The organism is Mycobacterium sp. IDUB_17 (assembly GCF_055419465.1).
In genome coordinates this window covers 1-53,578 of the sequence record NZ_JBVAXS010000010.1, presented here as the reverse complement: position 1 = coordinate 53,578, position 53,578 = coordinate 1, and the positions used below count along the sequence as shown (strand labels likewise).

Here is a 53,578-nt window from a genome sequence, read left to right as displayed (position 1 = left end):
TGCCCGCGACCTCGCGTAACCCACTGACCGCGATGTCGGTTGCCCCATCCCAATCCACGAAGAAGTCGCGCGCAGCCGGCTCGAGCAGCCGCCATCTCAAGAAATTCTCTCCGGGCCGGAACGCCGGCGCGAGGGCTCTGGCAACCGGATTTGCCGCCAGTACATCCTGATACCTGTTCGCGACGATCGCCGGCATCGGGAACTGATCGATCAGCTCGTCCAGCCCGTCGACGGCTTTCTCCAGATCACCTTGCTCCCAATGAGTTCCGGTCTGCCCGGCGAGCTGGTGGAGATACTCGGTGCCCTTGATGTCCAATTGCAGCGCCCGCGCGAGCGCTTCGAGCACCTGCGCGGACGGATTCTTGTCACGGCCCTGCTCGAGCCGCAGGTAGTAGTCGGAACTGATACCGGCCACCAAGGCCAACTCCTCACGGCGCAGCCCGGCAACCCGCCGGCGCGCACCGCCGAGCAGGCCGACGTCCTCTGGACGGATCTGCTCGCGCCGCGACCGAAGGTAATCGCCGAGGGCATTGTTCTTCGCCGCCACCTGTCGAGCGTAAGCCTGTCCCCGCCGATACCAGGATCAACGTGGCGTTCCCACCCGGTCTCCGTCGGTCGCAGGGTGGACCCATGGTTGAACGACACGACATCGAGTTCGCCGGCGAAGGCGCTGTAACGCTGCGCGGATGGCTGTTCCAGCCGGATGGACCGGGCCCGCATCCGGGCATCACCATGGCGCACGGATTCGCCGGGGTGAAGGAGCACGGCCTGGAGCGGTTCGCCCGCTTCTTCGCCGAGGCGGGGTTCGTGGTGCTGGTGCATGACCACCGAGGTTTCGGCGCCAGCGACGGTGCGCCCCGCTTCGACGTCGACCCTTGGGCGCAGATCGCGGACTGGCGGCGAGCCATTTCCTTCCTGGAGAGCCGGCCGGACGTCGACCCGGAACGGATCGGACTGTGGGGCACGAGCTACGCGGGCGGGCACGCCATCGTGCTCGGTGCAACCGATCGCAGATTGCGGGCAGTCGTCGCGCAGGTGCCCACCATCAGCGGCTACCAGCAGAGCCTGCGCCGCGTGCCGCCCGATCAGGTCGCAAATCTGCAAGCCGGGTTCATCGAGGACGACCGGGCCCAATTCCGCGGCGAGCCGCCGGCGCTGCAGGCGGTGGTGGGTAGCGATCCCGCGATCCCGGCCGCCTACCGATCCGCCGATGCCATTGCGTTCTACACCCAGCCGACGACGCCGGAGAACGCATGGCACAACAGCATGACGGTCCGCTCGTCACGCGCAGCGCGGATGTATGAGCCGGGCACCTGGATCGACCGGGTATCCCCCACGCCACTGCTGATGATCGTCGGCCTGCAGGACACCATCACCGTCACCGACCTGGCGCTGGCCGCCTACGAGCGGGCACTGGAGCCGAAGAAACTCGTGACCATTCCCGGCGGGCACTTCGACCCCTACCTCGGCAAGTTCGACCAGGCCGCGGGTGCGGCCCGGGACTGGTTCACCAAATACCTCACCAAATCCGAATTGTGAAGGGAAACATCATGACCGCACTGCGCTATGAGGTAATGGTCCACGACGGCCTGCCTCGCCATCGCGAACAGCGACTGCCCGACGGCAGCCCCATCGTGTCCTCGCCGGTGGCCTCCACCCTCGTCATGGGTGAGCACGATGCCGTGCTCGTAGACCCGCCATTTACTCACGATCAGATACGTCGTACCGCCGAGTGGGTCGAGAAATCCGGCAGGACACTGAAATACGTCTACGCCACCCACGGTCATGGCGATCACTGGTTCGGCACCGACGTGCTCCTGCGGCAGTTCCCGGACGCGGTCGCCTACGCCACCGAGGGCACCATCGCGAAGATGCACGAGCAGGCCGTCGAAGGCCGTGCCCAGATGTGGGACGTCGACTTCCCTGGCCAGATCCCGCCAAGCCCGGTTGTCTACCAACCTGTTCCGAACGACGGGCTGTTGTTGGAGGGCGAGCACCTGGTGCCCATCGAGGTCGGACACACCGACACCGACGACACCACGGTGCTGTACGTGCCCTCGATCGGGCTGGTGGTGGCCGGCGACGTCGCCTACAACGGCGTGCACCAGTACCTGCTGGAAAGTGACCACGGCGGGATCAAGTCCTGGCTGCAGGCGCTCAACACGATCTCGGCATTACAGCCTCGCGCCGTGGTGGCCGGGCACAAGAACAAGGATCTCCCCGATGATCCGGCAATCCTCGCCGAGACCCGCGACTATCTGCTCGACGCTCAGCGGCTGATCGCCGGAAAGCCCGGTCCTCACGAATTTTTCGACTACATGACCCGGCTCTACCCGGACCGGCTCAATGTCGGCCCGGTCTGGTACAGCGCCGTAGCCCTGCTGTCCTGAAAGGAATCCTGAAATGATCATCGATGCGGACGACCTCGATCCCACATCCAGCTACAAGCTTCTCATCGGCAGCATCCTGCCCCGTGCGATCGCCTGGGTCAGCACCAGTTCGGCCGAGGGCGTGGGCAACATCGCGCCGGTCTCGTTCTTCACCGTCGTCGGCCGGATGCCCCCGATCCTGTCCATCTCGCTGCAGCCGCGCTCTGATGGCGTCACGCTCAAGGACACCTTCGTCAACATCCGTGACACCGGCGAGTTCGTGGTCAATGTCGCCACAATCGCTCAGGCCGACGCCGTACACCGATCCGCTTTCGAATTCGACTCCGGGGTAGACGAATTCGATGCGCTGGGGCTGACCAAGGCGCCATCGGAGACCATCTCGGCGCCTCGCATCGCGGACTCACCGATCTCGTTCGAGTGCGTCGTGGACCGCATCATCCCGATGCCGCCGCTGCCCGACCACGTGGTGTGGGGCCGGGTGACGCGCATCCACGTGCGCGACGACCTGTACCTGTCGCGCGGGCGCATCGACGTCGGCGCGCTCAACGCATTCGGCCGCCTGGCGGGCGAGTACACGATGGTCGACAACATCTTCACCACCCCGTTGCCAGAGGGCCTTGCCGAAACGTTGGCGGTCCAGCGCGCCGAGCGGTTGGACGGCAAGGCAACTGACTTCTCACCCATCGACACCGCCGCATGGTCACCGTCCGGCGCGACGAAGGCGGCCGCGAAATGAGCACCGTGCTTCTCGTCCACGGCTTTCTCGATGACGTCAAGGTCTGGGACGACCTCGTGTCCGCACTACCCGACGACGTGCACGTCATCCGTTATCAGCTGCCGGGCTTCGGCGCTCGTGCCGCCGACCCGGAGCTGACCTTGCGAGCGCTGGCTGCCGAGGCCGGCCAGCTCCTCGACGGCGTCGACTCAGATGTCATCGTTGTCGGGCAGAGCCTGGGCACCCAGGTTGCCGAACTGGTCGCCGCCGGTCACGCCGGGAAGGTCACCGGGCTGGTCTTGCTCACGCCGGTCCCGTTGGGCGGCACCCGGCTTCCCGCCGACGCCCTTGCGCCGTTCCGGGCGTTGGGCGGCGATCCCGCCGCACAGCGCGCGGCCCGGTCCAACCTGTCCCCGGCCCTTACGGACGACCAGCTCGACCGATTGACCCGCGCCGGAGAGTCGGCACGACCGGATGTGGTGAGCCGTTATGTGGACGTCTGGAATGACGGCGTGCCGGACGCATCGTCGATCAGTGATTACACCGGACCCGTACTGGTGATCCGGGGCAGCGAGGACACCTTCGTCACCGCCGACCTCGTCGCGACGATCACCCCGCGCTTCCCGCAGGCCCGTGAACGGGTGATCGACGGCGGCGGGCACTGGGTTCATGTCGAGTTCGCCGACCAGGTCGCAGCCGCCATCGTGGCGTTCGCCGACGAGATCGCCGGTGGTGCGACTGCCGCGGGCTGGCGTCAGGCGTTCGCCGAGCAGTCGCGGGCGAGCTTCGCCGACACCTTCGCCGATGACGTGGTGCTCGACGCCACGACCCTCGTCGAACCTGTCGCCGGTCGGGAAGCCGTCGCGACCGTGCTCGGCGTCGCGAGCTCGATCTACGAGACGCTGGAGTTCACGGCCGAGACCACAAATGGCCCCACCAGCTACGTCCAATGGCGGGCAACGGCTTTCGGTGGGATGGCGATCCGGGGTATCACGATCCTGGAACGTGATGCCGAGGGACGCATCGTCGCCGCCGCGATCCACCACCGGCCGCTGGGCGCCGTACTGCGGTTCTCCGCCGAGATCCGTGACCGCCTCGCCGGGGCGATCCCGTCAACACATTTCCTCAAGGAGGCATGATGAGCGCGCTGACGCACCGGGTTTTTGTCACCGGCCAGATTCCGCAGTCGGGCCGCGGCCCACTGCCCGACGGCAGCCGGCGGATGTGGTCGCCGATCTCGTCGACGCTGATCACAGGTTCCCGGGACGCTGTGCTCGTCGATCCGCCCCTGACCACCGCGCAGGCGGCCGAGGTCGGCGACTGGGTCGAGGCGTCCGGCCGACGACTGACCGGGATCTACATCACGCACGGGCACGGCGACCACTGGTTCGGCGCAATCCCGCTGCTGAGGCGGTGTCCGGGCCTAGCGGTCTATGCCACGGCGGGCACAGCAGCGCACATGGCCGCGCAGAACTCGCCGGAGTTCCGGACCGGCTTCTGGGACAAGGTGTTTCCCGGTGAGCTGCCGACCGGAGATGTCGAGGTCGGCATCGTCGACGAAGCCGGGTTCGAACTCGAAGGCGAGCAACTACGTCCCGTCGAGGTCGGGCACACCGACACCGACGCCACCACCATGCTGCACGTGCCGAGCGCCGGGCTCCTTGTCGCCGGCGACGTGGTCTACAACGGTGTGCATCTGTATCTCACGGAGTCGGGCGGCGTGAAGGGCGTTGACCAATGGCTCGCGGCACTGGACATTGCCGAGGCTCTGCGGCCGACGACGGTGATAGCCGGCCACAAGAATCCCGACGCGCCAGACGACCCGTCTCAGATCGACGCCACCCGTCGCTACCTCACCGATGCGCGCAATTTGGTCGAATCATCTACCGGCGCACACGATTTCTACGCCGGGATGCTGGCCCGGCACCCCGACCGGATCAATCCGGGTGCGCTGTGGGGTGCGGCGATCACCCTGTTCCCACCGAAGTGACGAGGTTTGAGATGACCGATCTGCTTGCCGAAGTTCTCGACGCCCATGGTGGCCTGACCCGCTGGAACGAGTTTTCCCGGGTGGAGGCGACGATCGTGACCGGAGGCAAACTCTGGACGCTCAAAGGCCAGCCCCAGGACGACACTCCGCGCCGAATGACCGTCGCCCTGGATCGCCAGTGGGCCTCGGTCCAGCCGTTCGGTGCACCCGACCAGAAGACCGACTTCACCGCCGATCGCGTCGCCATCGAGAAGCTGGACGGCCGCATAGTGGCCGAGTTGCCCAGTCCGCGAGACTCATTCGCCGGCCACGAACTCGAAACTCCGTGGAATCCACTGCAGCGCGCCTACTTCAACGGCTACGCACTGCGGACTTATCTGACCACACCGTTCCTGCTGAGCTTGCCCGGCATCACGGTCGACGAGATCGCACCCGTCGAGCACGACGGCGAGACGTGGCGTGGTCTGCGCGTCTCCTTTCCACCTCACATCGCCACCCACAGTCCGGTGCAGGAGTTCTACTTCGACGACCACCGGCTCATCAGGCGGCACGACTACCGGGTCGACGTGGCCGGCGGATTCTCGGCCGTCCAGTACGTCGACGACCTCGCCGACGTGGACGGCATCAAGGTTCCGACGAAACGTCGTGCGTACCGGTGCGATTCGGCCGGACAGCTCATGCCCGATGAGCTCATGGTCGCTATCGATCTGAGCGATATCCACTTCACTTGACACTCACGAGAACAGCTCGGGGCGCTGGGCGACAAACTGGCCAACGGTGGTCGCGGGTTGCCCGGTGATCCGTTCGACCTCGTCGGTGGCCCGGTCGTAGCGCCCGGCTCGGTGCAGTTGCGCCATTGTGGCCAAGTGCTGTTCGAGGTGTGCGGGCAAGCCCAACGGCTTGATGACGGTTTCCATCCATGTTTCGTACGCTATGTCGGAACCGTGTATCGGCCTTCCCAGCCCGAGCGTGTATTCGGCGGCCAGCCCGTCGATATTAAGGCTTACCGGGCCGGTCAACTCGTACACGTCGCCGATGCGGTGATCAGGATCGAGAAGCACGGCGGCAACCACTCGTGCCACATCGTTGCTGGCGATCGGTGAGGTTCGACCGGTTCCGAGCGGGAGGGCCAACAGGTTTCGGTCACGAAGCGAAGGCGCCGCGAACGAGGTGAAGAGCGGGTTGTCCAGAAAGGCTGTCGGTCTGATGTGCACCACCGGTACGCCCGACCAGTTCAAGACGTGCTCGGCGAGGTAGTGCAATCGATGTTGACGAGACTCCCCGACACTGGTCGCCGTCATCTGGGAAACGGTCATCTGCGACATGTTCACGACCACCTCCAGGCGGCCGTATTCCAGTGCGGCATCGCAGACGATGACCGTGGCCTGCAGGTAGTCCGGGGACACACCCATCGAGAAGAACATCCGGTCGGCACCGGCCATCGCTTCGGCGACGTTCTGCGGGTCGGTCAGGTCACCGACCACGACTTCAGCCCCCATATCGCGTAGCGGGTCGGCACGGGCGTCATCGTGATGGACCACCGCGCGGACCCGGTGCCCGCGTTGGCGTAGAAGCTCGATCACCTGCCGGCTCACGCCGCCGGTGCCGCCACCTGCGCCCGTGACCAGATACAAGCGTTCAGCCATGTTCTACGGGGTGCCTTCCCAATGTTTGGCCAGCGGAGTTCCTGCGAAATGTTCGAGCATCAGTCGGGAGAAGCCCAGCAGCGCGCTACGCGGCCGGTGATTCACCACGATGTGTTGTGTCTGCCCGGCCGCATTGAATGTGACCTGCACGATCACGTAGGTGGGCACGCCCCGGACACTGCTGGAGTAGTCCTCGATGAATCTGTCTTCCCCGCACGGACCGGCGTGGGCGAATTGCTGGTCGTCGTAGTGCCTTCGCGCGGCATCCACGATGGCCCGCACCGACTCGGCACCGTGAGCGGTGCCGTCCATCGCGGCGGCCTCCAGCGTGACGTCCTCGGCCAGGTTGTCCAGCCACTCCGGGTAGTAGGGCTTTCCCATGTAGGTCATATCCGCCTCCAGCGAGCCTCGGCAGGGAGACGACCTGAGTATCCGCCAACGTCGGCCCAACTCGCTGCCTTCCAACGAAAATCCGTTCGACACAGCATTTTCGAAGGTCTCTCACAGATAGAGCGGCCGCATCGGACGGTCAGATGTCAGCCGGCGGCGGGGTTCTCGAGGACAACGGCGACGCCCTGCCCCGACCCGACGCACACGCCGACGACGCCGTAGCGGGCGTTGCGCTCGCGCAGTTCGGTGGCGAGCGTGAGCACATACCGCGTGCCGGTGGCACCGAATGGATGCCCGATCGCGACGGCGCCCCCGTTCGGAGTGAGCTTCTCGTCCGGGACGGTGAACCCGCCGAGCTGGTTGGGCAGTTCACGCAACACGCCGAGTGCCTGCGCGCTGAACGCCTCGTGGACCTCCCACACGTCGATCTGCTCGGGCGTCAACCCGGCCCGCTTGATGGCCAGCGGTATCGCCCAGGCCGGGGCGAGGCCCATTACCAGCGGGTCAATGCCGTACACGGCTGACGACACCACCCGGGCCAGCGGCCGGACCCCCAGTTCGGCCGCGCGTTCGCCCGACGCCAACAGCACGGCGCTGGCGCCGTCGGTCAGCGGCGTCGAGTTGGCTGCCGTCATCTGCTTGGTCCCGGGCTGCGGCGGCAGCTTGGCCAGCTGCTCGGCGGTGGTGTCGTCGCGGATGAACTCGTCGTGCTCGAATGTCCGCCCCGGCGTCTTCTTCGTCGCGGCGATCTCGACCGGCATGATCTCCTTGGCCAGCCGGCCTGAGTCCCTCGCCGCCTTGGCGTGCTGCTGGCTGCGCAGCGCGAAGGCGTCGATCTCCTCACGGGTGAGTCCGTAACGGTCGGCCACGTTCTGCGCGGTCTCGATCATGCCGATGTAGGCGTTGCGGGCCAGCAGCGCCGGGTTGGGCGGACCGCCGGCACCCGCCCACATGGTGTCGAGCAGGATCACCGGCCCGCGGGGCGAGAACGGTGCGTCGCCCTTCATGTAGGCCCAGCCCGAACGTGACATGGACTCGACGCCGCATGCGATCCCGACACCCAGGTCACCGGCTCGGATCGCGTGCGCCACATTGATCGTGGCGCTCAGCGACGAGGCGCAGAACCGGTTGATGGTCGCCCCGGCGACGCTGTCCGGGAAGCCCGCGGCCAAGGCGGCCCACCGGCCGACGTCGCCCATGCCCTCGTGCGCGGGGTTGACGCAGCCGGCAACGATGTCCTCGACCTGGTCCATCGGTACGCCGACGCGTTCGCACGCGCCCTTCATGGTCATTCCGAGAAGATCGTCGGCGCGGATGTGCGACAGCGAGCTGCCGTACCGGGCGAACGGTGTGCGAACACCGCCGAGCACAAATGCATCAGTCATGAGTGACTCCCAGGGTCACCCGGAGCGTAACGCGCACGGAGGACATCGGGTCAGAAACGACTGGGAGGAAGCACCTCACAGCTACGAGCCATTCGGTCGTGGCAGGTCTGACCTGCGCCGCACACCATGGACCGATGCGCAATCACCCCTGGATGCACGTCGCGCGCACCGCCGCGATCCTGGCTGCCGCGATGGGGATCGGGCGTTTCGCATACACCCCGATCCTGCCGCTGATGACGGCGCATGCCGGGCTCAGCACCTCAGCGGCGGGCCATCTTGCCACCGCCAACTATGTCGGGTACCTCCTCGGCGCCGTCGCCGGCGCGGGCTCGCCGCGGCTCTCCCGTTCGATCACCGCATGCCGAGTGTCGCTCGTTGTGCTGGTGGTCAGCCTGGCGGCAATGTCGTTGACCGGCAATGCCTTCGGTTGGATGGCTCTCCGCGTGGTGGCCGGGGTGGCCAGCGCCCTGGTGTTCGTCATCGCCATCAATACGGTGCTGGATCATCTGCACGGTCATCCGCCGCACCTTCCCGGCTGGGCATTCGGTGGTGTCGGCGTCGGCATCGCCTTGTCGGCCGCGCTGGTGTTCGGTCTGCCGGCGCAGAACGGGTGGAAGGCGGCGTGGTGGCTGGCCGCCGGACTCACCGCGGTGTTGGGTGCCGCCGCGTGGGGCCTGCGCCCGGCCCCGCCGGCCGAGGCATCGAAAGATACTGTCGGCAAGCGGAATACCACGCGCCGCCCGTTCGCCCTACTGTTCGGCAGTTACACCCTCGAGGGCATCGGGTACATCATCGCGGGCACCTTTCTGGTGGCCGCCATCGCGCAGAACTCGCCGGGCCGGCTGGGCACCGGGGCGTGGCTCGTCGTCGGACTGGCGGCAATCCCCTCCGCCGCGGTGTGGGCACGGCTGAGCTCCCGCTACTCCCACCCCGTTCTACTCACCGGGGCACTGCTGTTGCAGGCAGGCGGAATCGGCCTGGCGTGCATCGGAAACGGCCTTGCGGCGCTCATCGGCGCGGTCCTGTTCGGCGGTACGTTCATCGGGATCAGCACGCTGGCACTGGCCGCCGGCCGGCTGCTGCAGTTCCCGGGAGCTGTCGCGCTGCTGACCGCCGGCTACTCCGTCGGCCAGATCATCGGACCGGTCGCGGTGTCACCGTTCGTGCACAACGGGTTTCGGACCGCCTTGGCGGCCGGGGCGGTCGTGGTGTTACTCGCCGCCTTCGCCGCGATCTCGATACGGGTCGTCAGCGGGCAACCACGCTCCGGTGTCACCGATACCGAGGTCCCCGACACCGCGGGTGAACGCGTCGATCACGGCGCGCACAGCCGGACTGTCCTCGTCGCGGCGCCAGACCAATGACCAGGTCCACAGCGGGACCGGCCCCAGCACCGGACGCCGGACCAGGTCCTTCGGCAACGGCGCGTCCTGCCCCTTGGGGTTGTTGAGCACCGGCCGCCGCAATTCCCGGACGTGCTCGAAGAAGGTCGGCCCGGTCACGCCGCCGTCGTCGGTGCGCATGACGCGCGCCCCGGTGTCGCCCGCGAACTGCTCGCCGTACCGGTTCCACGAGGACCAGCTGGCGGCGTCGGCATCCACCAGCACCAGGACGTCGGCGGCTTTCACCGGCGTATCGTCCGGCCCCGCGGACAAGGCGTACAACCGGTCGACGCCCATCAGGCGGGCGTCGAGTCCCAACGCATCGAGGTCGGGGGTCTGCACCCAGCAGATCGCGAGGTCCAGGCTGCCGTCGGCGACGCGGGCCGCCTGGGTGTGCGACGGCATCACCCAGGTGTCCACCCGCAGCTGCGCCAGTCCGGCCGCGCGCTCCGCCAGATCACCCGGACACCAGTTCACGTACCCGACCCGCACCGGTTCCTTCGTCGCCATCCCCGCTGCGCTCCTGCGCAATTCGTCGGCCTGCTGAATCAAGGCCCGAGCGCCGGGCAGCAGTGCGCTCCCGGCCGCAGTGAGTGCCACCGAGCGCCGGTCACGGTCGAACAGCTGCACCTTGAGGTCGCGTTCCAGCGCTTTGATCTGCTGGGACAGCGACGGGCCCGCGATCCGCAGGCGCTCTGCCGCGCGCCCGAAATTCAGCTCCTCGGCGACGGTCACGAAGTACCGCAACTGGCGCAGTTCCACTGAACGAGCCTATTAGGCGGAACCTCGCAGCAACGAGCTATCCCGTCACATCGGCCGGACATCACCGGCCCGGCGAATGCGTTGAGGTGTGCGTCCGACCAGTTCCAAGACAAGGAGACCACCGTCATGAGCACCACACCACACGTCGCAGTCATCACCGGCGCCTCCCAGGGCATCGGCGAAGCCCTGGTGGCGGGCTACCGCAAGCTGGGCTACGCCGTCGTCGCCAACTCCCGCAACATCGGTGAGAGCGACGACCCGATGGTGCTGACCGTGCCGGGCGACATCGGCCGACCGGGCGTAGGCAAGCAGGTGATCGACGCGGCCGTCGAGCGCTTCGGCCGGGTCGACACCGTCGTGAACAACGCCGGCATCTTCATCGCCAAGCCCTTCACCGACTACACCGACGAGGACTACGACGCCGTCACCGGAGTCAATCAGCGCGGCTTCTTCGAACTGACCCGCGCCGGAATCGCCGCGATCGAATCCCACGGCGAAGGCGGACACGTGGTCACCATCTCCACGAGCCTCGTCGACCACGCCAACTCCCAGGTGCCCTCGGTGCTGGCGTCCCTGACCAAGGGCGGGCTGAACGCCGCAACCAAGGCGCTGGCAGTCGAGTACGCGTCGCGGGGCATCCGGTCCAACGCCGTCGCACTGGGCATCATCCGCACCCCGATGCACTCGCCCGAGACCCACGAATTCCTCTCGGCGCTGCATCCGGTCGGCCACATGGGCGACATCGACGATGTGGTCGACGCGGTGCTGTACTTGGAGCGGGCCGGGTTCGTCACCGGTGAGATCCTGCACGTCGACGGAGGTCAAAGTGCCGGGCATTGAGAACACCGGGCGGATTCTCCGAGACGTCCTCGACGTGTGGCAGGCCGGCATCGCCGACCAGGAGCCCCAGCGGGTGGCCGAGGTGTTCACCGACGACGCGATCTTCCAGGGCCTGCACCCCTACACCGTCGGTCCGCAAGGGGTGTTCGATTACTACGACTCCCAGCCGGTGGGGCTGACCGTCGACTACCGGATCAATGAAACCCGTCGGCCCGCCGACAACGTGATACTCGGTTATCTACGTGCGGATTTCACCCGCCCTGACGGGACGGTCGTCCCCCTTAACCTCAGCATCCTGGTCACCCAGGGCGACGTGGGCTGGCGAATCGTGCACTACCAGGTGTCGGCGGTGCCCGACTGAGGCGACGGCGCCGGTCAGCGCCGTGTGCTGATACCGCTCGTCGCGCGAGTTATCAGAGGTGGCACAGGCAACTGTTGACGCCGGGCTGATCGCTGACTCATCATCCATATCGATGATCGAAGTCAGCGAGCAGGCGGCATTAACCGAGATGGAGCGCCGACTGACCTCGGAATTTCCCGAGGTGACGGCGGCGACGATTCACGCGGCCATCATGCTGGCTTATGGGCGGTTCGCCACGAGCCGGATACGTGACTTCGTCCCGCTGTTCGTGGAGCGGCAGGCACGAAAGCCGGTCTCCAGGCTGTACCTGGCCGGCCAGCTCGTCGCGCCCGGTGTGGAGCGCGACGTCGTCGTGATCGGCGCCGACGTCAATCCCCCGATCAGCCCGGGAGATTAAATCACCCGGAGTGAATCCCCGTCGTAGCCGAACCGGCTCCGCAGTTGGACCAGCAGACGCTCCGCCTCGGCGATGCGCGCGTGCATCCGGACCAGCGCTTCCGGCACGGGCGCGTCGGCCACCCGACTGCGTTCCCGAAGGCGTCGCCACCGGAGTTCGGCGGCCGCGAGATGGTCTCGCAGCTCGGCGATTTCGCCGACCAGAATGTCCTCGAACAGCCGCGATTGTGCAACGTCAGCGCTGTGCGCGGGCCTGGAACAGGCAACCGGGGCGGCCGCGCGGGAAACCACGCGCGGCAAGGGATTGCACACCGCGGCCGTATCGGCCCCGACTGTCGAGGCAGAGATGCTCCCGCTCCCGAACTCCCGTGATATCAACGTCACGAGGGGATCATGGAGCAGCTCGCGATTCAAAGCCACCGCACATGTTTCACCTGGAATACCGCCTCTGGTCACCTACCGGTTACCCGATGTACGTTTGACGGCCTTTGCGCGCGGGCGGCGTCCGTGGTCCGTACGCCTAGCTGAGCGCGGGGATGACCTTCTGCTCGAACAGTTCGATACCGGACCGGTCGTAGGCCGCCTCCGGGAAGTACAGAATCGCGTACTCACACCCGAGGTCGCGCATGCGCTGCAGCTTCTCGATGACCTGTTCGGGTGTACCGCTTGCCGATTCGGGGGCGGTGACGTTGGCGAGCATGGCATCGACGGTCGCCTCACCGGCCACCGGCACCTGCCGCGCCCGCAACCGCGCGACCCGCTCGGCGACGTCGGCTTCGGAGTCGCCGATGACGGCGTTGAAGTTGGCCGATCGCACGATCGCGCCGTAGTCGGTTCCCACGTCGCGGCAATGGTCAGCCAACACCTGTGACTTGTGGGCAAAGCCCGCCGGCTCAGAGGTGAAGTTGGTGTACTGCGCATACTTGGCGGCGATACGCAGCGTCACCTTTTCGCCGCCGCCGGCGATCCACAACGGGATGCCACTGTCCTGCAAAGGCTTCGGAGCGACGATCGCACCGTCGACCTGGTAGTGCCTGCCCTCGAAGCTGACCCGCCCGTCACGCCATGCATCACGCATGATCTGGACGCCCTCGTCGAGCCGGCCCAGCCGCACCCCGGCCGACGGGAAACCGTAGCCGTAGGCCCGCCATTCGTGTTCGTACCAACCGCCGCCGATACCCATCTGCACCCGGCCGCCCGAGATGATGTCGGTGGTGGCGGCGATCTTGGCCAGGTAGACCGGATTGCGGTAGCTCATCGCGGTACACATCTGGCCGAGCTTGATCCGCGACGTCGTCGCGGCATACGCCGCCATCAGCGACCACGCCTCGTGGGTGGCCTCGTCGGTCGGCACCGGAACGGTGTGGAAGTGGTCATAGACCCACAGCGAGTCCCAGGTGCCTGCGTCGGCGTAGGTCGCCAGGTCACGCATCACCTGCCACTGGCTTTCGATGGGAATGTCGACGAGGTCAAGGCGCCAGCCCTGCGGGATGAAGAGTCCGAAGCGCATGAATGCCGACTCTACGACGCCGACGCGTGTCGTGGCACGGCGCTAGCCTGAGTTTTATGGCCCTTTCCAAAGAAGAACGCGAACAGTTTCTGGCCGAGCCGCACATCGCCGCCCTCTCGGTGTACGCGGGCGACAAGCGTGGTCCGCTGACCGTCCCGATCTGGTACCAGTACAGCCCTGGTGGGGAGCCGTGGGTCCTGACCGGGGTGGGATCACGCAAGCACCGGCTGATCGAGGCGGCTGGGCACGCGACGCTGATGGTCGAGCGGCTGGAACCGACGGTGCGTTACGTCGCCGTCGACGGTGCGGTCTCCCGCATCGAACCGGGCACCGACGAGCAGCTCGTCGAGATGACCAAGCGCTACCTGGCTCCCGAGAAGGTGGAGCCGTATCTGGAGTTCGCCCGCAGTGAGCACGGTGAGAGCGTCGCGGTGTTCTTCAAGCCCGAGCACTGGCTGTCCTCTGACCTGGGGGCGCTGTGACGCCATGAGCTCGCGCCAACGGGTGTTCCGGTGGCTCTACCGGCTCGGGGTCACGCCCTGGGACGGCCACCCGTTGGCGCACAGCCTGACCGATCTGGTCGAGAGAACATCGTTGCCCCCCGGGACCGCGCTCGATCTGGGCTGCGGGACCGGGGACAACGCGGTGTACCTGGCCCGACACGGTTGGCGGGTCACCGGTGTGGACTATGTGGCCAAACCGCTGAAGAAGGCTCGGGCCAAGGCTGAGGGCCTGCCCGCGTGTTTCGTCAAAGCCGATGTGACACAACTGAGTTCATCAGGCTTCGGGACGGGGTTCCAGCTGATCATCGACAGCGGATGCCTGCACGGCATGAACGCCGCCGACCGCGATGCCTACGTCCGGGAAGTCAGCGCGGTAGCCGCCCCCGGTACACAACTGCTGATTGTGGCGTTCATCCCGGGAGCGTCGATAGGCGTACCCGGCATCGGGTTCGATGAGGTGCAACGACGTTTCAGCGACGGCTGGACGTTGCTGTCCAGCGGGGATGAGCCCGTGATGGACCAGAACGGCGCTCACCGGGCGCGGCATTATCTGTTCGCACGTGCGGCATAGATGTGGTTCGAGCACTGAGATAACCCGACCCTCATCGAATCACGTTACGGTGCAGTGCAGTTGGCGCGTCGTCAACGGGAGCATGTTTGCCCGCCGGATCTGCGCTACGGCTCGAACACCAGCAACGGCTTGCCTCCGTGCTCGGGAGCTTCGGCCAGATGGACAGCATCGCTGAACTTTTCGACCGGAATCGGCTGGCCCTCCGGAACCCGCAGGGCCCCGCCGGCGGCGAGTTGGACCGTCCGGTCGATCGTCGCGGCCATCCGGTCTTTCGGGGTCTCGGCGAACCAGCGGAACAGCCAGAACCCCCGAACGGACTTGGTTTCGTAAATCAGTGAACGCGCGAAAATCGGGATGGTGAGTTTGGCGGGGTCGGTCTGGCGGTGCGTGGACAGTGCACCGTAGACGACCAGCTCGCCGTGCGGTGCCAGAGCCCGCGACACGTCCGCACCCACCTGACCGCTGACACAGTCGATCGCTTTGGACACCCCACCCTCGCCCGCTATGTCGGCCACGCGCTCACGCAGGTCCTCGTCCTCGGTGCAGATCACCGCGGTGCCACCCAACGCGAGAATGTCCTCGACGGCGGATCGACGCCGCACCACATTGAGGGTCTTGAAGCCGACGTGTGTCCCGAGTTGGATGACCAACTGACCAACGGTTGATCCGGCCGCCGTCTGCAGCAGCCATTCACCCGGCCGGACGTCGAGCACGTCACTGGTCAAGATCACGGCGGTGAGCGGATTGCTGAGAAGCTGCGCGGCCGTGGACGTGCTCAGGCTCGCGGGAATTGGCAACACCCGCTCGGCATCGGCAACGATGTACTCCTGCCACGTGCCGGTGACCCCGATCGTCACGACACGTTGCCCGACGGTCAGACCTTCTGTGTCGCTGCCGATTTCGTCGATCTCACCGACAGATTCGATGCCGGGTACCGCCGGGAACTCCGGGGTGAATCCGTATCGGCCGCGGATCGTGTGCAGATCGCTGGCCTCGACAGGCACCGCGGCCACCCGGATCCGAACTTGGCCGGGACCGGGCTTCGGAATTGGGCGGGCCTGTAGACGCAGCACCTCGGACGGTTCGCCGACCGTCTCGGCGACGACAGACCGCATCGTTGCCATCATCCTGCTGCCCCTTCAGTCGGATCCCGATCTCGGGGTGGTTCGGTGTCCAGAGCGTCATCCCCAACTCATGATGCTGCCACCATGACGGGCGTTGTCGGTGCAAGGAAAGCGACGACGCCCTGGCCTCGCGCAATGACTACCGCGACGGCGATACGGATCGCCGCTCAGCTCTGGACGGCCGCGCGAGCCTCGATCGCCTTGACGCTGCTACTGAACGCCTTGGCCAGCGAGCGCTTTCCCACCGTGCCGAGAACTCCCGCGACAATTCGTCCTCTGAGATTCTTGCCCTCGCGCACGAGCACAGCGTCGATCTGAGTCGTGCCGTCAGGTTGTGGTGTCAGCGTGTAGGTATGACCCGAAGCGCCACCGAACAGATTGGAGTCGATGGTGGTGAGCTTCACGTACTGCGGATGCGACCAGTCGTAATGCAGACGTTCCCAGATACCGCCCGAGCCCTCCGTTACGTCAGCCTCATGGAGCCCCAGGCTGTGCACCTTCAGGTAGCCATCGGCGCTGTTCTTGAAGAGCTTCGATCGACCGGGCCCGAAATCGGTGAGCCCGGCGATGAACTGTTCGGGTGTTGCGGTGGTCGTCTCGTGAAAACGGATGATCGCCATTGGACAGTCCTCTCAACAGGGGTTTGTTGTCGATAGACCCAACAACCGCCCGCCATCCGTCGCCGATTCCGCCGATTGGGCCGCCAGCCAGTCCCTGTCATTACCGGGATTGGCAGGGACAGTTTCCCGACAAGCTCGTCGTAGCGTCGAGGGACGGCCGCACACTCCCTACCAGGCGGCACTCACTCGGCGCGACCGCCGAGATGTTTGGCCAGGAATCGGTCGGCCCGGTGGTAGAAATCAAGGCGGTTCTCGGGTTTGACGAAACCGTGGCCCTCGTTCTCGTACATCGCATACTCGTAGTCGAGGCCGCGTTCCTCCATTGCCGCCACGATCTGCTCGGACTCCGCCCGCTTCACCCGCGGATCGTTCTCGCCCTGACCGATCAGGATCGGAATCCGGATCGCATCCACCCGCGACAGCGGCGACCGGGACCACAGGAAGTCCGGGTCCTCGCCAACTCGCTTGTGCCACAGCATGATCATCGGCTTCCAGTACTCGGGAAACGACTCGATGAGAGTGTTCAGATTGGACGGGCCGACCATCGAGATCGCGCACCTGAACACCTCGGGTGTGAAGGTCGCACCGACCAACGCCGCATACCCGCCATACGAGCCGCCGTAGATCGCCACCCGATCCCGGTCGACGATCCCCTGCCCGACCAGGTGATCGATGGCGTCCAACAGGTCCTCGTGCATTTTGGCGGCCCACTCATGGTTGCCGGCGTTGAGGAAATCCTTGCCATAGCCGCTGGAGCCGCGGAAGTTCACCTGCACACAGAGGTAACCACGGTTGGCCAGCCACTGTGCCTCGGGATCGAGGCCCCAGCCGACACGGCCCCACGGCCCGCCGTGCACGTCGAGGACGGCGGGTAGATCCTTGCGGTCCACCCCCGGCGGGAACGACAGGTAGCCGTGGATCGTCAGGCCGTCGCGGGCGGTGTAGCTGAACGGTTCCATCGGCACCAGCGGGTAGTCGTTGAGCTCTGGCCGGTGATCGAACAGGAAGGTCGCCGTTTGCGAACCACGGTCCCAGCGATAGAACTTCACCGGCCCGCAGTCTTGGTCGAACGCGACGAGCCAGGTGCTGTCGTCATCGTCGCGGTCGCTGATCACCAGCTCGCCCGGATGCAGCCGCTCGAGAGCCTCGACGTCGCCACGAATCGACTCGTCGAAGATCCGGTATTCCAGCCGCTCGCCGTACACCGTCACGCCCTGGACTTCCCGGGTGTCGGGATGGATGATCACGCCGCTGATGTCGTAGGTGGGATCTTCGGCGATCACCTCGGTCGCGCCCGATTCGATACCCATCCTGACCAGGCGGCTGGTGTTCGAGCCGACCGAGGACTGCAGATACATCGACCGGCCGTCCTTCGTGAAGCCAACGGGGCCGGTGGTTTCCGCATCCTCCGGTCCGACCTCCAACAGTGTCCGCCACGGCGACGTCTCGTCGTCACGAACCACGATGATCAGGCCGCCGTCGGGGGTCGGGGCGGCCGCGCCGCGCACCTTCAGGTCATCGTCGACCACCCAGCCGAGATAGCCGGGGTTCTCGACGATCTTTCGCAACTCGCCCGTGCTCAGATCGAGGTGATACACATCGTGCAGCTGCGGGTTGTCCTTGTTGATGCCCACCAGCACATCGTTGGGAAATCGCTTGCGGTGAGCGATGAGTCGACATTGCACATCATCGATCGGCGTCAGGTCGCGCTCGACTCCGGTCTGCAGGTCGACATCGAACAGCCGGAAGTTCTCGCTGCCGTCCTTGTCCCGGATGTACATGAGGTGGCGATTGTCATGCGCCCAGAAGTAGCCCTGTATCCCGCGGTCGGTGTCGCGGGTGACCGGTTTGTCATTACCCGAACCGGCGTCACCGACGAACACGTTCAACACGCCCTCGAGCGGGGCGATGTAGGACAACCGCGTGCCGTCCGGCGATATCTGTGCCGCGGCCCGTTCCGGCTGGCCCAGCAGGACCTCGAGTGGGATGAGTTTCGCGTCTTCCATGTCACCGGACATTCCAGCCCCCTCGTTCGATGTGCCGTCAATCATGCCTACCCGAGGTTCCGGCCGGAACATATTGGCGGGTCTGAACAGGAACCCGGCGATCGGACCGGGACACAGCGCACCTGCCGGACACCCGAAGGCAACACCCCGCACCGCTCCGCAGGAAACCCACAGATACTTCACAGCGGCTCTGCCGCAACGGAATTCGTGTCATGACGGGCTCCCAAGCGCCGTTAGGCTTCCGATATGACCTCGCCGCTGCGCGTGAATCCCGCCGCCCTCCGGTCGGCCGCCGGCGATTTCGACCACCTGGGCACCAACAGCGCCAGCACCGGCACAGAGCTGCAGTTCTCCGCACTTCCCGCTCAGCTTCCCGGCCTGAACAGCGGTGACGCCTGCCAGCAGGCCGGGACAGCCGTGGACTCCGCATGCCGGCGGGTCGCCGACCAGTACGCCAAACTCTCGACCAATCTGAACTCGGCGGCCGACACATACGAGAAAACCGACGCCCAGCTCGGCAAGGATGTGAAGAAGGCCGGTGACGGCACCGATGAGCCCGGCGACGGAGGCGACGGCACCACTCCCCCGCCGGCCGGCAAACAGGGGCCAGAGGCCATCCCGGTGGATCAGGTGACCTACGACAAAGGGTCCTGGCCATCGGGTCAGGACGCCACCCGTAACTACATCAACCAGGCGCTGGATCAGCGCGGCGTCACCGATCCGGCGGCCCGGCAACGATGGATGGACGCCTACCTGACCCTGACGGAACACGAATCCTCGTACAACCCCATGTCGATCAATGACTGGGACGTCAACTCGAAACCACCGAACTCGACCTACAACGTGTCCGATGGCTACGGCAACGGCTGCTCCCGCGGGCTCGCCCAGTGTGTTCCAGGAACCTTCGCCCAGTACCACCAGCCTGGAACGTCGAACAACATCTACGATCCGGCCGCCAACATCGCCGCGTCGATGAACTATCTGGTCGGGGAGTACGGCGTGAATCCCGACGGATCCGACATCCGGGCGAAGATTCCGCAGACAAACCCCGGCACCCATCAGGGGTACTGACCGATGACAGGAGAATTGGTGAAGCTCACGCGCGCAGTCTCGATCGTCCTCACCGCGGGCGCCGTGGTGGCGGGCCTGACGGCATGTCAGAACACCCCGGTTGCCGGGACACCCAGCCCCGATGCCTCCTCGGCCACCGGCATGGTGCACCCCGCGACGAGTCCCGCGGCCAGCCCGGTGTCGACGACGGCTCCACACGCCACGTCCGTACCCACGGCTGCGTGGATCCACTCCAACCGCCTCCCACTCAACGACTCTCAGCACTGGCCCGATCTGTCTGATTCGGCACAACCGCTGGGCAACAACACTTTCCAGATCGACAGCCTCTGTGCAGGTACACCGACGCAACTCGGTGGCGGCGAGAACGCTCGCTCTTTGATCGATCGTGGCGACAACAACTGGTCGGCTCAGCAGGTGATCGTGCACTATCCCGGCGATCCCTGGACCATGGGCCAGACCGCGCACGCTTCGTTCACCGCCCTGCAGGGCACGCTGACCGGATGTCAGGCGACATCGCCGACGGCGCAACTGACCGTGACTACCCCGAAGCAGTTCTGCCCGAGCATGCAACGCGGCGGCTGCAATCAAGTGGCAGCCGAAATTCGGCTGCCGGACAAGAACGTAACGGCGCACATGTACCTGGCAGTCGTCGGAAGCACGGTGACCGAACTGAGCGTGTGGTCCACGGGAACACCCGCAGCGCAGTGGCAGGCGCCTGCCGACGAAGATGTGTTCGCCGCGATGAACCCTCAGCTGTGCTCGGTATGGGAATGCTGAGGACCGCCAGACATGACGATGACGATCTCCGGGGTGAGCAACTCTCACCCCGAGCAGTTGACCGACGCCGGACGCCGCGCGGCAGACTCCGCCGGCAAGGTTTCCCAACAGATCGCCGACGGGCACGGCACCCTGAAACGGCTGGACGACGGTTGGAAGGGCTCGGCCGCTGATGCCGCAAATGCCGGCGCGAACCGCACTTTCACCGATCACCAGAAGGTGGCCGACACGTTGCAGCGGCTGCAAACGGTCCTGACAGACGGCGGCGGGAAATTGTCATCCAGCCGAAGCAGCCTGATCAACGACGTGGACAGCCTCAAACAACTCGGCTTCCAGGTGGCCGACGACGGGACTGTGTCTGTCCGTCCGGGTGGCCCACTGGATGCGGTGGCCAAACTGAGCCCGGTGACGGCCCTTGAGCTCCGGCAACTCGCCGCCGCCAACTCGGTCAAGCTCAAGACCCTGCTGGCCCAATTCGACAGCCAGGACCGGGAACTCGCCGACGCGATACGCAAGGCCACCGACGGCCTCAACCCGTCCGAGGACAAGCCCAAAGACCCGAATACTCCGCAGCAGCCGCCTCCAGACCAGCCGAAGCCCAACACCGACGACACCAACGCGCCGGTTCCGGGCCCGGATGCCAAACCGGGCGACCCCGGGTACAAAGTGCCCCACGCACCCGGCGACCCGGCGGAGGTGCCCCCGAAGCCAGGGTGGAAGGTCGACGCCAAGGGAGAGACGAATCCGCCCGGATACCCCCCGCAGCCGCCGGGCGAAGCACGCGATCAGAATTGGCGTGACTATCTCAACGGCAAGAACGGCGACGGCACCCAACGACCAGCGGGGCAGCCTCCCGAGGCCTACCCGCTGCCGGAGGCGGTCACCGACAAAAAGCTCAAGATCGTCGGTGCGGCCGAGAATCAACAGGGCACACGGTATGTCTGGGGTGGCGGAAGCAAGGACGGCGCAACCTCTGGGGCACCGGCGCGGGGAACAGACAAGTACGCGGACAAGATGCACGACTACGAACACACCGGATTCGATTGCAGCGGCCTCTCCGAATACGCCATCTATCAGGCCACCGGGTACGACCCGGGCAAGGGAACATCCGTGCAGTACGGGCACATGACCGAGGGGGCCGGGGCGTTCGGGTCGGTGGTGCAGACCGGGCCGAAGCTGGACACCTCGCAACTGCAACCCGGTGACGTCATCTACTACGACGGCGGCCAGGGGGTCGCGGGGGCACACGTCGCGATCTACATGGGCAACGGAGTCACGGTCGAGACCAGTGAGTCCGGCACACCCGCACACTCACAGGCAGCCACCACCTCCGACGGCACCGTCCGCGTGGTGCGGCCCAACTGATTCCTCGACGATCCGAGCCAGGAGACCAACATGAGAACGACCGCCCTCAACGCCCTTTGCGCAGCCACCTTGCTCACCGTGAGTGCCTGCCATTCGCAAGGCCCGTCGACCGTCGGAGCCACCCCGTCCGCCAGTCCCGTCCACGCGGCCTCCGTCACCGCGACCCCGGTGGACACCACAACCGCACCTACCGATCCGGCAACGCTGACGTTGTCTGTTGATGCTCTGAACAGCGTTGTGCAGCAGGCAAACCCCGGCGCCGCAGAATTCGACGCACTGGACCCGGCCGAAACCACACCGCGCGTACCGGACCCGGGTCCCATGGCTGTGTGTGACGCGGTGAACACGCTGTACTTCGCCGCGGGTACCCCAGCCACTACCAAGTACGTCTCGCAGTGGGCGGGCGCGCCCGGCCAGCACTATGTCAGCCAGACCATCGCTCTATATGACACCGCTGCCGCTGCATCGCAGAAATTCGGACAGCTCACCGCGGGGATTCCAGCATGCGCCAAGGCGTCAGCGGGTGAAGGCATCCCGTTCACCGTCACCCCGGGTGAGGCCGGATCTGACGTCGCACGCTTCACCGAGAAGCGCAAGCCCAATCCCAGCTTGTCAGGCGGGAGCTCCGGCGACGCCTCGGAGTATCGACTGGCGGGCTCGGCGATCGTAGGGGTCTCATCCAGCGAATCTCCCGCCGTCGTCGCCGCGGTCGCCGACAAGCTCGTGAGCAAGCTCGGCTGAGTCACAACCCGAGTGCGGCCATGGCACCGTCCACGGTCGCCGTACGCAGCTGCTCGTAGGGAGTGTCGGGGAACTGCAGGCAACAGTCCTGCAGGCCGCCGAAGGCGATGACCGAGCGGGTGGACTGTTCGAGCGTCGGGCGCCGGCCGAACACCAGCACCCCCAGCCTGGCCCGCCAGGCCAGCAGTTGGTCGATCAGCCCCAGATCGGCCAGGGTGGTCAGCTCGGAGACGATCAGCACGAGGTCGGCCAGGTGCCGGTAGTGGAAGTCGAAGTAGCCCTCGAGGAGCTCCCGCGCCGAGGCCCGGTTCGCTCCACGCCTGCTTTCCTGCTCGGCGATGAAGGCTTCACCCTCGTCGATGAGGGGTTGCACGATGCTGCGGACCAGGTCCTCACGCGACCGGAAGTGGTAGTACAACGCGGGTTTGGTGATGCCCAGACGGTCGGCGATGTCCTGCAGACTCGTGCGCACAACGCCTTTCTCGGTGAACAGCTCGCGCGCCACATCCAGGATGCGTTGCCGGGTATCCAATGCAGGCTTGGCCACGTAGCCAGCCTAACTTACTTAACGATAGGTAAGCTCACGACAGAATCACTTACCGACCGTTAAGTAAGGGGAATCGTGAAGGTACTCATCTCCGGCGCCAGCATCGCCGGGCCCGTACTCGCCTACTGGCTGTCTCGACACGGAGTCGCCGTCACCGTGGTCGAGCGCTCACCCGCACTACGCAAGACAGGTGGTCACGCCGTCGACCTGTTCCGGCCGGCGATGGAGATCTCCGAACGCATGGGCGTGCTGCCCGAGATCGAGGCACACGCCACCGGCACCACCCAGATGATCATCCATCGACCCGGCACGTCGCACCCCACCCGCCTGGACTACGTCAAGATCATGGGGGCGATGTCCGACCGGCACGTCGAGATCATGCGGGATGACCTCAGCGAGATCTATTTCCAGGCAGGCCGTGACGATGTCGAGTATCTCTTCGGCGACACCATCACCTCGATCTCGCCCGATGGGGACGTGACCTTCGAGCACAACCCACCCCGGCGCTTCGACGTGGTGGTGGGAGCCGACGGGCTGCACTCTGGTGTGCGTCGTCTGACGTTCGGCGACAACGTTTCCGAGAGCTTCCTCGGTGGATACCTCGCTGTGGTGTCGGTGCCGAAGGACATGGCCCGTGACGGCGAGATGACCGGCTACTTCAAACCCGGCCACATGGCCGGGATCTACACTGCCGACCACCTCGACGATGCGCGTGCGGTCTACATCTTCCGCCCGAGCCAACCGCTGGATTACGACTACCGCGATGCGGAGCGCCAAAAGGCGCAACTGCGCGCCGCGTTCGAGCACATGGCCCCCGAGGTGGACCGCTGGCTCGACGAGGTGCCGCGGACCCCGACGTTCTACTTCGACGCCATCACCCAGCTGCAGATGTCCACGTGGTCACGGGGCCGGGTGACTCTCGTCGGGGATGCGGGCTACTGTCCCGGCCCGGCCGTCGGCGGCAGCACCAGCCTCGCGGTGTACGGCGCCTACGTCCTGGCCGCCGAGATGGTCCGGGCCGGTGACGATTACGCCGCGGCGTTCGCCGCCTGCGAACGCACGATGCGCGCGCCAGTTGAAGGTAGCCGAAAGCTGGCGCGCGTCAATGCGAAAACCGTGGTGCCCATGAGTGGTTGGGGCATACGCGCACTCGTGGGCACGGGCCAGTTGATCTCGTTGCTGCCGCTGGGTGTGACCCAGGCGCTGGCCCGGCTCAACACCAAGGGGGTACGGCTCTACGACACCATGCCGCTGCCTACCTGGCCCGCCGCGCTTCCGTGATCAGCACTCGCAAGCGGGCGTAGCGTGGCCGCATGGGCGAACTCTCCGACGACGTGATCGCTTTTTTGTCCGAAGGCACCCGCACCGCGGTGCTGGGTTGGGTTGCGGCCGACGGCCGACCGTTGGCCGCGCCCGTGTGGTTCGTGGTGGATGACGGCGCGCTGGTCTTCAACACCGGCAAGGACACCGCCAAGGGGCGGGCTTTGGCCCGAGACCCGCGAGTGGTGCTGTGCGTCGACGACACCAACCCGCCGTATGCGTTCGTCCAAGTCCAGGGCGTCGCCTCGATCAGCGAGGATCCCGGCGAGCTGCTCGACATCGCCACCCGCACCGGCGGTCGCTACATGGGCGCAGACCGCGCCGAAGAATTCGGCCGGCGCAACGGCGTGCCGGGCGAACTCGTGGTGCGGGTCAAGCCCACAAAAATCCATGCTGCATTCGACGTGGCGGATTGAAAGGAGCCATCGTGGCTGAAGTTTCCGCTTTCGCCGAGATGTTGTCCCGCGATCACGGGCTCTGCACGCTGAGCACCCTGCGCCGCGACGGCAGCATCCAGTCCTCGGTGGTGAACGCCGGCGTGATGGCGCACCCACGGACCGGTGAACCGGTCGTCGCGCTCGTAGCCATCGGTGGAGCGCGCAAGCTTCAGCACCTCCGGGCCGATCCGCGGGCCACGGTCGTGGCCCGGGCCGGCTGGCAATGGGTGACGGTCGAGGGCACCGTCGAGATCATCGGGCCCGACGACCTCGATCCCGACACCGACGCCGAGGCGCTACGAGTGCTCCTGCGCACCGTCTTCGAGGCCGCCGGCGGCACCCACGACGACTGGGACACCTATGACCGCGTCATGCGCGAGGAGCGCCGCGCCGCGGTCCTGATCACGCCGACGCGGGTGTACTCGAACCCCGGCTGAGATATCTCGATGCCGCGCACGCAAAAGCCCCCGGCTTGCGCCGGGGGCTTTTGACGTTTCGCGCTTAGCTCTCCAGCGAGGCCGGGGGCAGGAAGCGGTCGCCGTACTTGGCGGCCAGTTCCTTGGCGCGGGCGACGAACGCCGCCTTGCCGACGCCACCGGGGCCCTCGTAGCCGACGATGAACTGGGCCGAACCACCGGTGTACGGCGGGAAGCCGATACCCATGATCGAGCCGATGTTGGCATCAGCGGTCGAGGTGAGCACGCCCTCGTCGATGCACTTCTGGGTCTCCAGCGCCTCGGCGAACAGCATGCGGTCGATCATGTCCTGCAGCGGCGGCTGCGAGGACCCGGAGTTGAATGCCTCGCGCAGGCCGGGCCACAGCTGGGTCCGCTTGCCGTCGACGTACTCGTAGAAGCCGGCACCCTTCAGACGCGACGGGCGGCCGAGCTCGATCATCTTCTCCACGACGGCCTCTGCCGGGTGCGGCACGTGGGTGCCACCGGCAGCCTCGACACCTTCACGGGTGGCGACGGCGATCTTGTGCATGAGCTCCAGGTTGAGCTCATCCGAGAGCTGCAGCGGCGCAGCCGGGTAACCGGCCTGCGAACCCGCCTGCTCGATCGACGCGGGCTCGACACCCTCGCCCAGCATGGCCAGCGCCTCGTTGACGAAGGTGCCGATCACGCGCGAGGTGAAGAAGCCGCGGCTGTCGTTGACCACGACCGGGGTCTTGCGGATCGCCAGGGTGTAGTCGAACACCCGGGCCAGGGCCTCGTCAGAGGTCTTCTCGCCCTTGATGATCTCCACCAGCGGCATCTTGTCGACCGGCGAGAAGAAGTGGATTCCGATGAAGTCCTCCTGGCGCTTCACGCCGGTCGCCAGACCGGTGATCGGCAGCGTGGAGGTGTTCGAGCCGAGCAGCGCGTTGGGCTCGACGATGTCCTCGATCTCCTGGAACACCTTGTGCTTGAGTTCCTGGTTCTCGAAGACGGCCTCGATCACGAAGTCGACGCCCTTGAGATCCTGCGGATCGGCGGTCGGGGTGATCTTGGCGAGCAGAGCCGCAGACTTCTCTTCGGTGGTCTTGCCACGCTTGAGCGCCTTGGCCTCGATGCCTTCCGAGTACGCCTTGCCCTTGTCAGCGGCTTCCTGCGTGACGTCCTTGAGGACGACGTCGTAACCGGCCTTGGCCGACACGTAGGCGATACCGGCGCCCATCATGCCCGCGCCCAGCACACCGATCTTCTTGATCTCCTGCTTGGCGATGCCCTCGGGCCGCGATGCGCCGCCGTTGATGGCCTGCAGGTCCAGGAAGAACGCCTGAATCATGTTCTTGGCGGTCTGGCCGGTGACCAGCGAGGTGAAGTAACGGCTCTCGATGCGGCTGGCGGTGTCGAAGTCGACCTGCGCACCCTCGACAGCGGCGTCCAAGATGGCCCGCGGTGCGGGCATCGGGGCGCCCTTGAGCTGCTTCTTCAGCAGGGCCGGGAAGGACGGCAGGATCGCGGCGAGCGCCGGGCTGGACGGGGTGCCACCAGGGATCTTGTAGCCCTTGACATCCCACGGCTGCGTGCCGGCCTCGGGGTTGGCCTTGATCCATGCCTTGGCGGCGGGGATCAATTCGTCGACCGAGCCGACGAGCTCGTTGACCAGGCCCACCTCCTTGGCCTTGGCGGGGTTGAACCGGGTGCCCTGGCTCAGGACCTCCATGAAGGCCTTCTGGATGCCGAACATGCGCACGGTGCGGGTCACGCCGCCACCGCCGGGCAGCAGGCCCAGGGTGACCTCGGGCAGACCGAGCTGGCTGCCCTTGACGTCCGCGGCGATGCGGTGATTACACGCCAGCGCGATCTCCAGGCCGCCACCGAGGGCGGCGCCGTTGATGGCCGCGACGACGGGCTTGGGGAAGGTCTCCAGCTTGCGCAGGTCGGCCTTCACGCCTTCGACCGTGTCGAAGGCTTCCTGGGCATTGTCGGGCCCGATGTTGATCATCGCCTTGAGGTCGCCACCGGCGAAGAAGGTCTTCTTCGCGCTGGTGATGACCACACCGGTGATCGAATCCTGCTCGGCCACAAGGCGGTCCACGGCGTTGCGCATGGATTCCTTGTAGTGCTCGTTCATCACGTTGGCCGAACCGGTCGGGTCGTCCAACGTCAGGGTGACGATGCCGTCGGCATCCTTGTCCCACTGAATGGTGTTCTCAGCCATTGATTCTCAACCCTCTCAGACGCGCTCGATGATGGTGGCCACGCCCATGCCGCCGCCGATGCACAGCGTGATCAGGGCACGCCGAGCGCCACGACGCTCGAGCTCGTCGACCATGGTTCCGGTGATCATGGCGCCGGTGGCGCCGAGCGGGTGGCCCATCGCGATGGCGCCACCGTTGACGTTGAGCTTCTCGTCGGGGATGTTGAGGTCCTTCTGGAACTTCAGCACCACGGAGGCGAAGGCCTCGTTGAGCTCGAACAGGTCGATGTCATCGACGGTCAGGCCGGCACGGTCGAGCACCTTCTGGGTGGCCGGGGTGGGGCCGGTGAGCATGATGACCGGGTCGGCGCCGCTGGTGGCGGTGGCCACGACGCGGGCGCGCGGGGTGAGATTCTGAGCCTTCCCTGCGCTTTCTGACCCGATCAGCACCAGGCCGGCACCGTCGACGATGCCCGAGCTGTTGCCGCCGGTATGGACGTGGTTGATCTTCTCGACGTAGTGGTACTTCTGCAGCGCCACGTCGTCGAAGCCGCCCATGGCGCCAAGGCCCTCGAACGCGGACTTCAGCTTGCCCAGGTCAGCCGCGGTGGTGCCGGGGCGCATGTGCTCGTCGTGGTCCAGGACGACGAGGCCGTTCTGATCCTTGACCGGGACGACCGACTTGGCGAAGTAGCCGCCGGACCAGGCCGCCGCCGCGCGCTCCTGCGACCGCGCCGCGTAGGCGTCGACGTCGTCGCGGGAGAAGCCCTCGATGGTGGCGATCAGGTCGGCGCCGATGCCCTGCGGGACGAAACCGATGCGGTAGTTGGTCTCCGGGTCTGACGCCCAGGCGCCGCCGTCGGAGCCCATCGGAACGCGGCTCATCGACTCGACGCCGCCTGCCAGCACCAGGTCGTCCCAGCCGGAACGGACCTTCTGGGCGGCCAGGTTGACTGCCTCCAGGCCCGACGCGCAGAAGCGGTTGAGCTGGAAACCACCGGTGGTCTCGGGCAGCTTGGCCACCAGACCGGCGGTGCGGGCGATGTCGCCGCCCTGGTCCCCGACCGGGGACACCACGCCCAGGATGACGTCGCTGATCAGCGTCTCGTCCAGGTCGGGGTAACGGCTGCGGATCTCCTCGATCAGGCCGACAACCAGGTTGACCGGCTTGATCTCGTTGAGTGCGCCGCCGCGCTGCTTGCCACGGGGCGTACGGATCGCCTCGTAGATGAAGGCTTCTTCGGACATGTCTGCTCCCCTGCCGTATCGGCGTCCAGGTTCAGGTTGGGTTGTGGAACCGCCCAGCGAATGTGGGCAGCACGCTGACCGCAGCCTAACAGGCTCGCCCAACCCGTTGGTTGGGCCTGTGCTCAGCATCTCCTGTCGGGCTGCATTAGGACACCGAGACGGACGAGGAGAACGGCGACGTGTGCCCCGAATCGATCGTCATCGCGCGACCACGGCGTCCGCGGTCGGCCTGGAGGCCCGGCTCGATACCGAGTCGCTGCAGAGCGACGGAATCATCGAGTCGAACGCGGAAGTCGCTCGAGGAGTGCTGCCGGATCCCTGCAGGTGTCCGGACGCGAACGCATCGTGTTCCTGGTGTGGGACTGACGGTCGCCGCCTTCACTCCATCTGGCTCCAGGGACGTGGCTCCAGCAACCCGACCATAATCGAGTCATGAGTGTCCCCGCGCCTGAATCCCCCTCGCACGAGCATGTCGACTTCGAGGCACTCGATTCGTTCCGTTTCCCGGACGGTAGCGGGTACCCCCAGAGTTACCGCGAGTTTGTTCGCTCCTGCGGCTGGGCCCGCACGTTCGGCCTGTGGCTCATCTACCCGCCCGTGCAACCCGGTTTCGCAGACGGGCGGGCCCGTGCAGCAAACCTCACCGAGCACTTCCACACGGTCTTCCGCGACGGCGAAGAGGAGGAATTCGACTGGATGATCGAGCCCGACGGTAGCTGGGACCTCGCCGAACGACTCGAAGTCTTCGGCTGGAGCGAGAACGGCGACCTTCTCCTCTGGGACGTCGCAAGCCGCCATGCCGACGAGGAGTTTCCGGTGTGGGAATCGCGCGGCATGAACACCCTCCACCTACTCGGCTCGAGCCTTGACGAGGCGCTTCTCAAGCTGCGCGAGCGCTCCGAGGCCCAGGTCATTGAGCCGCTGAGACCTGCCCGTCTCTGACCCACAGCTCATCCGGATCCGCTCGAGGCTGAGATCCGCCGGCACGCCACCGAGACCCGAGGCGCTCCGGCGTCAAGCACCAGTGCCTGCAAGCCACGGACACGTTCACGTCGCGCTACACGCCGATCGCTCGTCACTCCGCGTTGACGTAGACCTGAGCCACAGAGCCAGAAGCTACTGAGGTTGACTTGCCGCATGAACGACCTACCCGAGGAAGTCGAGGTGCGGGGTACCGTGCTGGACCGCATCGGACTCTCGGAGGAGCTTGTCTGCTGGTCGGCCGCTCTGCCCGGTGACGAACCGCGCACGGTCAGCATCGTCGTGGAACCGGCAGGACCGCCGACGGATGCGGCCGTCGACTCCGCTGCGGAGGCGATCGCCGGATTTGACGGGCTCGCAGCCGCCGCTTCGCGCTATCTCGTCGCCGAGCTCACCGATCCTGTGTGGGCGCTCGACTCGGTGGACCGCGAACGGCTCGACGGGCCGGAGGCGCCGTTCGACATGCCCGAGGCGATCATCTGGGCCGACGGTTCCTGGATGATCCGCTTCGCCGAGTGCGGCCTCGCAATGGGCGAGGAGTTCGGCATCGGGGTGCGTTTCACCGGGTCGGCGCCGGTCGCCATCGAGGACTTGTCTAGCGCGACCGAGGTCGAGACGGACTGACCACACTTTTGCGCCTTCACCGCAGAATCAACGTGCGGTAGAAGCCGTCAGGCCGAGCGAGGCTCCTCGATCTCGATCAGCGTCGGATAGTCCGTATAGCCCACGGGTCCAGGCGCATAGAACGTCGCCATGTCGGGCTCGTTGAGCTCGGCACCCAGGATCAGCCGGTCGATCAGGTCCGGGTTGGCCAGGAACGCCCGCCCGACCGCGTACGCGCTGATCGCGCCCCACTGTGCATAACCCTCCAGCAGGGAGAAGTCGGTACCGTCGGCGCGGCCGGTGTTGAGCACGAATGCCCCCGACCACAGGGCGCGGATGACACCGAAGGCCCGCGACGCCGGGTCGATGAGCACGTGCAGGTAGGCCAACCCGAGCGGCGCGATGCGCTCCAACAACGCCTCGTAGGTGCCGACGGTGTCGTTCTCCTGCATGCCCCCGGCGGTGTTCCCGGGCGAGATGCGCAGCCCGACCCGGCCCGCGCCGATCTCGTCGACGACGGCCTCGACCACCTCGGAGGTCAGGCGGGCCCGGTTCTCCGGCGAACCGCCGTAGGCATCGGTGCGCTGGTTGACCACATCGGAGGCGAACTGGTGCAGCAGGTAGCCGTTGGCACCGTGGATCTCCACGCCGTCCATCCCGGCGTCGATCGCGCGTCGGGCGGCGGCCCGGAACTGCTCGACGATCTCCGGGATCTCCGCGGCGTCGAGCGCGCGCGGCGTCTGCAGCGGCTTCTTACCGGTGGGGGTGTGGGTAACCACATCGGCCGCGATCGCCGAGGGAGCGACGGGCTCGACGCCACTGATGTCGGGGTGGGCCATCCGGCCGACGTGCCACAGCTGAACGAACATCTTGCCGCCCGCGGCGTGCACGGATTCCGCGATCTCGGCCCAGCCGTGCTGGTGGCGGTCGGTGTAGATGCCCGGGGTGTTCATGTAGGCACCGTTGGCGGTCTCGGCGACGGCGGTAGCCTCGCTGATGATCAGGCCCGCACCGGCGCGCTGTGAGTAGTACTGCGCGGCCAGCGGCGACGGGGTGCCATCGGCGTCGGCGCGCGAACGCGTCAGCGGTGCCATGAACAGACGGTTGGCAGCGGCGGTGTCGCCGACCTGGATCGGCTGCAGCAATGCGGCGTCGGCGTTCATTTTGTAGGTCACGCCGCTCTAAAGCGTCGGGCGCGGCCGGATCATTCCCGCCGAGCCTGCGTCCAGGCCGCCGAGCCTGCGTCCAGATCGCGGATTCGCCGAATTTCGCGATCTCACCGCAGTCTCGGCGCGCAACCACGCCTACGCTCGACGCTCATGACCGTGCACAGACTGCAGCCCTTCGCCGTGACGATCTTCGCGGAGATGTCTGCACTGGCCGGCCGACTGGGCGCGGTCAACCTCGGGCAAGGCTTTCCCGACGAGGACGGCCCGGCCGAGATGCTCAAGGTGGCGCAGAACGCCATCGCCGAAGGCCACAACCAGTACCCGCCCGGCCTCGGCATCCCCGAGTTGCGCGACGCGATCGCCGCCCAGCGCAAACGCCACTACGGCATCAGTTACGACCCGGACACCGAGGTGCTGGTGACCGTCGGCGCCACCGAGGCCATCGCCGCATCGGTCCTCGGCCTGGTCGAGCCGGGCTCGGAGGTACTGGTGATCGAGCCGTTCTACGACTCGTACTCCCCCGTGATCGCGATGGCCGGGTGTGTCCGTAGGGCCGTGCCGCTGCTCGCCGACGGTGCCGGTTTCGTGATCGACGTAGAAGGTTTACGCCGGGCCGTGACGCCCAAGACCCGCGCATTGATCCTCAACTCCCCGCACAATCCGACCGGCGCGGTGGCCTCCGATGCCGAGTTGCGCGCCATCGCGGCGCTGGCCATCGAACGCGACCTGCTGGTGATCACCGACGAGGTGTACGAGCAGTTGGTGTTCGGTGTCGAGCACCTGCCGCTGGCCGGATATCCCGGCATGGCGGAGCGCACGGTGACCATCTCCAGCGCGGCCAAGATGTTCAACGTCACCGGCTGGAAGATCGGCTGGGCCTGCGGGCCGGCCGAACTCATCGCCGGGGTCCGTGCCGCCAAGCAATATCTGAGCTATGTGGGGGGCGGCCCGTTCCAGCCCGCGGTGGCCCACGCACTCAACCACGAGGACGGCTGGGTGGCCGACCTGCGCCAGTCATTCGAGGCCAAACGCGACCGGCTGGGCAATGCACTGGCCGACATCGGGTTCGAGGTACACGACAGCCGCGGCACGTACTTTCTGTGCGCCGACCCACGGCCGCTCGGATATTCGGACAGCACGCAGTTCTGTGCCGAGTTGCCGCATCGGGCCGGGGTGGCCGCGATCCCGATGTCGGCGTTCTGCGACCCGGAGGCTCCGCACGCCGATCTGTGGAATCACTTGGTGCGCTTCGCTTTCTGTAAGCGCGACGACACCATGGAAGAGGCGATCCGCCGCCTCGGCATGTTACGGGGCTAGCCTTCGTCGCTCAACACGATGGCGCGCTCTCTGGCCGTCATCGCACCCCAGATGCCGTACGGCTCCGGGGCGGCCAGGGCATGATCGCGACACCGGGCCAGCACAGGGCAATCCCGGCAGATCGCCTTGGCGGCATCCTCCCGCTTGCGCAGCTGGCGCCCCCGGACCTGGTCCGGGAAGAACGCCTCTGCCGGATGGTCCCGGCAGCGCCCGTGCAGCTGCCAGCTCCACTCGTCGAGCGCGGGTGGTGGCAGGTTGCGGGGAGAGCGGTGGACCGGGATCGCCGGACGCGTGGCGACGGTATCGCGTATCGCTTGTCGCGCAACGAGTTCCAGCGGTGGTCGGCTGTCGAAAAGCGTGCGGGACAAGGCGTTCACTCCTTTGGGGGAAGTGGCGTGTGGCCTGCCATGCTGCCAGCCGAGCCGGAGCCGGCACGTTGTCATCGTGTAAGGAATCGACCGCAGATCGCGACACTTTGTCGCGCCATTTCGGCACGCTGCCGGCGATCAAGTGATATGGCCGTCGCCGCCGAGGGCGTCGGCAATTCGAGTAGGCCGATACTCGCGCGCAGCCTCACCAAATTTGCCACCATCGTAAAAACACTGGTGGGAGGCGTAATGAAGCTCGGATCGACAACGCTTGGGCGCGCTGCCGGCCTGACTGCGATCGTCGCGTCGGCGGTGCTCGCGGTGGCCTGTAGCGGATCGGCGGACCACACGGACCCGCCACCGCCGCCGCCACCGGCGAGTGGGAGCGTGACCCTGCCCACGACTTCGACGACCCCGTCTGGACCGCCCACCACCCACAGGCCACCCACCACCACCAACGACGGCAGCGGTGGATACACCACCACCACGACCTCGACCACCACCACTCTTACGGTCCCGGAGACCACCACTACATTGCCCACCCCGACGATCACCACGACAACGACGGTTCCGCCCACCACGCAGGCGCCGCCGGCGTGAGCGACGAGACGAAATCGCTCACCCAGTCCGCGGAGCGGTGGCTGAGCCTGGCGGCCCTGGTCGTCGCACCGACATCACTGATCACCGGGCTGTGTTACTTCTTCGGCCTGCTCTTCATCCGAAGCAAGTTGCAGTATTTCGGTGTCGATCCGTCGACTCTGGGTTACACGTCGGCCGACTATGCCGTCACCACAGTGGGACTCTTCTTCTTCGCAGCCCTGCGCGTGTTGATCGTCCTCGCGGTGCTGGTGGTCCTTGTGGTCGCGTTCCGGCACTGGGCCGCCACGGGGCGCCGAATCACGTTGTTGCGCACCATCGCATGGCTATTCGCGGGCTTCGGCGCAGTGAGCTTGACCGTCGCCGTGGTCTGGCTGGCGTCCGAGCGCAACCTGATCAAATGGATAGTCGACAACCCCACCCAAATGCACATGGCGGTGGCAATCGCCGCCGGCATCACGCTACCGGCCACCGGCTACTGGACTCTGACCCTCACCGGCTTGGGCCGGCTACCCAAGATTGCCGAGCGAGCACTGCTCGTCCTGGCGGCCACGGGCCTGGTGGTGGCGCTGTTCTGGGTCACCGACCTGTACGCCGTCGACCAGGGCAAGGGCCACGGCGCGTTCGCCTCGACACAGCTGTGGGCCGCCGACGGTGATTACACCGCAGTGCAACTCGACACCACTGAGACGCTGGACCTGCCGGGCAGCATGGTCAAGACGACAGTGCTGCCCTCCCAAGGCCCACCCGCCCCACCGGTCTACCGATACCAATGCCTGCGCGTCCTCGAAGCGCACGGCGGGCGTTACGTTCTGGTGCCGGCCAGATGGTCACGGGAACAGGGTTACTCCATCACCGTGACGCCCGACGCGACACACCGCATCACCGGCGTGGTGAACGCGACTCCCGTCGCGAAAGGACCCAGTATCGACCCGTACTGGCAATGCCCCGAAGTCGTACGTACTTTCGGGCAGCCCGACCTCGAACCCATTCTGCTCGGACCCGAGGCCGTACAGACGACCGTCGGTGCCGGCAGCCTGAAGGCCACCGGCCCGGACACCAACTCCGATGCCGCGCCTGCCACCGGTGACTCCACTCCGCCGAAAGGTTGTGTACCCGAGGGCGATCCATCGGGAATCCCCGCAGCGCTGCCGCCGTACCCGGCAGATGTACCGGCCGCGCGGGAACGCGAGTTCACCGGTGGAACCACTTCCGGCCCGGTGTGGTTGCGGCAACGGGCCATGAGATTCGCCAACCCCGCCGAGGCCACGAATTTCATGGCCTCGGTCCAGGACCACTGGGGTTACTGCGCGGGCAAGACAGCCGCGGTGAACCGTCATGGCGAGGCTCAGCCCCGCACCCTCGGAGCACGTGTAGTGCAGGAAGGCATTCTGTCGGTGCCGGATTCGGCGCCGTCGAGCACGATCCCGGACTGCACCCAAGCCCTGACCGCCAAATCCAACATCGTCGTCGCGGTCGACCTGTGCGGCGCCGAGGAACCATCGCGTGCGGTCGCCGTCGCCTACTCCCTGCGGGAGCGCATTCCCACCGACTACTAGGGCAGCGCGGCGGCCACTGCCCACAACGCGGCCAGATCCTCCGGCTCGGTCCGGATCGGACTGAGCACCACATCGGTGGCACCGGCGTCGAGATAGCGCTGCAACTGCGCGCGGACCTGTTCCGGTGACCCGACGGCCGCCAGTTCGGCGACGCTGGAAACCTGTTCGCGGGCAATGACTTTCCGATAAGACGGAATGCTCTCGTAGAATTCCAGTCGCTGCGCGGCGGCGTCGCGGGCAGCGTCCGCGTCATCGGCGACGAGCGCCGGCACCATGGCCACCACCTTCGGTTGCGCCCGGCCCACCGCGGCGGCCGCCGCGGTGATCGTCGGCACGATGAACTCCCCCACTGTGCGCGGTCCGGCGAGGTACGGCAATGTCCCATCGGCCAATTCACCTGTCACGCGAAGGGCTTTGGGCCCCATCGCGGCGACGTACACCGGGACGGGAGCACCGCCGGCCACGTGCACGGGCCACTCCGGGCTCGCGGTGAACTCGGTGCCGTGGAAGTCGACCGCACCATCGTGAAGGATCGCGCGGAGCACCTGCAGATGTTCCCGTAGCCGGCCCACCGGATCGGGCCACACCGTGCCGAAGGCCCGGTGTTCGGGTGCGTGCGAACCCAATCCGAGCCCCAGAGTGAAGTTGCCGTGCGCGGCGGCCTGCGCGGTCTGCGCGGCGGACGCCACCAGTAAGGGGTGACGGGGATTGAGCGGCACCACCGAGGTGCCCACGCCGAGACCGGGCACCGCAGCCCCGATCAACGCGGCCAGCGTGATGGCGTCGACGTCGAATTGCTGGGCGAGCCAGATCTGACGGACCCCGGCCGCGGACGCGGTGCGGGCCTGTGAGATCGCGGCGTCGACGACGTTGGGGGCGGACGGGTTCAGGGGGAGGACGACTCCGGTCGGCATACCGGCACCAACCGGCACGGCCGTCTGGGCTATTCCTTTCCGCTCACGCTGCGCCATACCCGCGACAGCCATCAGCAAACTTCTTCCGGGATCCTCGGCTACACCTTGGAAAGGCTCAGCTAATCGGCCGGCCCCCCGGCCGCCCGCGATTTAGCCCAGCAAATAATTTGCCACCGACCCCCCATCAAGATCAGCAGGTCTGGATACCTGTCGCCTGACAAGCGGCTATCAAACTTCCAAACGCAACGACCTTGATCCGCCGCCGACCGATGGATGCAAGCCCTCGTAGTTGATGCGCCCGTGGCAACTCAACCGGTATGAGCAGCAATAAATTGGCAGACGCTGACGAAAATATCTCGCCAGGACCGGCCGGTACGAACACGTTCCAATTTTGCGGATTTAAGGGATTTCTCAGGTACTCTCCCCGTGTCCAAGATCACCCACCGAAAGGGACTAGATGCCAGTCACACTTCGCTCACCGCTCGCGGCGGGAGTCGCCCTGGTCAGCGCCAGCGCTATCGCGCTCACGCCGATATCGGCGATCCCCGCGGATCTACCCGCGCCGGCAATCCAGTCGACGGCAGTTCAGCTAACCGCCTCGATCGATCCACTGGACGCCTGGGTGAAGCTGTTCACCAACACCGGGGTCAGCGCAACGACGCTGGCCGAGCAGATCCTTGCCGACCCCGCGCCGATCCTGAGCCAGATGCTGCACAACGGGGCCGGCTACGCCCAAACGATCGGCACCATCGTCCAGGGCATGGGCAATGGTGTGGTGCAGTGGGTGAAAGACGTGCCCATGTACGCGGACGGGGTGAAAGCCGCACTGGACCAAGGCCGGATCGACAACGCCATCATGCAGATGGTGTATCCGCTGTTCGGGCTGGCGATCGGTATCGCGATGCCGCTGATGTCGCTGTCGTCGATCACCGTCGGCATCACCGGGAACCTCTACAAAGTGGCCCAGACCATCGCCAACCCGATGACGCTGTTCGGTACCGTGCTCGGCACGCTGCAGATCATGTCGAGCACCGCCGGCCAGCTCGGTGTCGGCCTGCAGTCCTTCGTCGACTCGGTCAAAGCCGGCGACGCAGTCGCGGCGGTGAACGCCCTGATCGCCACGCCGGCCTTGGTTCTCAATGGCCTGATCAACGGGACTGAATACACGCCCGGAATCCTGACGCCCGAAAGCCCCACGTCGTCCCCGTTGCCCGGCCCGATCGCCGGCGTGATGGTGCAGGTGCGCCGGGCCATCGCGCAGGCACTCGGCGCCCCGGCACCCGCATCGCCGATGGCGTTGCGCACCGCGCCCGACACGGTGGCCCCCGAAAGCCCAGCGGCCCTGCCGTCGGCCACGGCCAACACTGTCACGGTCAACCTCACCACCGACACCGCGGTGAAGACCGCAGTGACTGAGGCTCCGGTCGAAAATGTCGTCACCGAGAAGGCCACCGAGACCGACTCGCAGACCACGGTGTCCGATGCGGACACCAAGACGGAGCCCGCGAGCACCGAAACCAACGAAAACACAACGGTTTCAGACGACGCCGGCACCACGGTTACAGAGAAGACCGACACCGCCGCTGACGCAACCAACACCAGCAGCACCCGCGTCACGGCCAAGGTCCAGTCCACCAAGGCTGCCGAGAAGATTCGCGGCGACATCAAGAAGTCTGCCGATTCGGTTGGCAAGAACGTGGATTCGACGGTCTCCAAGATCCGCGACGGGCTCAAGAAGGGCATCAGCAAGCCCGCCAAGCCCGGCACCAAGAAGACCGACAGCGGCGCAGGCAACGGCGGCTCCAGCGAGGGCAGCGACTAACCACACCCCCTAGCCGTCGGCCCCGCCTTCCTCCACAAGGCGGGGCCGACGTGCTGGAGCGTTACTGCCGGCGCGAATTGCTCATGACGCGCTGACGCAACCGCTCGACGGCGACGTCGAGGACGAGTTTCCTCGCGCGCTTGACGAGGAACTCCGGGACCGGCATCGCGAGGTCGACGATGATGTCGAACCGCACCCGCGTCCTGTCCAACTCGGGCATCAGGTTGTATTCGACGTGCTGGCCGCGCTGCTGCAGGTTGGGCTCGGCATCCCACACCATCCAGTAGTCGCCCCAGTGAAATTCGAGCATTTCCGTGTCGGTGATGCCCAACAACCGCATCGTTGCCTTGACATGGTGCGGCCTGCCGTCGGGATAGCGATCGACGACCTTGACGTGACGATGCAACGTAGACCAGGACGGCAGCGCGTCGACATCGGCGAGCACCTCCATGATCGCCTCCGGCGAGGCGTCGAAGACCTCCTCGCGTGATGCCTGCACGGCCACGCCTCCGAATCTAGCGAAGCGTGCCGCCCAAGGCTGTGGTTCTGCGATGCCAACCCGCCGGCGAGAAAGCAGCGCGGGACTGATTAGCTGGGTTGCCGCGCGACGATCACCGGCGATATGGACGAATGAACCACTGCCGAGCTGACCGAACCGAGCAGCATTCCGGTGAATCCGCCGCGTCCACGATTGCCGACCACCACGAGCTGCGCGGTCTCTGCCTGGGCCAGCAATTGTCGGGCGGGCTTGTCCGGCATGACCACGCGCCGCACCGTGACATCGGGGTATCGCTCGCACCAGCCGGCTAGCTGCTCGGCGAGCGCACGTTCGGCTTCCGCGCTCAGGTCTTCCCACTTCACGTCGGGGAACTCGAAGTTGAGGTCGGTCCAGGTATGCACCACCACAAGCTCGACACCGCGTCGCGACGCCTCGTCGAAGGCGATCTCGGTGGCGTATTCGGAGGCACGCGACCCGTCGACCCCGACCACCACGGGCCCGTCCGACGGGTGTTCGCTTTCCGGGATCACCGCGACCGCACCGTGGGCGTGAGCCGCCAGGCTCGAGCTGACCGAGCCGAGCAACCGGCGTCCCCATTTACTCAGGCCACGGGAGCCCACAACCACCAGATCGGCATGCCGCGAGTAATCGATCAGCGTGGCCACCGCGTGTCCGGGAACCGCTTTCGCGATGATCCGAGGTTCCTGCTGGCCGGCAATAGTCTCGACCGCAACACGGCGCGCATCATCGAGGACCTCCTGCCCGCGCTCGTCCTGATAATCCCAATAGTCCTGGGGCAAAGCGACATCCAGCCAGACCGGTGACGCAGCGCCCGGGAGCGCGTGGACCAGCGTCAGCCCGACGCCCCGCAACACGGCGGAGCGGGCCGCCCAGGCCACGGCGGCGTCCGACGAGGGCGACCCGTCAACCCCGACGACGATGCCGTGCCGGACGTCATGGTCACTCATGCGAATCTCCTTGTGGTGCAGAACGACAGATCATCACCGGCACCGGACTGTGGTGCAGCAGGTTCAGGCTCGTCGAACCCAGCAGGACACCGGCCAGTGCGTTGCGGCCCCGGGACCCGACCACTACGAGCCCAGAGTCGGCGACATGCTTCAACAGCGCCTTGCCGGGCGAGTCCGGCTCGATGAAACACTTGGCATCGACGCCCGAGTGGCGCTTGTTGTGGACGTCGACGGTCTCGGTGAGGTCGGCCAGTTCGGCGGCCTCCACGCCATCCCAGTCGATCAGCAGCGGGATGGTGACACCGGTCTCGGCGGGCGCGGCCAACGACAGCGAGCGCACGGCGTTGACCGCCAGCCCGAACCGATCGGCGAACTCGAATGCCGTCTCGAGTGCGGCCTGCGCGGCGGGGCTGTCGTCCACCCCGACCACGACGGGACCGTCACCGGGCGCCACCTTCTCCCCGCGGAAGGCGACCACCGGGCACGCCGCCCGCGTCGCCACGGCCAGCGCCGTCGATCCGAGCAGCAGCGCCGCGGCGGGCGTCACCTTCTTGCCGCCGAGGACGACGAGGCGCGCATCGGCGCTGGCGTCGATCAGCACCTGGTCGGCGGGTTCGTTGAACGAGACCGTGGACACCGACAGACCGGGATGATCGCCGCGCACGGCTTCATCTGCGGCCTTGAGGAACGCCTCGGCCATGTCGCGTTGGTAGGACATCATCGCCGCGGTGAACGCGGCCGCGGTCTGGGTCAGATTGCGGCCGACCGACGGCAGTGCGTGCACGATGCGCAGCGGAGCGCCGAACCGCTCGGCGACCGCGCCGGCCCACCGGGCGGCATCGAGCGCGCCATCACTGCCGTCGATTCCAACCACTACAGGTGCGTTCGAGGAAGTCACCCCTTCATCGTGGCGGCTGCGCGTCACTATGGCCAGGGACCAAAGACCTCAGGCGCTCCTAGTCCCAGCCGATGTCGGCGATATCGGTGCTCGACTGCGGCGGCTGCCCGGGTGTTCCCGGCGCCGTCCGGGAGAACCGCGGAGCCGGGGCGGCCTGCGCGACACCGTCGACGGAGATCAGTGTCGACCGGTCCAGCAGATGCTCACTCTTGGCGGCCTCACCCCAGGTCAGCACCGGTGTCACGCAGGCGTCGGTGCCGTCGAAGATCGCGGTCCACTCGTCGCGCGTCTTGCTGGCGAACCGCTCGGTGAAGATGGCCCGCATCTCGTCGTAGCGGGCCAGTTCGAACTGCCCGGGGATCTCGCCGGCGTCCAGGCCGAGACCGGCGACCAACTGCGCGAAGAACTGCGGCTCGATCGACCCGACCGCCATGTAGCCGCCGTCGGAGGTCTCGTAGGTCCGGTAGTACGGGGCGCCGCCGTCGAGCAGGAACGACTCGCGTTCGTCGCGCAACGATCCGGTGGCCCGCATGGTCCACATCATCTGCGCCAGCATGCTGACCCCATCGACCATCGCGGCGTCGATGACCTGGCCCTTGCCGGAGAGCTCGCGCTCGTAGAGCGCGGTGACGATGCCGATGACGACGAGCATCGAGCCGCCGCCGAAATCGGCGACGAGGTTGAGCGGGGCCACCGGCGGGCGGTCGCGGTAGCCGATCGCCGAGAGCGCACCCGTCTGCGACAGGTAGTTGATGTCGTGGCCGGCCGTGGTGGCCAGCGGGCCGTCCTGACCCCAGCCGGTGATCCGGGCGAAGATCAGCCGCGGGTTGACGGCCTCGCACTCGGCCGGACCGATACCGAGCCGCTCACAGGTGCCCGGCCGGAAACAGTCCAACAGCACATCGGCTTTGGCGACCAGATCCAGCAGCCTTCCCGGTTCGGCCTTGACGTCCAGGTCCACGATGCGCTTGCCGCGGTGCAGCAGGTCGACGTTCTCGGCGGGCATGGTCAGGCCACCCGGCCGGCGCACCCGCACCACATCGGCACCCAGGTCCGACAGCATCATCGCGGCGTGTGGCCCGGGGCCGATGCCGCCGAGTTCGATAACTCGCACTCCGGCGAGCGGTCCGGTGTTGGTCATGCGAGGCACACTAAGGGATGGGCGACAACGGCTACACGGTCGGTGACTATCTCCTGGACCGCCTCGCTGAACTCGGGGTGACCGAGGTCTTCGGCGTCCCCGGCGATTATCAGCTGGAATTCCTCGACCACATCCTGGACCACCCGAAGATGAAGTGGATCGGCGGCGCCAACGAACTCAACGCCGGGTACGCCGCCGACGGCTACGGCCGGCTACGCGGCATGGCCGCGCTGGTCACCACATTCGGGGTCGGCGAATTGTCGGCGGCCAATGCGATTGCGGGCAGCTACGCCGAACACGTGCCGGTGGTCCACATCGTCGGCGCACCGTCCAAGGACTCCCAGGGTGCGCGGCGCATCGTGCACCACACGCTCGGCGACGGAGACTTCGAACACTTCCTGCGGATGAGCCGCGAAATCACCTGTGCGCAGGCGAATCTGGCGCCCGCGACGGCGACGCGGGAGATCGACCGGGTGCTCTCGGAGGTGCGTGAGCAGAAGCGGCCCGGCTACCTGCTGATCGCGACGGATGTGGCCCGATTCCCCACCGAACCTCCCGCCGCGCCGCTGCCCCGCTACACCGGCGGTACGAGTCCGCGCGCCCTGTCCATGTTCACCGCGGCGGCCGCCGAGATGATCGCAGACCACCGGCTGACCGTTCTCGCCGATTTCCTGGTGCACCGCCTGGACTGCGTCGACGAACTCAACGCGCTGCTCGCCGCCGACACCGTCGCCCACGCCACCCTGATGTGGGGCAAGAGCCTCGTCGATGAGAGCTCACCCAACTATCTGGGCATCTATGCCGGTGCGGCCAGCGAGGATTCGGTGCGCGAGGCGATCGAGGACGCTCCCGTGCTGGTGACCGCGGGGGTGTTGTTCACCGACATGGTCAGCGGGTTCTTCAGCCAACGCATCGACCCGGCCCGCACCATCGACATCGGCGTCAACCAGAGTGTGGTGGCCGGACAGGTCTACGCCCCGCTGGACATGTCGGCTGCGCTCGACGCGGTCACCGCGATCCTCACCGAGCGCGGCATCACCTCACCGGCGCTGCCGCCGCATCCCACCCGGCCGCACACCGACCCACCCGGCCGGGATGCGGCACTGACCCAGGAAGTGCTGTGGGACAGGCTTTCTGAAGCACTTACCCCGGGAAATGTGGTGCTCGCCGATCAGGGAACGTCGTTCTACGGGATGGCCGGACACCGATTGGCCTCCGAGGTGACGTTCATCGGCCAACCGCTGTGGGGCTCGATCGGCTACGCCCTGCCTGCCGCACTCGGCGCCGGGCTTGCCGCCCGGGACCGCCGGACGGTGCTGCTCATCGGTGACGGTGCCGCCCAGCTGACCATCCAGGAACTGGGCGCCTTCGGCCGCGAGGGCCTGTCCCCCGTCGTGGTGGTGGTCAACAACGACGGCTACACCGTGGAACGCGCAATCCACGGTGTCACAGCCGAATACAACGACATCACCGGCTGGCGCTGGACAGAGCTACCCGCGGCGCTCGGAGTCGCCGATGCGCTCACCTTCCGGGTCAGCACCTACGGTGAGCTCGACGACGCGCTGAGAACGGCGGCGGCCACACCGGACCGCATGGTGTTCGTCGAGGTGATGCTGGGCCGGATGGACATCCCGCCCCTTCTGGCCGAGTTGGCGCAATCCGCCTCGGACGCCAATTCGAGCTAATCCGGCGGCTGTCTACCCCTTCTTGACCTTGAGCACCTGCTTGCGCAGACCTTCGGTGGCGGTCTCCACGCCACCCTTCATGGTCCGCTTCAGAATGAAGCCCGGCAGCGGCACCGACAGATCGATCGTGATGTCGAACCGGACCCTGGTCTTGTCGCCCTCGGGGGTCAGGGTGTAGCTGGCGTCCTGGGCCTTGAGCTGGCCGGCGCGCACCAGCGTCCAGCTGACCTTGTTCTCGCTCCAGGTGTATTCGATGACCTGCTCATCGGTCAGCCCGGCTGCCTTGACCGTCATCTTGACCTGCTTGGGCCGGCCGTCGTCGTAGGACTCGAGTACCTCGGCACGCTGGTATTGCGGCGACCAGGTCGGCGTCGCCTCGACATCGGCGACGACGTCGAGGATCTCCTGCGGGGTCGCCTCGATCACTACTTCACGGGAATCGCTGGTTGCCATGCGGTGAGATTACTCGGGGCTACGCTCGGGGATATGAGCAATGCCGTTGATCCCACTGCTCGGCCCAGCGGAACCGGATGTGCGGAGTGCACCGCCGCGCATGGCTGGTGGGTGCATCTTCGGCGGTGTGCGGCGTGCGGGCATATCGGTTGCTGTGACGACTCGCTGGCCCGTCATGCGTCGGCGCACTGGCGTGAGACGGGGCATCCGGTCATCCGCTCGTTCGAGCCGGGCGAGAGCTGGTTCTGGAACTTCGAGACCAACGACTACGCCGACGGGCCCGAACTCGCCCCGCCGCATCATCATCCGAAAGATCAGCCGGTGCCGGGCCCGAAAGGGCGCGTGCCCAGAGACTGGGCCGAACAGCTGCGTAACCGCTAATCGCCCAGCACGGCCTTGGCGGCGTTGTAGCCGGGGATGAAGGTGATTCCCGGTCCGCCGTGGCACCCGGCACTGGCCAAATAGAGACCGTCAACGGGAAGCGGTTGGCCGACATATCCTTTGGGGCCAGGCCGGTTGGGACCCATCTGCTCGGGATGGATCAGCCCGTGGCAGTAGTCGCCGCCCGGTGCGCCGAACATGGTGCCCATGTGCCGCGGGGTGAACGTGGTGTGCCGGATGATCCGGCGCTCGAAATCCGGTGCCAATCTGGTGATCTTCTCGATCACGCGTCGGCCCATCTCGGCCTTCAGCTCGCCGTACCCGGACGTGGACTCCTCGACCGGGAACCACAGCGCGAACGCCGAAGCCGCGTGTTTGCCCGCCGGGGCCAGCGTCGGATCGTGGGCCGACGGAATCTGGAAGGCGATCGCGGGATCGGCGGGCACGATCCCGCGGCGGGCATCCTGCCACTGCTGCTGCAGTTCTTCCGGAGTGCTGAAAAGGCCGATGGCAGCCTGCATCTCAGGGTCGTTGAGCATCTCGTACGGGGCATCGAAGGTAGGGGCTCCGTCGAGAGCGAAATGCATCTGCAGGTAGCTACCGCGATGGTCGATGCGGGTGAACCGCTCGCGCACCTCGGCGGGCAGTGCCTCGGCGTCGATCAACTTGGTGACCGTCGTGTCCGGGGCGATCGCCGACACCACAACGGGCGCGGTGATCGCCGTACCGTCAGCCAGTCGCACTCCGGTGATCCGGCCGCCATCGACCGATATCCGATCCACGCTGCTGCGCAACCGCAACTCACCACCGGCGGCGGTCAGCAGTGCATGCAGATGGTCGGTCAAGGCACCGATACCGCCCACCAGTTTCTTCATCAGCATGGCGTTCTCGTCGGGCACCGCGAGTCCGTAGGCGAGGGCGGCCGCGCTGCCCGGCGTCTCGGGCCCGCGGTAGGTCGTGTTGACCGCCAGGAAGGCCAGCATGCCGCGCAACGCGCCGTGCTTGTCCCGGTCCGGCAGATACCGGTCCAAGACACCGCTTACCGATCCGAACAGCAGGTCATCGATCGCGGAACGTTCGGATTCCGTTGTCGCACAGGCATACATCTCATCGAGCGTGCGGGGCGGACGCCCCGCGTCGAATCGGCCCAGCGCCCGGGTGGGCGCCAGGCTCCACGCCATCAGGCCGGCCATCCCGGCCACCGCGTCGGCGCCGTGGACCTCACCGAGATGGGCGAGCATCTTCATCGGATCGGCGTAATAGACCACCGGCGGGTCACCGATTCCGCGCAGAGACACCGACATGACCTCCAGGTCCACTGTCGGCAAGGTATCCAGCCCGAGTTCGGTGCTGACCACCGCCGAGGTGGGGAACTGCAGGGACCCGGCGATCTCGAACCGGTAGCCGTCGAACAACTCGACGGTCGAAGCCATACCGCCGGCGTATCTCTTGGCCTCCAGGCACAGGGTGCGCATTCCCGCCCGCGCCAAGAGGGCCGCAGCGGCCAGCCCGTTGTGCCCGGCCCCGATCACGATCGCGTCGTAGTCCGCCATCGACTGAGGCTGACACCGAGCTGGATGTTTTGTCAATAATGACAAAACATCACGCCAGCCCGGTGCGCAGCCCTTCCAGCGCGGTCCGGCACATCCGCGCCAGTTCGGGGAGCGTTCGCTCCCCCGCCTCATCGCCGACCATCCACAGCTCCATCGCGCCGAACACCGCGGCGGCGACGCATCGAGCCGTCACCACGATCCGCAGCCGGTCATCCCCCTGCGGCATTCGGCCCTGGCGCGACACCAGCAGCTCGGCCACCGCATCAGCGAAGTCGGATTCCACCTGACGGATGTGCCGCACGATCCGGTCGGGGTCGAGTTCGACCGCACGCATGCCGGCGATCTTCGTCACCGCATCGACGTCATACGGGAAGGCCAGGACCGCGGACTGCACCGAGTCGAGGATCGATTCGGTGGCCGGCCGCTCGGCCAGCGCGGCTCGGAACCAGTGCAGGCCAGCGTCGTAATCGGCGAACAGCAGGTCGTGTTTGGAGGTGAAGTGCCGGTAGAACGTGCGCAGCGACACCCCGGCGTCGGCAGCGATCTGTTCTGCCGAGGTGTCCTCGACCCCCTGGGCCAGGAACCGCACCAACGCGGCCTGGCGCAGCGCCTCGCGGGTGCGTTCACTGCGCGCGGTCTGCGCGGGTCTGGCCATGGCAGTGAAATTACCGCACGGCCGATCGATCCCCGGACACACAAATGTCAATATTGACAAAACTTGGGATCGAGAGTGTGCTCACGCCATGGTGTCGATCATCGTTCATGCAGTTCTGGGCGTGGCCGTCGTCGCGCTCGTCATCCGCCTCAATCCGCATGTCTTCTCGCGCCCGCCCGGGCCGGCGCTGTCCCGCGTCGAGCTGGCGTACTACGTCGTCGGCCTCGCCTCGATCCCGATCTGCTGGTACTTCAACATGAAGTTCGTCGCGCAGTACGCCCAACCGGACGGCAACCCGATCTGGGGCCCGGGAAGTTGGCAAGAGTTCATCGCGCTCGGGTACACCAACCCCGCGGCCGGCTCGGCCAGCGCCGACTACACGATCGCCAATGTCATACTGCTGCCGCTGTTTACGATCATCGACGGGCTGCGCCGCGGCATCCGCCACCCCTGGCTGTTCTTCGTGGCGAGCCTGTTCACCAGCTTCGCGTTCGCGTTCGCCTTCTACTTCGCCACGATCGAACGGCAGCGCCGACACCAACAGGCGGCGGTCCCCGTCAGCTGAGCGGCGTCAGCATCGCAGTGCACGCCAGCACCGCGTCCTCGGTGATCTCCCCCACCTGGTCCCCGCTCTCCACGGTGATCGCGGTGAGTTCACGCAACCCGCCGATCATCATGATGATCCGACGCCGCGAGATCGACACCCCGGCCGCGCGGAACGCTTCGTTGTTCGTCATGGCCTGCACCATGGCGATGAAATGCTCCATCGACTCGCGTTGCAGCGCCCGCGCCGCGGTACCCAGCGTCGGCAGATCGCGAATCCAGGCCAGCATCAGCTCCGGATTGGCCTCGTAGGAGGCGATCCACGCCTCGACCGCCTGACGGACCTGGTCCTGCCAGGACGCGCTCCGGTCGACTCCTCCCGCGACCTCACGCACATGCTGGGTATTGACGCTGGTCAGCAGCGCGACAAAGCACTCTTCACGGCTGGCGAAATGTTCGTAGAAGGTACGGCGCGAAGTCTTCGCCCGGCGCACGATGTCAGCGACGGTGGTGTTCTGATAGCCGTCCTCGACGATCGATTCGTTCATGGCGGCGAGCAGGCGCGACCGGAACGCGCTCTTGTCGGCGTCAACCGACGTCGTGGGACTGTTCATCTCGGGCTGTCATGGTAGTGCCGATCAGCGACGCACGGTGGGGGTGTGGCCAACACTGGACCGTGCACCCGGACTGGCGGCCGGTGGACGGTTCTGCCGGAAACTCAGACAGACACCCAGGTTGCCGCCCACGCACGGAACCCCGTTGACTGTGGGCACCGGCCCACCGGAACGATTCCCGGTCGGATCCAGGGCTGCCGGTTCCGCAGCGGCAGACGGCGCCAGCAACACGGCCAGCGCACAGACCCCGATGACGATCCTGCCCATTCCCGCAGCGTAACCCGGTGGTCAACCGATCGGCGTCAATGGACTCAGCACATCACGCACGAACTGGGCGATGTTCACCGACGGATTGCCGTCGGGGAAGCTCACCGTGGCCAGCACATTGCCGCCGGCGTCGGCGAAGTTCTGATCGGCGCGGCCCTGATGCGTCGACGACGTCACCACGATGATGCCGGTGGCGCCGGCCTTCTTCGCCAGTGGAACCGAGAACTGCGCGTTCTGCACGGTGCTGTTCGCCCGGTCCTCGACGATGATGCGGCGGGCCGGAAGACCAAGCATGACAAGCAGATTGCGCATCTGCGCGGCCTCGGTTTGACCGTTCTGCGGATTGCCGCCGGTGACGATGACCGGAGACTGCGGAAACGCCTGCGCGATCGCGAGGCCGGTGAGGACGCGGTGGTACAGGATGGCGCGCATGGAGCCATCGGGTTTCAGCCCGTACCCGAGGATGACGATGGCGGGTTTGGTGAAATCCTTGCCGGCCACGGGCGGGACGGCCTGCGCGGTCACCGGACTAGCGGTCAGGGTCAGTGCGCATGCCAGCGCGACGACGAGAACCCTCAGGCAGTTGCGCATTTCACTCCCGACAGCCGCGACGCTTGTGAATGCCGTTGCCCATGGGGTTGATGTTACCGATCGGACGGATGTGGCATCCGCGCCTGCCGACCTGCTCACCCGGTGACAGCACGGATTTTCCTCATCCTCAGACAACAGCCACCAAGTCCTCAACGGCCCCTGTCCCCCGCCGTGCACGCTGGCTGGTTCAGCGGCGCCGCACGACCGGGGTTTCGCCTGAAAGTTGTGACCGGTAAGGGGCATTGACGCGAGCAAGGTGATCCAAACCGAACACCAGGAGGTGATGTGATGTCGATCGAGAACCTGCTTGATCGGTACGCCGAGGCGATAACCCCAGTGGGGTACGGATATCTGGCCGCATTGGCAACCGCGATCGTCTGCGCGGTGGTCTGGCGGATCGCCATGACTCCGCGGCGGCCTGCGGTGACGGAACCGATCAGCGCGTCCGAGCTGGCATTCCTGCGATCGGACATCGCCCCGGTGGTGACATCACTCGCAAGCCTGCGCGCCACCGGACGGATCACCGCGGACGGACGGGTGGACCGCGCCGTGCCCAGCCCGGAGACCGACCGGTTCACCGGGCAGGTACTGGAACGGGTCGCCGCCGATCCGGAGCACACCGTGCCGGGTCTGTATGCCGCATCGCGGGACGAACTCGCTGCGCTCGAAGAGCAACTGAGCCGGCGCGGCCTGGTGCGGACCGGGGCCGAACGGGCCCGCATGCGCTGGGGCACAGCGCCGTCGATCGTGGTGATGACGCTCGGTATCGGCTACGGCGTGTACCTGGCGACCCAGTTGTCCGACCACCCGATCCACGCGGTCACGTTCACCGCGGTTGTGCTCGCCACGGTCCTGTACGCAGCACTCGTGCTCCCACACCTGCTCGGCGTCGACCGCCTGACCCGCGCGGGCCGTCGGTTACTGGCCGCCCAACAGAAGGAACTGGCTTATCTGGAACCGGCGAAGCAGCCCGCCTTCGACACCTACGGTCCGGCGGCGGTGGCGATGTCGGTGGCACTGTTCGGTACCGGCGCGCTGTGGGCGCTGGACGCCGACTACTCGACCTCCGTGCAGCTGGCCGGCAGCTCCTCCAGCGGAGCCGACGGCGGCGGCTGCGGTGCGTCCTGCGGGGGCGACGGCGGCGGCGGTTGCAGTGGGTGCGGTGGTTGTGGCGGGTGCGGAGGTTGCGGCGGATGAGCACCGCGACCCGCACCGTGCCCGCCCTGGGCGACGTGGGTATCGGCTGGCGGCGTGAGATCGCCGGGGTGATCACCGATCTGCGGCCCGGGTTCTGCGAGGTGATCGCCGAATCGATCCCGGTCCGCCGCCGTCGAGCCCGGCCCGAACCGGCCCTGGCGGATCTGGTCGCCCGCGGTGTTCCGGTGGTACCCCACGGCGTCGCACTCTCGCTGGGCGGCGCAGAACCCGTGCAGCCCAGGCGGGTCCGGCGGCTGGCCGCCTGCGCAGAAGCGCTCGACGCTCCGGTGGTCAGCGAGCACATCGCCTTCGTCCGGGCCGGCGGGATCGAGGCCGGGCATCTCCTTCCGGTGCCACGCACCCGGGAGGCGCTCGACGTGCTGACGGCGAATATCGACCGCACCCGGCGCGAACTGCCGGTGCCGCTCGCGGTGGAGAACATCGCCTCGTTTGTGGAATGGCCGGAGTCCGATCTCACCGAATCGGAGTTCCTCACCGAGTTGGTGGAATGCACCGGGGTGCTACTGGTCCTCGATGTGGCGAACGTCTACGCCAACGCCCGCAACCGTGGACGTGATCCACTGCGGGAGATCGCGCGCCTGCCGGTGGAGCGGGTGGCCTACAGCCACGTCGCGGGCGGTCGGGAGGGCGAGGACTTCTACCACGACACCCACACCGATCGGACTCCGACGGAGGTGCTGGACCTGGTCACAGCGCTGCGGGAACGGGTCGATACCCCGTTCATGCTGGAGCGCGACGGCCGGTTCCCACCCGCCGCAGAGCTTTTCGATGAGCTGGACGCGATCGCCACGGCGGCCGGAGCTCCATCGATCACCGCCGGGGCGAGGGAGGCGTGGGCATGAGAGACACCTTGGCTCAGCGGCAGGAAGCCCTGGTCCGGGCGCTGGTGACCGGCGGCCCCGTGCCACCCGGCTTCGATCCGACGGCAGTGGCCGCGGCCGGCGAGGTGTGTCGACACAAACGCGACGCGCACTCAGGTGCCACCCCTCGTCCGCGCCGGTGGTGGTCGGTGTGCCTCTGAAACACCGGACAGGCCTGACCAGCGTGACACGATGGTGAGATGAGTGACTGGACGAGGGGAAGACTTTTCGGCGCTTTGAAGGCGGCCGGAGCGGCTTCGATGGTGGGCTGTGCGTTCATGTTGGGTGCCGGTGCTGCGCAGGCAGATCCGGGGCCGTTCGAGCCACCGAGGCTCGTCCCCGTCGACGGCTCGACCGTCGGTGTGGCCCAGCCGATCATCATCAACTTCCCCGGCCCCGTCGACGACGCCGGTGCCACCGAAAACGCCATCCATGTCTCGTCGGTCCCGGAAGTTCCCGGCAAGTTCTACTGGATGACCCCCACGCAGCTGCGTTGGCGTCCGCTGAGCTTCTGGCCCGCCCACACCGCGGTCACCGTCGATGCCGCCGGCACGGTGTCCAACTTCAAGACCGGGGACGCGCTGGTGGCCACGGCCAACGACTCCACACACCAACTGACCGTCACCCGCAACGGGGCCGTGGAGAAAACCATCCCGATGTCGATGGGTATGGCAGCCGGCGGCCACCAGACTCCGAACGGCACCTACTACGTTCAAGAAAAAATGCCGTCGGTGGTGATGGATTCGTCGACCTACGGTGTCCCGGTCAACTCGACGTACGGCTACAAGGTGACGGTCGAGTTGGCCGTCCGGTTCGACGACAGCGGCGACTTCGTGCACAGCGCTCCGTGGTCGGTGGACGATCAGGGCAAGCGCGACGTCAGTCACGGCTGCATCAACATCAGCCCGGCCAACGCGAGGTGGTTCTTCGACAACTTCGGCGCCGGCGATCCCATCATCGTTCAGAACTCCACCGGCACCTACTCCCGGCACGATGGCTCCAACGATTGGCAGATCTAATCGAGAAGCGCCGCGACGGTTCCGACGATCGTTGTCAGCAGTCGATCTGAGGCCGGTTGCCACACGCCGTGGCGCTTCTTCGGTGTGACGTCGACGGGGTCACCGTCCCGCGTGACACGGCCCGTGGTCAGGCTGATCCTGAATCCGTTGACCTCCAGGTGCCTTTGGCCGATCCGGACCGGCTCGGCTGACGTGAACTCGGCCAGGATGTGCTCCAGGATCACCCGCCGCGTCGCGAGGACTCCCGCGGGTGACTGGGTGGACGAGCCGCCGGATTCGGATCCGCCCTCGATCGCGACAGTGGAGGCACTGAGAATCAGATCGGCCGAGCGAATGATCTCGGACACGGCAGGCACGTCGTCGCATCCCTCGGTGGCAATCGTCACGGAGCCGTCTGCGGCCATTCCCAGTGCTCCGACGCGTAGGCCTGCTGCACTGCATGTCTCCAAGCCCGCGCCCGGGTACACCGAGCCGTCGAACCACATCTCCGCGCCCACCGTCCCCACCCGTCGGGTGATCGTTTCGTGGCCTGCGCTGGTCCAGCCCTCTGCTCGATACAGACCGGTCAGCTGTCGCGCATTCAGAACCGCGTGATCGGCGATCAACCGGTCGGCGTCGGCATTGGTGTAGTGCTCCCGAAACACCTGCGCGAACGGCTGCACCAGTTGCAGGTTCCGGACGCGAAGGCGCCACGCGCTCCGTTCGTCGGGAGTCGCCGCAGCGGGGTGCCAGAGTCGGACCCTGGCGCTGTCCAAGACGCTGACCGGCCGGCCCGCCGCGTCGGTGAATTCGCCTGGCTCGCCGAGGAATGCCGGCCCGTCGACGATCTGCCAGACGAGGCTCTTGCTGATCGGAGCGACCGGGGCTGCGAATGCAGCGTCGAACCACGTCGGATACGACCACGACGCGGAGACGAGCCACCCAGCCTCCAGTGCCTTGGTCCACGTGGTCAATTGGGCCTTTGAGGGGGCGGTTTCGAACGGTAGCCGCAAGGCGACGTCCGGGCGCCCGGCCAGCGCTCGACGGGCCTCCTTTATGTACCTGGTGAACTTCTTCTTGATCCCGGCGTGCCGTACGTCGCGAGTGGTGTCCGCGAGGCCCGCCACACTCTCAGGGGTCGGCGCGGCCATGACGGCGCGGGCAAGCGCGAAAGCCGCCGCCTGTGACGGCGCTGATTTGGCTGCCGCCTGTGGTGCGATGGCAGCTCGGCCGAGAATTCGGGGAATCGGCTCCGCCCAGTCGGCGTCCAGAGTGAGCGCGACAAGCGCAGCGCGCTCGATCACCCGCGCGTCGGCCGGGCTGAACGCCTTGTCGGCGACGAACGGCACGGTCCCTTCGTGGATCGCAGCCAGCCGCGAATCCGCGAGCGCAAGGACCTTGCGGGCGAAATCGAGGTACTCGCCGTCCCGGCTCAGCTGCTCGATCAGTGCGCGCAGGACATCGTGATCGTCTCCGACGAGCACCCAACTACCGCGCAGCATCCCGAGTGCGTTCGCAGCGGGCAGTCCGAGACGGACTTCGAAATGCGCTTCCAGTTCCTCCAGGAACCCGTCGGTCATGCTTGGAGAGGGTACGTGCGCACCGCAGCTGACCGGAAACAAAAAGACCACCTGTCACCAGGTGGCTTTTGTGGTGGCCAGGGCCGGGATCGAACCGGCGACCTTCCGCTTTTCAGGCGGACGCTCGTACCAACTGAGCTACCTGGCCGGAAGGCACCGGCTCTCACAAACCGAACTGCCTCGCCGTGATGGCGACCCTGACGGGACTCGAACCCGCGACCTCCGCCGTGACAGGGCGGCGCGCTAACCAACTGCGCCACAGGGCCTTGCTTTCCTGCGTGCTCCGCGTTTCCGCGATGCGTACCCCCAACGGGATTCGAACCCGTGCTACCGCCGTGAAAGGGCGGCGTCCTAGGCCACTAGACGATGGGGGCCTAATCCGAATCTCTCCGGGGTGTTCACAACGTGTCCGTTGGGAGCTTCGATAGCTTAGGGTACGGATGCCCAAATCTTCAAACCCGGTGGTCGCAACACCAATTTCATCCATCTTGTACCCTGTCTTCTCGCGCCCCTATAGCTCAGTTGGTAGAGCTACGGACTTTTAATCCGCAGGTCGTAGGTTCGAGCCCTACTGGGGGCACCAGCAGCCCCCCCGTCGTCGCCATCGCCGGGGGTCAGC

58 protein-coding genes, 4 tRNA genes and 1 pseudogene (1 of these 63 cut by a window edge) are annotated in these 53,578 nt (G+C 66.6%); 33 read left to right on the top strand and 30 right to left on the bottom strand.

What is annotated here, in order from left to right; all coding sequences use genetic code 11:
* A protein-coding gene (locus ACZYZ7_RS30550) for a helix-turn-helix domain-containing protein (RefSeq protein WP_463742453.1) crosses the window boundary here: on the bottom strand, nt 1-547 show its 5' portion. Its footprint begins 260 nt before the window's first position; only the first 547 of its 807 coding nucleotides appear in the window; it begins with the start codon at nt 545-547; the stop codon falls past the left edge of the window.
* 83 nt (nt 548-630) lie between these two features.
* Between ACZYZ7_RS30550 and ACZYZ7_RS30545 the strand changes: the two genes are divergently transcribed.
* Genes ACZYZ7_RS30545 through ACZYZ7_RS30520 form a run of 6 tightly spaced genes read left to right on the top strand, consistent with a single transcriptional unit; the run spans nt 631 to nt 5,826 of the window.
* Nucleotides 631-1,539 (top strand): alpha/beta hydrolase, encoded by a 909-nt coding sequence (locus ACZYZ7_RS30545; protein ID WP_463742452.1) that lies wholly within the window; start codon nt 631-633, stop codon nt 1,537-1,539.
* Between the two features lie 11 nt (nt 1,540-1,550).
* Nucleotides 1,551-2,390, top strand: a complete 840-nt coding sequence (locus tag ACZYZ7_RS30540) for an MBL fold metallo-hydrolase (protein WP_210115475.1) — start codon at nt 1,551-1,553, stop codon at nt 2,388-2,390.
* Nucleotides 2,391-2,403: 13 nt separating this feature from the next.
* Nucleotides 2,404-3,126, top strand: coding sequence for a flavin reductase family protein (locus ACZYZ7_RS30535; protein ID WP_135452662.1), 723 nt, complete (start codon nt 2,404-2,406; stop codon nt 3,124-3,126).
* Nucleotides 3,123-4,244: an alpha/beta fold hydrolase gene (locus tag ACZYZ7_RS30530; RefSeq protein ID WP_286174648.1), complete on the top strand. Its 1,122-nt coding sequence runs from the start codon at nt 3,123-3,125 to the stop codon at nt 4,242-4,244. The genes ACZYZ7_RS30535 and ACZYZ7_RS30530 overlap by 4 nt, the downstream gene beginning before the upstream one ends.
* Nucleotides 4,244-5,095, top strand: a complete 852-nt coding sequence (locus ACZYZ7_RS30525; RefSeq protein WP_286174646.1) for an MBL fold metallo-hydrolase — start codon at nt 4,244-4,246, stop codon at nt 5,093-5,095. The genes ACZYZ7_RS30530 and ACZYZ7_RS30525 overlap by 1 nt, the downstream gene beginning before the upstream one ends.
* A gap of 11 nt (nt 5,096-5,106) precedes the next feature.
* Complete coding sequence (locus ACZYZ7_RS30520; RefSeq protein ID WP_135452660.1) at nt 5,107-5,826, top strand: hypothetical protein; 720 nt, start codon at nt 5,107-5,109, stop codon at nt 5,824-5,826.
* A gap of 3 nt (nt 5,827-5,829) precedes the next feature.
* On the opposite strand, the gene ACZYZ7_RS30515 is transcribed toward ACZYZ7_RS30520, so the two are convergent.
* The 3 genes from ACZYZ7_RS30515 to ACZYZ7_RS30505 form a co-directional block, all read right to left on the bottom strand.
* Nucleotides 5,830-6,741: an NAD(P)H-binding protein gene (locus ACZYZ7_RS30515; protein ID WP_135452659.1), complete on the bottom strand. Its 912-nt coding sequence runs from the start codon at nt 6,739-6,741 to the stop codon at nt 5,830-5,832.
* A 3-nt stretch (nt 6,742-6,744) separates the two neighbouring features.
* Nucleotides 6,745-7,131: a hypothetical protein gene (locus tag ACZYZ7_RS30510; RefSeq protein ID WP_135452658.1), complete on the bottom strand. Its 387-nt coding sequence runs from the start codon at nt 7,129-7,131 to the stop codon at nt 6,745-6,747.
* A 146-nt stretch (nt 7,132-7,277) separates the two neighbouring features.
* Nucleotides 7,278-8,516 (bottom strand): thiolase family protein, encoded by a 1,239-nt coding sequence (locus ACZYZ7_RS30505; protein WP_463742451.1) that lies wholly within the window; start codon nt 8,514-8,516, stop codon nt 7,278-7,280.
* 134 nt (nt 8,517-8,650) lie between these two features.
* Between ACZYZ7_RS30505 and ACZYZ7_RS30500 the strand changes: the two are divergent.
* A pseudogene (locus ACZYZ7_RS30500) lies at nt 8,651-9,685 on the top strand (YbfB/YjiJ family MFS transporter); the annotation flags it as partial.
* A 42-nt stretch (nt 9,686-9,727) separates the two neighbouring features.
* Here the strand turns inward: ACZYZ7_RS30500 and ACZYZ7_RS30495 are convergent.
* Nucleotides 9,728-10,660, bottom strand: a complete 933-nt coding sequence (locus ACZYZ7_RS30495) for a LysR family transcriptional regulator (protein ID WP_463742450.1) — start codon at nt 10,658-10,660, stop codon at nt 9,728-9,730.
* A gap of 126 nt (nt 10,661-10,786) precedes the next feature.
* Between ACZYZ7_RS30495 and ACZYZ7_RS30490 the strand changes: the two genes are divergently transcribed.
* From ACZYZ7_RS30490 to ACZYZ7_RS30480, 3 genes are all read left to right on the top strand, one after another.
* Nucleotides 10,787-11,500: an SDR family NAD(P)-dependent oxidoreductase gene (locus ACZYZ7_RS30490; RefSeq protein ID WP_135452655.1), complete on the top strand. Its 714-nt coding sequence runs from the start codon at nt 10,787-10,789 to the stop codon at nt 11,498-11,500.
* The gene (locus tag ACZYZ7_RS30485; RefSeq protein ID WP_463742449.1) at nt 11,487-11,861 is read left to right on the top strand and encodes a YybH family protein; all 375 of its coding nucleotides are present in this window, start codon (nt 11,487-11,489) and stop codon (nt 11,859-11,861) included. The genes ACZYZ7_RS30490 and ACZYZ7_RS30485 overlap by 14 nt, the downstream gene beginning before the upstream one ends.
* Before the next feature lie 112 nt (nt 11,862-11,973).
* The gene (locus ACZYZ7_RS30480; protein WP_463742448.1) at nt 11,974-12,258 is read left to right on the top strand and encodes a three-helix bundle dimerization domain-containing protein; all 285 of its coding nucleotides are present in this window, start codon (nt 11,974-11,976) and stop codon (nt 12,256-12,258) included.
* On the opposite strand, the gene ACZYZ7_RS30475 is transcribed toward ACZYZ7_RS30480, so the two are convergent.
* Nucleotides 12,255-12,641 carry a hypothetical protein gene (locus ACZYZ7_RS30475; RefSeq protein ID WP_135452653.1) on the bottom strand — a complete coding sequence of 129 codons (387 nt, stop codon included), beginning with the start codon at nt 12,639-12,641 and terminating at the stop codon, nt 12,255-12,257. The genes ACZYZ7_RS30480 and ACZYZ7_RS30475 overlap by 4 nt on opposite strands.
* 136 nt (nt 12,642-12,777) lie before the next feature.
* Complete coding sequence (locus ACZYZ7_RS30470; protein WP_135452652.1) at nt 12,778-13,767, bottom strand: LLM class F420-dependent oxidoreductase; 990 nt, start codon at nt 13,765-13,767, stop codon at nt 12,778-12,780.
* A 56-nt stretch (nt 13,768-13,823) separates the two neighbouring features.
* Here ACZYZ7_RS30470 and ACZYZ7_RS30465 point away from each other — a divergent pair, with 56 nt between their 5' ends.
* Entirely contained in the window at nt 13,824-14,249 is a 426-nt protein-coding gene (locus ACZYZ7_RS30465; protein ID WP_135452651.1) for a pyridoxamine 5'-phosphate oxidase family protein, read from the top strand.
* A 4-nt stretch (nt 14,250-14,253) separates the two neighbouring features.
* The gene (locus ACZYZ7_RS30460; protein WP_463742447.1) at nt 14,254-14,841 is read left to right on the top strand and encodes a class I SAM-dependent methyltransferase; all 588 of its coding nucleotides are present in this window, start codon (nt 14,254-14,256) and stop codon (nt 14,839-14,841) included.
* 104 nt (nt 14,842-14,945) lie between these two features.
* On the opposite strand, the gene ACZYZ7_RS30455 is transcribed toward ACZYZ7_RS30460, so the two are convergent.
* The 3 genes from ACZYZ7_RS30455 to ACZYZ7_RS30445 all read right to left on the bottom strand — a co-directional run bounded on the left by ACZYZ7_RS30455 (nt 14,946) and on the right by ACZYZ7_RS30445 (nt 18,603).
* On the bottom strand, nt 14,946-15,956 hold the full coding sequence (locus ACZYZ7_RS30455) for a zinc-dependent alcohol dehydrogenase family protein (protein WP_463742446.1): 1,011 nt from the start codon (nt 15,954-15,956) through the stop codon (nt 14,946-14,948).
* Nucleotides 15,957-16,132: 176 nt separating this feature from the next.
* Nucleotides 16,133-16,585, bottom strand: a complete 453-nt coding sequence (locus ACZYZ7_RS30450; protein ID WP_135452649.1) for a hypothetical protein — start codon at nt 16,583-16,585, stop codon at nt 16,133-16,135.
* Between the two features lie 182 nt (nt 16,586-16,767).
* Complete coding sequence (locus ACZYZ7_RS30445; RefSeq protein ID WP_463742445.1) at nt 16,768-18,603, bottom strand: S9 family peptidase; 1,836 nt, start codon at nt 18,601-18,603, stop codon at nt 16,768-16,770.
* A gap of 234 nt (nt 18,604-18,837) precedes the next feature.
* On the opposite strand from ACZYZ7_RS30445, the gene ACZYZ7_RS30440 reads away from it, so the two are divergent.
* From ACZYZ7_RS30440 to ACZYZ7_RS30425, 4 genes are read left to right on the top strand one after another with little or no spacing between them, the layout of a single operon-like run.
* Nucleotides 18,838-19,662, top strand: coding sequence for a type VII secretion target (locus ACZYZ7_RS30440; RefSeq protein ID WP_135452648.1), 825 nt, complete (start codon nt 18,838-18,840; stop codon nt 19,660-19,662).
* Between the two features lie 18 nt (nt 19,663-19,680).
* A complete protein-coding gene (locus ACZYZ7_RS30435) occupies nt 19,681-20,439 on the top strand; it encodes a hypothetical protein (protein ID WP_135452647.1) in 759 nt (252 codons plus the stop codon).
* Nucleotides 20,440-20,451: 12 nt separating this feature from the next.
* Nucleotides 20,452-21,804 carry a bifunctional WXG100 family type VII secretion target/C40 family peptidase gene (locus tag ACZYZ7_RS30430; protein ID WP_286174643.1) on the top strand — a complete coding sequence of 451 codons (1,353 nt, stop codon included), beginning with the start codon at nt 20,452-20,454 and terminating at the stop codon, nt 21,802-21,804.
* 30 nt (nt 21,805-21,834) lie between these two features.
* On the top strand, nt 21,835-22,545 hold the full coding sequence (locus ACZYZ7_RS30425) for a sensor domain-containing protein (RefSeq protein ID WP_135452646.1): 711 nt from the start codon (nt 21,835-21,837) through the stop codon (nt 22,543-22,545).
* 1 nt (nt 22,546) lies between these two features.
* Here ACZYZ7_RS30425 and ACZYZ7_RS30420 read toward each other — a convergent pair whose 3' ends face one another.
* The gene (locus ACZYZ7_RS30420; RefSeq protein ID WP_167857723.1) at nt 22,547-23,092 is read right to left on the bottom strand and encodes a TetR/AcrR family transcriptional regulator; all 546 of its coding nucleotides are present in this window, start codon (nt 23,090-23,092) and stop codon (nt 22,547-22,549) included.
* Between the two features lie 75 nt (nt 23,093-23,167).
* Between ACZYZ7_RS30420 and ACZYZ7_RS30415 the strand changes: the two genes are divergently transcribed.
* From ACZYZ7_RS30415 to ACZYZ7_RS30405, 3 genes are read left to right on the top strand one after another with little or no spacing between them, the layout of a single operon-like run.
* On the top strand, nt 23,168-24,373 hold the full coding sequence (locus ACZYZ7_RS30415) for an FAD-dependent monooxygenase (RefSeq protein ID WP_450071094.1): 1,206 nt from the start codon (nt 23,168-23,170) through the stop codon (nt 24,371-24,373).
* 32 nt (nt 24,374-24,405) lie between these two features.
* Nucleotides 24,406-24,828, top strand: coding sequence for a PPOX class F420-dependent oxidoreductase (locus ACZYZ7_RS30410; protein WP_450071095.1), 423 nt, complete (start codon nt 24,406-24,408; stop codon nt 24,826-24,828).
* A gap of 11 nt (nt 24,829-24,839) precedes the next feature.
* Nucleotides 24,840-25,286: a TIGR03618 family F420-dependent PPOX class oxidoreductase gene (locus tag ACZYZ7_RS30405; protein WP_450071096.1), complete on the top strand. Its 447-nt coding sequence runs from the start codon at nt 24,840-24,842 to the stop codon at nt 25,284-25,286.
* A gap of 64 nt (nt 25,287-25,350) precedes the next feature.
* Here ACZYZ7_RS30405 and ACZYZ7_RS30400 read toward each other — a convergent pair whose 3' ends face one another.
* Complete coding sequence (locus ACZYZ7_RS30400; RefSeq protein ID WP_463742444.1) at nt 25,351-27,498, bottom strand: 3-hydroxyacyl-CoA dehydrogenase NAD-binding domain-containing protein; 2,148 nt, start codon at nt 27,496-27,498, stop codon at nt 25,351-25,353.
* A gap of 15 nt (nt 27,499-27,513) precedes the next feature.
* Nucleotides 27,514-28,725 (bottom strand): acetyl-CoA C-acetyltransferase, encoded by a 1,212-nt coding sequence (locus ACZYZ7_RS30395; RefSeq protein ID WP_450071098.1) that lies wholly within the window; start codon nt 28,723-28,725, stop codon nt 27,514-27,516.
* 432 nt (nt 28,726-29,157) lie between these two features.
* Here ACZYZ7_RS30395 and ACZYZ7_RS30390 point away from each other — a divergent pair, with 432 nt between their 5' ends.
* Complete coding sequence (locus ACZYZ7_RS30390) at nt 29,158-29,667, top strand: hypothetical protein (RefSeq protein ID WP_135452641.1); 510 nt, start codon at nt 29,158-29,160, stop codon at nt 29,665-29,667.
* A 195-nt stretch (nt 29,668-29,862) separates the two neighbouring features.
* A complete protein-coding gene (locus ACZYZ7_RS30385) occupies nt 29,863-30,330 on the top strand; it encodes a hypothetical protein (protein ID WP_135452640.1) in 468 nt (155 codons plus the stop codon).
* Between the two features lie 47 nt (nt 30,331-30,377).
* Here the strand turns inward: ACZYZ7_RS30385 and ACZYZ7_RS30380 are convergent, their stop codons facing one another.
* On the bottom strand, nt 30,378-31,484 hold the full coding sequence (locus ACZYZ7_RS30380; RefSeq protein WP_450071099.1) for an alkene reductase: 1,107 nt from the start codon (nt 31,482-31,484) through the stop codon (nt 30,378-30,380).
* 144 nt (nt 31,485-31,628) lie between these two features.
* On the opposite strand from ACZYZ7_RS30380, the gene ACZYZ7_RS30375 reads away from it, so the two are divergent.
* Nucleotides 31,629-32,795 carry a pyridoxal phosphate-dependent aminotransferase gene (locus ACZYZ7_RS30375; protein WP_450071100.1) on the top strand — a complete coding sequence of 389 codons (1,167 nt, stop codon included), beginning with the start codon at nt 31,629-31,631 and terminating at the stop codon, nt 32,793-32,795.
* Here ACZYZ7_RS30375 and ACZYZ7_RS30370 read toward each other — a convergent pair.
* On the bottom strand, nt 32,792-33,163 hold the full coding sequence (locus tag ACZYZ7_RS30370; protein ID WP_353653665.1) for a WhiB family transcriptional regulator: 372 nt from the start codon (nt 33,161-33,163) through the stop codon (nt 32,792-32,794). The two genes, ACZYZ7_RS30375 and ACZYZ7_RS30370, sit on opposite strands and share 4 nt — an antisense overlap.
* Nucleotides 33,164-33,412: 249 nt before the next feature.
* Here ACZYZ7_RS30370 and ACZYZ7_RS30365 point away from each other — a divergent pair, with 249 nt between their 5' ends.
* Together ACZYZ7_RS30365 and ACZYZ7_RS30360 are read left to right on the top strand one after the other, a co-directional pair.
* Nucleotides 33,413-33,763, top strand: coding sequence for a hypothetical protein (locus ACZYZ7_RS30365; protein WP_463742443.1), 351 nt, complete (start codon nt 33,413-33,415; stop codon nt 33,761-33,763).
* Entirely contained in the window at nt 33,760-35,319 is a 1,560-nt protein-coding gene (locus tag ACZYZ7_RS30360) for a sensor domain-containing protein (protein ID WP_463742442.1), read from the top strand. The genes ACZYZ7_RS30365 and ACZYZ7_RS30360 overlap by 4 nt, the downstream gene beginning before the upstream one ends.
* On the opposite strand, the gene ACZYZ7_RS30355 is transcribed toward ACZYZ7_RS30360, so the two are convergent.
* On the bottom strand, nt 35,316-36,233 hold the full coding sequence (locus ACZYZ7_RS30355; protein WP_463742480.1) for a TIGR03564 family F420-dependent LLM class oxidoreductase: 918 nt from the start codon (nt 36,231-36,233) through the stop codon (nt 35,316-35,318). The genes ACZYZ7_RS30360 and ACZYZ7_RS30355 overlap by 4 nt on opposite strands.
* A gap of 457 nt (nt 36,234-36,690) precedes the next feature.
* On the opposite strand from ACZYZ7_RS30355, the gene ACZYZ7_RS30350 reads away from it, so the two are divergent.
* The gene (locus ACZYZ7_RS30350; protein ID WP_450071103.1) at nt 36,691-38,055 is read left to right on the top strand and encodes a hypothetical protein; all 1,365 of its coding nucleotides are present in this window, start codon (nt 36,691-36,693) and stop codon (nt 38,053-38,055) included.
* 61 nt (nt 38,056-38,116) lie between these two features.
* On the opposite strand, the gene ACZYZ7_RS30345 is transcribed toward ACZYZ7_RS30350, so the two are convergent.
* The 4 genes from ACZYZ7_RS30345 to ACZYZ7_RS30330 form a co-directional block, all read right to left on the bottom strand.
* A complete protein-coding gene (locus ACZYZ7_RS30345; RefSeq protein WP_135452633.1) occupies nt 38,117-38,560 on the bottom strand; it encodes an SRPBCC family protein in 444 nt (147 codons plus the stop codon).
* 83 nt (nt 38,561-38,643) lie between these two features.
* Nucleotides 38,644-39,522 (bottom strand): universal stress protein, encoded by an 879-nt coding sequence (locus ACZYZ7_RS30340; RefSeq protein ID WP_135452632.1) that lies wholly within the window; start codon nt 39,520-39,522, stop codon nt 38,644-38,646.
* On the bottom strand, nt 39,515-40,420 hold the full coding sequence (locus tag ACZYZ7_RS30335) for a universal stress protein (RefSeq protein WP_135452631.1): 906 nt from the start codon (nt 40,418-40,420) through the stop codon (nt 39,515-39,517). The genes ACZYZ7_RS30340 and ACZYZ7_RS30335 overlap by 8 nt, the downstream gene beginning before the upstream one ends.
* A gap of 58 nt (nt 40,421-40,478) precedes the next feature.
* Nucleotides 40,479-41,561: a CaiB/BaiF CoA transferase family protein gene (locus ACZYZ7_RS30330; protein ID WP_450071104.1), complete on the bottom strand. Its 1,083-nt coding sequence runs from the start codon at nt 41,559-41,561 to the stop codon at nt 40,479-40,481.
* A gap of 17 nt (nt 41,562-41,578) precedes the next feature.
* Here ACZYZ7_RS30330 and ACZYZ7_RS30325 point away from each other — a divergent pair, with 17 nt between their 5' ends.
* Nucleotides 41,579-43,246 carry an alpha-keto acid decarboxylase family protein gene (locus ACZYZ7_RS30325; protein ID WP_450071105.1) on the top strand — a complete coding sequence of 556 codons (1,668 nt, stop codon included), beginning with the start codon at nt 41,579-41,581 and terminating at the stop codon, nt 43,244-43,246.
* A gap of 12 nt (nt 43,247-43,258) precedes the next feature.
* Here ACZYZ7_RS30325 and ACZYZ7_RS30320 read toward each other — a convergent pair whose 3' ends face one another.
* The gene (locus tag ACZYZ7_RS30320) at nt 43,259-43,699 is read right to left on the bottom strand and encodes an SRPBCC family protein (protein ID WP_135452628.1); all 441 of its coding nucleotides are present in this window, start codon (nt 43,697-43,699) and stop codon (nt 43,259-43,261) included.
* Nucleotides 43,700-43,732: 33 nt separating this feature from the next.
* Here ACZYZ7_RS30320 and ACZYZ7_RS30315 point away from each other — a divergent pair, with 33 nt between their 5' ends.
* Complete coding sequence (locus ACZYZ7_RS30315; RefSeq protein ID WP_135452627.1) at nt 43,733-44,080, top strand: UBP-type zinc finger domain-containing protein; 348 nt, start codon at nt 43,733-43,735, stop codon at nt 44,078-44,080.
* Here the strand turns inward: ACZYZ7_RS30315 and ACZYZ7_RS30310 are convergent.
* The gene (locus tag ACZYZ7_RS30310; RefSeq protein WP_135452626.1) at nt 44,077-45,633 is read right to left on the bottom strand and encodes a phytoene desaturase family protein; all 1,557 of its coding nucleotides are present in this window, start codon (nt 45,631-45,633) and stop codon (nt 44,077-44,079) included. The two genes, ACZYZ7_RS30315 and ACZYZ7_RS30310, sit on opposite strands and share 4 nt — an antisense overlap.
* 49 nt (nt 45,634-45,682) lie before the next feature.
* Entirely contained in the window at nt 45,683-46,288 is a 606-nt protein-coding gene (locus tag ACZYZ7_RS30305) for a TetR/AcrR family transcriptional regulator (protein WP_450071106.1), read from the bottom strand.
* 88 nt (nt 46,289-46,376) lie between these two features.
* On the opposite strand from ACZYZ7_RS30305, the gene ACZYZ7_RS30300 reads away from it, so the two are divergent.
* Nucleotides 46,377-46,853 (top strand): DUF2834 domain-containing protein, encoded by a 477-nt coding sequence (locus ACZYZ7_RS30300; protein ID WP_135452624.1) that lies wholly within the window; start codon nt 46,377-46,379, stop codon nt 46,851-46,853.
* On the opposite strand, the gene ACZYZ7_RS30295 is transcribed toward ACZYZ7_RS30300, so the two are convergent.
* Genes ACZYZ7_RS30295 through ACZYZ7_RS30285 form a run of 3 tightly spaced genes read right to left on the bottom strand, consistent with a single transcriptional unit; the run spans nt 46,846 to nt 48,303 of the window.
* Nucleotides 46,846-47,445 carry a TetR/AcrR family transcriptional regulator gene (locus tag ACZYZ7_RS30295; protein WP_135452623.1) on the bottom strand — a complete coding sequence of 200 codons (600 nt, stop codon included), beginning with the start codon at nt 47,443-47,445 and terminating at the stop codon, nt 46,846-46,848. The two genes, ACZYZ7_RS30300 and ACZYZ7_RS30295, sit on opposite strands and share 8 nt — an antisense overlap.
* Nucleotides 47,446-47,469: 24 nt before the next feature.
* Nucleotides 47,470-47,712 carry a hypothetical protein gene (locus ACZYZ7_RS30290; protein ID WP_135452622.1) on the bottom strand — a complete coding sequence of 81 codons (243 nt, stop codon included), beginning with the start codon at nt 47,710-47,712 and terminating at the stop codon, nt 47,470-47,472.
* A 21-nt stretch (nt 47,713-47,733) separates the two neighbouring features.
* Nucleotides 47,734-48,303 (bottom strand): YdcF family protein, encoded by a 570-nt coding sequence (locus ACZYZ7_RS30285; protein WP_135452621.1) that lies wholly within the window; start codon nt 48,301-48,303, stop codon nt 47,734-47,736.
* Between the two features lie 288 nt (nt 48,304-48,591).
* Between ACZYZ7_RS30285 and ACZYZ7_RS30280 the strand changes: the two genes are divergently transcribed.
* Genes ACZYZ7_RS30280 through ACZYZ7_RS30265 form a run of 4 tightly spaced genes read left to right on the top strand, consistent with a single transcriptional unit; the run spans nt 48,592 to nt 51,400 of the window.
* Nucleotides 48,592-49,500, top strand: coding sequence for a TIGR04222 domain-containing membrane protein (locus tag ACZYZ7_RS30280; RefSeq protein WP_450071107.1), 909 nt, complete (start codon nt 48,592-48,594; stop codon nt 49,498-49,500).
* Entirely contained in the window at nt 49,497-50,363 is an 867-nt protein-coding gene (locus ACZYZ7_RS30275) for an MbnB/TglH/ChrH family RiPP precursor modification enzyme (RefSeq protein WP_135452619.1), read from the top strand. The genes ACZYZ7_RS30280 and ACZYZ7_RS30275 overlap by 4 nt, the downstream gene beginning before the upstream one ends.
* Nucleotides 50,360-50,542, top strand: a complete 183-nt coding sequence (locus ACZYZ7_RS30270; RefSeq protein ID WP_450071108.1) for a hypothetical protein — start codon at nt 50,360-50,362, stop codon at nt 50,540-50,542. The genes ACZYZ7_RS30275 and ACZYZ7_RS30270 overlap by 4 nt, the downstream gene beginning before the upstream one ends.
* A gap of 39 nt (nt 50,543-50,581) precedes the next feature.
* Nucleotides 50,582-51,400: a L,D-transpeptidase gene (locus ACZYZ7_RS30265; protein WP_135452617.1), complete on the top strand. Its 819-nt coding sequence runs from the start codon at nt 50,582-50,584 to the stop codon at nt 51,398-51,400.
* Here ACZYZ7_RS30265 and ACZYZ7_RS30260 read toward each other — a convergent pair.
* The 4 genes from ACZYZ7_RS30260 to ACZYZ7_RS30245 form a co-directional block, all read right to left on the bottom strand.
* A complete protein-coding gene (locus ACZYZ7_RS30260) occupies nt 51,397-52,959 on the bottom strand; it encodes a DUF4132 domain-containing protein (protein ID WP_463742441.1) in 1,563 nt (520 codons plus the stop codon). The genes ACZYZ7_RS30265 and ACZYZ7_RS30260 overlap by 4 nt on opposite strands.
* A 71-nt stretch (nt 52,960-53,030) precedes the next feature.
* Nucleotides 53,031-53,107, bottom strand: a tRNA-Phe gene (locus tag ACZYZ7_RS30255).
* Nucleotides 53,108-53,148: 41 nt separating this feature from the next.
* Nucleotides 53,149-53,225 (bottom strand) — tRNA-Asp (locus tag ACZYZ7_RS30250).
* Nucleotides 53,226-53,260: 35 nt separating this feature from the next.
* A tRNA-Glu gene (locus tag ACZYZ7_RS30245) sits at nt 53,261-53,333 on the bottom strand.
* A gap of 133 nt (nt 53,334-53,466) precedes the next feature.
* Between ACZYZ7_RS30245 and ACZYZ7_RS30240 the strand changes: the two genes are divergently transcribed.
* Nucleotides 53,467-53,542, top strand: a tRNA-Lys gene (locus ACZYZ7_RS30240).
* Nucleotides 53,543-53,578 lie beyond the last annotated feature (36 nt).

Excerpts from the sequence above, each read along its gene's own strand:
- ACZYZ7_RS30545 (WP_463742452.1), top strand. The coding sequence starts at position 631 with ATGGTTGAACGACACGACATCGAGTTCGCCGGCGAAGGCGCTGTAACG.
- ACZYZ7_RS30540 (WP_210115475.1), top strand. The coding sequence starts at position 1,551 with ATGACCGCACTGCGCTATGAGGTAATGGTCCACGACGGCCTGCCTCGC.
- ACZYZ7_RS30535 (WP_135452662.1), top strand. The coding sequence starts at position 2,404 with ATGATCATCGATGCGGACGACCTCGATCCCACATCCAGCTACAAGCTT.
- ACZYZ7_RS30530 (WP_286174648.1), top strand. The coding sequence starts at position 3,123 with ATGAGCACCGTGCTTCTCGTCCACGGCTTTCTCGATGACGTCAAGGTC.
- ACZYZ7_RS30525 (WP_286174646.1), top strand. The coding sequence starts at position 4,244 with ATGAGCGCGCTGACGCACCGGGTTTTTGTCACCGGCCAGATTCCGCAG.
- ACZYZ7_RS30520 (WP_135452660.1), top strand. The coding sequence starts at position 5,107 with ATGACCGATCTGCTTGCCGAAGTTCTCGACGCCCATGGTGGCCTGACC.
- ACZYZ7_RS30515 (WP_135452659.1), bottom strand. The coding sequence starts at position 6,741 with ATGGCTGAACGCTTGTATCTGGTCACGGGCGCAGGTGGCGGCACCGGC.
- ACZYZ7_RS30510 (WP_135452658.1), bottom strand. The coding sequence starts at position 7,131 with ATGACCTACATGGGAAAGCCCTACTACCCGGAGTGGCTGGACAACCTG.
- ACZYZ7_RS30505 (WP_463742451.1), bottom strand. The coding sequence starts at position 8,516 with ATGACTGATGCATTTGTGCTCGGCGGTGTTCGCACACCGTTCGCCCGG.
- ACZYZ7_RS30490 (WP_135452655.1), top strand. The coding sequence starts at position 10,787 with ATGAGCACCACACCACACGTCGCAGTCATCACCGGCGCCTCCCAGGGC.
- ACZYZ7_RS30480 (WP_463742448.1), top strand. The coding sequence starts at position 11,974 with ATGATCGAAGTCAGCGAGCAGGCGGCATTAACCGAGATGGAGCGCCGA.
- ACZYZ7_RS30470 (WP_135452652.1), bottom strand. The coding sequence starts at position 13,767 with ATGCGCTTCGGACTCTTCATCCCGCAGGGCTGGCGCCTTGACCTCGTC.
- ACZYZ7_RS30465 (WP_135452651.1), top strand. The coding sequence starts at position 13,824 with ATGGCCCTTTCCAAAGAAGAACGCGAACAGTTTCTGGCCGAGCCGCAC.
- ACZYZ7_RS30460 (WP_463742447.1), top strand. The coding sequence starts at position 14,254 with ATGAGCTCGCGCCAACGGGTGTTCCGGTGGCTCTACCGGCTCGGGGTC.
- ACZYZ7_RS30455 (WP_463742446.1), bottom strand. The coding sequence starts at position 15,956 with ATGCGGTCTGTCGTCGCCGAGACGGTCGGCGAACCGTCCGAGGTGCTG.
- ACZYZ7_RS30450 (WP_135452649.1), bottom strand. The coding sequence starts at position 16,585 with ATGGCGATCATCCGTTTTCACGAGACGACCACCGCAACACCCGAACAG.
- ACZYZ7_RS30445 (WP_463742445.1), bottom strand. The coding sequence starts at position 18,603 with ATGTCCGGTGACATGGAAGACGCGAAACTCATCCCACTCGAGGTCCTG.
- ACZYZ7_RS30440 (WP_135452648.1), top strand. The coding sequence starts at position 18,838 with ATGACCTCGCCGCTGCGCGTGAATCCCGCCGCCCTCCGGTCGGCCGCC.
- ACZYZ7_RS30430 (WP_286174643.1), top strand. The coding sequence starts at position 20,452 with ATGACGATGACGATCTCCGGGGTGAGCAACTCTCACCCCGAGCAGTTG.
- ACZYZ7_RS30425 (WP_135452646.1), top strand. The coding sequence starts at position 21,835 with ATGAGAACGACCGCCCTCAACGCCCTTTGCGCAGCCACCTTGCTCACC.
- ACZYZ7_RS30410 (WP_450071095.1), top strand. The coding sequence starts at position 24,406 with ATGGGCGAACTCTCCGACGACGTGATCGCTTTTTTGTCCGAAGGCACC.
- ACZYZ7_RS30400 (WP_463742444.1), bottom strand. The coding sequence starts at position 27,498 with ATGGCTGAGAACACCATTCAGTGGGACAAGGATGCCGACGGCATCGTC.
- ACZYZ7_RS30395 (WP_450071098.1), bottom strand. The coding sequence starts at position 28,725 with ATGTCCGAAGAAGCCTTCATCTACGAGGCGATCCGTACGCCCCGTGGC.
- ACZYZ7_RS30390 (WP_135452641.1), top strand. The coding sequence starts at position 29,158 with ATGAGTGTCCCCGCGCCTGAATCCCCCTCGCACGAGCATGTCGACTTC.
- ACZYZ7_RS30385 (WP_135452640.1), top strand. The coding sequence starts at position 29,863 with ATGAACGACCTACCCGAGGAAGTCGAGGTGCGGGGTACCGTGCTGGAC.
- ACZYZ7_RS30375 (WP_450071100.1), top strand. The coding sequence starts at position 31,629 with ATGACCGTGCACAGACTGCAGCCCTTCGCCGTGACGATCTTCGCGGAG.
- ACZYZ7_RS30365 (WP_463742443.1), top strand. The coding sequence starts at position 33,413 with ATGAAGCTCGGATCGACAACGCTTGGGCGCGCTGCCGGCCTGACTGCG.
- ACZYZ7_RS30355 (WP_463742480.1), bottom strand. The coding sequence starts at position 36,233 with ATGCCGACCGGAGTCGTCCTCCCCCTGAACCCGTCCGCCCCCAACGTC.
- ACZYZ7_RS30350 (WP_450071103.1), top strand. The coding sequence starts at position 36,691 with ATGCCAGTCACACTTCGCTCACCGCTCGCGGCGGGAGTCGCCCTGGTC.
- ACZYZ7_RS30340 (WP_135452632.1), bottom strand. The coding sequence starts at position 39,522 with ATGAGTGACCATGACGTCCGGCACGGCATCGTCGTCGGGGTTGACGGG.
- ACZYZ7_RS30330 (WP_450071104.1), bottom strand. The coding sequence starts at position 41,561 with ATGACCAACACCGGACCGCTCGCCGGAGTGCGAGTTATCGAACTCGGC.
- ACZYZ7_RS30325 (WP_450071105.1), top strand. The coding sequence starts at position 41,579 with ATGGGCGACAACGGCTACACGGTCGGTGACTATCTCCTGGACCGCCTC.
- ACZYZ7_RS30320 (WP_135452628.1), bottom strand. The coding sequence starts at position 43,699 with ATGGCAACCAGCGATTCCCGTGAAGTAGTGATCGAGGCGACCCCGCAG.
- ACZYZ7_RS30315 (WP_135452627.1), top strand. The coding sequence starts at position 43,733 with ATGAGCAATGCCGTTGATCCCACTGCTCGGCCCAGCGGAACCGGATGT.
- ACZYZ7_RS30310 (WP_135452626.1), bottom strand. The coding sequence starts at position 45,633 with ATGGCGGACTACGACGCGATCGTGATCGGGGCCGGGCACAACGGGCTG.
- ACZYZ7_RS30305 (WP_450071106.1), bottom strand. The coding sequence starts at position 46,288 with ATGGCCAGACCCGCGCAGACCGCGCGCAGTGAACGCACCCGCGAGGCG.
- ACZYZ7_RS30300 (WP_135452624.1), top strand. The coding sequence starts at position 46,377 with ATGGTGTCGATCATCGTTCATGCAGTTCTGGGCGTGGCCGTCGTCGCG.
- ACZYZ7_RS30295 (WP_135452623.1), bottom strand. The coding sequence starts at position 47,445 with ATGAACAGTCCCACGACGTCGGTTGACGCCGACAAGAGCGCGTTCCGG.
- ACZYZ7_RS30290 (WP_135452622.1), bottom strand. The coding sequence starts at position 47,712 with ATGGGCAGGATCGTCATCGGGGTCTGTGCGCTGGCCGTGTTGCTGGCG.
- ACZYZ7_RS30285 (WP_135452621.1), bottom strand. The coding sequence starts at position 48,303 with ATGCGCAACTGCCTGAGGGTTCTCGTCGTCGCGCTGGCATGCGCACTG.
- ACZYZ7_RS30280 (WP_450071107.1), top strand. The coding sequence starts at position 48,592 with ATGTCGATCGAGAACCTGCTTGATCGGTACGCCGAGGCGATAACCCCA.
- ACZYZ7_RS30275 (WP_135452619.1), top strand. The coding sequence starts at position 49,497 with ATGAGCACCGCGACCCGCACCGTGCCCGCCCTGGGCGACGTGGGTATC.
- ACZYZ7_RS30270 (WP_450071108.1), top strand. The coding sequence starts at position 50,360 with ATGAGAGACACCTTGGCTCAGCGGCAGGAAGCCCTGGTCCGGGCGCTG.
- ACZYZ7_RS30265 (WP_135452617.1), top strand. The coding sequence starts at position 50,582 with ATGAGTGACTGGACGAGGGGAAGACTTTTCGGCGCTTTGAAGGCGGCC.
- ACZYZ7_RS30260 (WP_463742441.1), bottom strand. The coding sequence starts at position 52,959 with ATGACCGACGGGTTCCTGGAGGAACTGGAAGCGCATTTCGAAGTCCGT.